Raw genomic sequence first — 56,488 nt, 5'->3', positions numbered from 1 at the left:
GCAGGGAAGGCCAGAAGGTGGAGAACACGGCGCCGTGCGCGGATTTGAAGCCTTCCTGCATGTCCTTGGTGCACCCGGGAACCAAGTGTTCGATGAGCTTGTCGCCGCCCATGCCAACGCAGCGGTGGATGGCGGAGATCTGGATGTCCAGCCCCTCCCGCCGGAACGCCTGCCACCAGGCAAGGGCGTGGAAATAGCTGGAGTCAATCAAGGTCCCATCGACGTCGAAAAGGACGCCGCGTTTCTTTTCGGATTTTGAGCCTGACGCCATTGCTACCCCACCTTTTGTTGAGGGCGGCCGCATGCGCCGGACCCGGCAAGGGCTCGCCCTATAACGGATTCTTCCAGTCCGGGGTCCGAAAGACCCGTCAAGCGTCCTCAGCGTCCACGATCAGAACGCCACAGTCACTCTCCGGAGAATCCACCAATTCCCTATGTCCGGCCACTTCAACCTCCTCGCCTCTGATGGAAGCGTGCCTAGTAAGACTACCTAATAGAGAAGTTGAGGGCCCGGCCAGGCTCGGGATCGCTAGGCTATGTCCATGGACGGGAGCGAGACATGACCCAACGGACCTACCCGCAGGGCGTCCCGAGTTGGATCGACACCGAGCAGCCTGACGTCGAGGCGGCCGCCGAGTTCTACGCCGGAATCTTCGGCTGGACGTTTGAGGACGCCATGCCGGCGGGAGCAAGGGGCCGGTACTTGATAGCAAAGCTCGACGGCGAAGACGTCGCTGGGATGGCCGGCACCCAGGGTGCCGCTGCGTGGAGTACCTACGTATCGGTCGAGGACGCGGATGCAGCGGTGCAGCGACTGGTCGCTGCCGGCGCTACGGTGCGATCTGCGCCTGCCGATGCGGGCGAGGGCGGCCRCAGTGCGGTCCTGACCGATCCGGAGGGCGCCGAGTTCCGCATCTGGCAGGCCAGGCGACGCTTGGGGGCACAAGTGGCCAATCAGCCAGGGGCCTGGAATTTCAGCGATCTCCACACGCCTAACCCCGGCGCGGCCATTAAGTTCTACGAAGACGCGTTCGGCTGGCAGGTCGACGACCTCGGCTTCGCCATGATGATCCGCAGGCCCGGTTATGGTGATCACCTTGAGGCGACAGTCGATCCCGGCATCAGGGCCAGGCAGTCAGGGCTGGCCGCCCCACCTGGCTTCGAGGACGCGATCGCCTGGATCGCGCCCACCGCCCCCGGCGAGCCGTCGCACTGGCACGTCTCGTTCACCGTTGCCGACCGGGACCAGACGGTGGTTGATGCAAAGCGACTCGGCGCCCAAGTCCTAAGCCAAAACGACACCGAGTGGACGCGCACGGCACTGATCCGGGACCCCCAGGGAGCGGAGTTCACCGCCAGCCAGTTCACGCCCCCGTCGGGATGAGCGATCCTTCAACAGGCGGTGCCGGGTCAGATGGCGGCAGCTATGGGGCGAAGCGTTGCGTTGCAACATCCCCGAGCGACTACGGGGAGACGTTCACCCGGTTGGCCCGGCAAGCAGCTTTCTGATCTCGGTGAGCTTGGCTTCGGACTCTTCGAGGCGCAGGCGGAGTCCGTCGACCGTCGCGGTGCCCGTGCCAGCCGCATCGACCGGCGGTGCGGGACTCTTGGGGGACAGGAAGAAGTTGGCCAGGTAGCCGGTGAATGTGCCGAAGATGCCGACTCCGAGGACAATGATGCCTGCCCCGATGATTCGGCCCGGTTCGGTGACCGGATACTGGTCACCGTATCCGACTGTCGAGATCGTGACGATCGTGTACCAGATGGCGTCCGAGGCGGTCGTGATGTTGGCCCCCGGGGCGTACTGCTCGACGCGGAGCATGGCGAAGCTTCCGAATTCCAGCACGAGAATGCCCATGAGCAGCAGTATGTACAGAGAGCTGCCGGCCCGATCCTTGATCAGCGCGCGGCTGATCGCGCGAATGCCGACCTCGCGGAGCAGGCGGTACACCCGGATCAGCCGGAAGATGCGCAGGATCTTGAATTGCGCGACAGGCACGCTGGCCAACAGGTCGGCCCAGCCGAAGTGCTTGAAGAAATAGGCGCCGGCCGATGGCGCGGTGATGATCCGGTAGAGGAAGTCAGCGAGGAAGATCACACTGAAAATGGCGTTCATCACGGTGAGTACGCTGTCGAGGTATTGGTCCTGCACGACATACAAGAGCACGAGATTGAGGATCGACAGGATCGAAAGGATACCGATGAAGATCTCGTATCCGGTGCTCTTCAGTTCACTTCGTTCCTTGGTCATATGAGGATTCTGGCACGCAAGTAGCGGCTGGCCGACGCTTTTTCGGGAGTAGGGTTTGCCTTGGCAGACGAAGGGGTCGGCAGATGAAAGGATCCAAATGAGCTATAAATATCGAACCGTCCGGGTTCGCGGCACTGACCTGGTTGGAACCATCGCGCGAAAACACGGGAGCGCGCCCGAGATCTACGAAACCTCGAAGGACCCGAGCACTTCAGTAGTTCCAGTGTTCTTCGAGGCAACCGGCGAAGTCCGATTCTTCGACAGGTCAGTGCTGGAGGACGTCGTGACGCCGGCCAGTTAGCCGGGCCCGGAGGGCCTCATGCACGGTCACCATCCACCGTTGACACTGTTCAGGGCCGCGAGGAGACTTTATTTTTGGGGGGCCTCTTCGAAAGGAGCCCCAAATGCCGTGGCATCTCGAGGGTACATATTTTGAGAATTGCAACTGCGACATGGTCTGCCCGTGTACGGCTTCAGGGCAGACCGCGCCGGCGGATAACGAACGATGCAACGTGGCCTTGGCCTTCCACGTCGAAACCGGCGAAGTGAACGGTGTCGACGTCGGCGGTCTGACAGTCTGCGTCCTAGCCGACACCCCGGCTCTGATGAGTGACGGGGGCTGGAAGGTCGGCGTTCTGATGGATGCCGCCGCCTCAGCTGAGCAGGCCGAAGCGCTCGGTGCAGTCTTCGGCGGACAGCTCGGCGGACCGATGGAGGGCCTCGCCCCCTTGATCGGTGAAATGGCAGGCATGGAATCCCTGGACATGGCCTACGCCGACAACGGGCGTGTCCACCAGGTCCGCATTGGCAGTGCAGTCGAGATGGTGGTCGAGGACTTCATGAATCCATTTGATTCCACCGGGCGAGGCGTGAAACTTAGCGGGGTCGGATTCCCGGCCGACACTCTGGCAGCCGGCACATCCAGCACCGCCCGCGTCGACGTGTTCGGGATGACTTGGGATAACGCCGGGAAGAACTCCTTCTCGGCCCCCTTCGCCTGGTCCGCTTAGGTGCCGGGCAGGAGCGGCCTGACAGTTAGCCACCATGCCGCAGAGTTGGCGTTGATCGGGTGCGCCGCACTGGCGTGGTATCTGACTTTCGTAGGCCTCGCCGACATGTCCACAGGCCCGGGAACCATGGGACTGGGGCTCTGGGGTTTCCTGGGCGTGTGGACGCTGATGATGGCAGCCATGATGTTGCCGGCGCTCGCGCCTCTCACTTCGACGTACCTCAGGTCCATCCGTGCCGTCCGCAGCCGCCGGGTCCGGGCCATCCGGACAACTGCTCTGGTCGGCGGTTACCTTTTGACGTGGATCGGATTCGGAGTCGTTGCCTACGCGGCCGCGGCGCTGTCTGCGCTGCTGGCTGAGGACGAGGCGGATATCGCACCTTGGGTCGGAGCTGGAGTGCTTGTGGCGGCCGGCGCCTACCAGCTGACCCCGCTGAAGGATTTCTGTCTCAGGCACTGCCGGTCGCCCATAGCATTCCTGCTGCACGTATCCGGGTACAAGGGCCGCCTGCGGGATGTCCGGGTCGGCATGTACCACGGCGTGTATTGCGTGGGCTGCTGTTGGGGACTCATGGTGGTGCTGATTGCTGTTGGCGTGATGAACCTGGCATGGATGGCGGTGCTCACGGTAGTCATCTTCCTGGAGAAGACGTGGAAATACGGGCCCGCCCTGAGCCGGATCACTGGAGTCTCACTGATTGTTTTCGCGCTGTTCGTCCCGGCCCACCCGGAGCTGCTGCCCGGGCTCCAGATGACCGCGCCCATGTGAGGGACGGTAGTCACGTTGAGTGCGAGGAGAGCGACCATGGTTGACACGGCAGCACGGACCCTCCGGGCAGGGGCCCGGAACGATCTTGTGACGGAACTGCTGGGCATCTGGCTCCTCCTGGCAGTCTTCCTGGACGGCTGGGCCCACCTGCACCTTCCCGGACTGGAAACCTTCTTCACCCCATGGCACGCAGCGCTATATTCGGGCCTCGTGGCCACCGCCGCGTGGACGGCAAGCGTGATCTGGAGGAACCGTCAGCCAGGGCGGCCGTTGACCCGGTCGGTACCGGCCGGCTACCGGGGCACGGTCACCGGACTCGTCCTTTTCGCCGTCGCCGGCGTTCTGGATCTGGCCTGGCATGAGATCCTGGGCATCGAAGTCTCCCTGGATGCGCTGGTGAGCCCCACACACTTGCTGCTGGGGTTCAGCCTCTTCCTCATCCTCGGCACCGGCATCCGTAGTGCACGGGCCGCCAGCGGCTCAGAGGCCTTCAAATGGACGCCGCCTGCAGTACTGTCTCTCGCCCTGATGACCGGCCTGGGGGCCTTCTTCCTCATCTACTGCTCGGCCTTCGTCCGTACCCCGCCGGCCGTCCCATATCTACAGACGCCGATCGGGAGCCCCGGGCACACCCAGGCGGAGCTGCCCCCGGCCCTCGGACTGGCCAGCTATCTGGTGACCACAGCGCTGATCATCGCCCCCTTCCTCTACACCCTCTCCGGATCCYGTCGGCCGCCCTACGGCATTGCCACCATCCTGGTCGCCGTGGTGGCGTGGCTGCCCCTGGCCATGTCGGGGCTGCGCCCGGCAGCGGTCGCCGGCGCGGCCGGGGCCATGGCTGCCGCGGTCGTGGCTGACGTGCTGCTCGCCCGACGGCCGGGGCCGTGGCTGAGGCGCCGGCTGCCGGCGGTCACCGCAATACTGGCGGCACTGATCTGGACAGGCCAACTGGCCGGCATCGCCGTGGGTTCATCGATTCAATGGCCCGTGTCGATGTGGCTGGGAGCCGTTGTGCTCAGTGCGGGATTGGCTGCGGCCCTGGCCTTCCTCAGCTCCTGGAATACCACGAGCGCCGGTACCGCCCAGGCATCCTTGCCAGAGGGCGTCTAATCTCCACTGTTCCCGGCGCCGGGAGTGGACTATTTTGGGGATAGGGAGTGCCCGGTGGCCGGTTCATTGTCGACGGCGGCGTCCGGCCTCCCCATCGAGTAAGGAAGCCCACCGTGGCCCACAACGTGGCCCAAAAGCTCATAGCATCCCATCTGGTGGCCGGGGAGATGATTCCCGGACATGAGATTGCTTTGCATATCGATCAGACCCTCACCCAGGACGCGACCGGGACGCTGGTCATGCTTGAACTGGAGGCCCTAGGGCTCGACCAGGCACAAACTGAAGTATCCGTGCAGTACGTGGACCACAACCTGTTGCAGGCTGACAGCAGGAACGCGGAGGACCATGATTTTCTCCGCTCGGCCTGCCGCCGGTTTGGTCTGTGGTTCTCGAAGGCCGGCAACGGGGTGTCGCATCCGACGCACATGCAACGGTTCGGCAGTCCGGGCAAAACCATGGTCGGCTCCGACAGCCATACCCCGGCCGCAGGTTCACTGGGGATGCTGGCAATCGGCGTCGGCGGCACCGAGGTAGCCCTGGCAATCGCGGGCGAGCCGCTCTACCTGAAGATGCCGGAGATCTGGGGCGTCCGGCTTACCGGCAAGCTGCCGCCGTGGACCAGCGCCAAGGACGTCATTCTCGAAATGCTGCGCCGGCACGGCGTGAAGGGCGGCAGGGACCGGATCATCGAATACCACGGTCCCGGCCTCGCCACCCTGAGCGCTATGGACCGGCACGTGATCGCCAACATGGGCGCCGAACTCGGTGCAACCAGCACGGTCTTCCCGGCCGACGACCAGGTCCGGGCCTTCCTGCGCTCCGAACAGCGCGAGGGCGACTTCACCGAACTCCTCGCCGATTCCGATGCCACCTACGACGTGACCGACGAGATCGACCTCTCCACGATCGAGCCGCTCATCGCCCTGCCCAGCTCACCCGGCAACGTCGTTCCGGTGCGGGAGGTTGCAGGCAGGGCGGTGACTCAGGTCGTGATTGGGTCCTCAGCGAACCCGGGCTTGCGCGACTTCGCCATTGTCGCCGCAATCACGAAGGGGCGGCAGTGCCACCCCGGACTGTCTTTCGACGTCAATCCGAGTTCCCGACAAATCCTGCAGGACCTCACGAAAATGGGGTCCACGTTTGATCTGATCAGCGCCGGAGCCCGGCTGCATCAGAGCGGCTGCATGGGCTGTATCGGTATGGGCCAGGCCCCCGCGAACGGAAGCAACAGCCTGCGCACAATGCCGCGCAACTTTCCCGGCCGCTCGGGCACGAAGGAGGACTCGGTCTACCTCTGCTCACCGGAGACGGCCGCGGCTGCCGCACTCACCGGAACGATCACCGACCCGCGGGACCTGACAGAGCTCTTCGACCTGGAATACCCCGAGATCGAACTTCCCGACGTGTCGAGCGTGAACCTGGCAATGCTGGAGAAACCCTTGGCGCCGGAGGAAGCGGCACAGGTAGCACTGGTCAAGGGCGAAAACATTTCCTCGCTTCCCGTATTCGGCCCCCTCGCCGACCGCATCGAGGCACCAGTCGCCTTGGTCGTGGGCAATGATGTCTCCACGGATGAGATTCTGCCAGCCGGTGCACGGGTTCTGCCCTACCGCAGCAACATCCCCAAACTCGCCGAATTCACCTTCGACCAGGTCGACCCCACCTACCCCGCCCGCGCCGCAGGAAGCCGCGACTCGACGGGCCACATCCTGGTCGGCGGCACGAACTACGGCCAGGGATCCTCACGGGAACACGCCGCTATCACCCCGCGCTTCCTCGGGCTGCGCGCAGTGGTGGCGGTCTCGTTCGCGCGGATCCACTGGCAGAACCTGGCTAATTTCGGCGTCCTCGCACTCGAGTTCACGAATGCCGCCGATCACGACCGCATCGAACAAGGCGATATGCTCGCGCTGACAGGACTCCACGACGCCCTCATGACAGGCAAGGAGATCCTCGTGCAGAACGTGACCCGCGGCGAGGTCTACCCTGTGCGGCACAGCCTCTCCAGCCGTCAGGTGGACATGCTCCTGGCAGGCGGCCTCATCCCCTGGCTGCGCGAACGGAGAGCGCGGGACGCCCTCGACCCGGGCTAGCGCGTGAGACCGGTGGATGATGATGGTGACGTCCTGAAGCATTGGAGCAGAAATGAGGGACCGACTGTTGCTGATGAGGCGGGGTGATCCCCGGTGAGCGGATGGCCGCGTCCGGACGAGCCCTCCGGCGAAATCACCCTCATACTCGATCAGCGCAGCACCCTCGATCCTAAGGCCGACCTCCGCGACGGGTTGTCCGCGGTCGCCCGCCAGGGCCTCCACCTTTGGGTCGCCAATGATGAGACAACCAGCCTTGAGCGGCTCACGCTTGAGGCCGGCGGCCGGGCGCGCGCCCATCGCAGCTTCGATCTCACCCACCTCCTTGAGCTGCCTGGGGACAGCGGTGAGATGGACATCGAAGGCCTGGATGTCGAAGGTGACACGCTGTGGCTGGTCGGATCGCACAGCGCGGCCCGCAAACAGGTCAAGAACAACGCCACGCCCGCAGAGGCGCAGGGATCCCTGGCGACGGTGCAGGTCAGCCAGCGCCGGCGGGTGTTGGCCCGGCTCTCCACCAAGACCCTCCTCGAACCCGGCGGCCGCCCGACGGAGCAGCAACAGCCCGCCGTATTGGGCCTTGGCCGGGGCGCGGACCTGGTGGATCTTCTGGCCGATGACCCCCACCTGGGGAGCTTCATACAGACCTCGCATACCGGGTCGCGCCCGATCCCGGGCAAGGACAACGGTATTGACTGCGAGGGCCTCGCCGCAGCCGGGAACCGCGTGTTCATCGGATTGCGCGGGCCTGTGCTGCGCGGCTGGGCGATGATCATCGAGCTCCAGGTTGGTGACGGGACCCGCCTGGAGTCGCAGCCGATTGGCCCCGGCAACCGGCGCTACCGCAAGCATTTCCTCCACCTGCATGGTTTGGGCGTGCGGGACCTGTGCCGTCACGGCGAAGACCTGCTCGTCCTGGCCGGACCCACTATGGAGCTCGACGGGCGCACAGCGGTGTTTCGCTGGCGGAATGCGCTGACGTCCCAAGCCGAGGCCGTCCTTCAGAAAGGCGACCTGCACTGCGAATTCGACGCGCCGTTCGGTGAGGGTGAAGACCATGCCGAGGGGATCACCGTGCTCGACGGCGGCAGGGCTGCCTTGGTCCTGTACGGGACGCCGGCCGGCAAGCGCAAGACCGGACACCACGAGATCAAGGCCGACGTCTTCCGCCTGAGCAGATAGCACGTGCCACTTATCGGATCCGTTTCCTACTGCTCCCGGCTCACCTTGCCGAGCCAGGTCTGCAGGAGGGGAACGACGACGTCGCTGTGCATCGCGCTCAGGTGATCAAGTGCCGGGAGTACTTGCACGTCCCACCCGGCCTCGATGAGCTCGCGCTCATGGGCCGCAAGCGGTTCGCCGATTCGCACCGTCACGTCTCCCCAGCGTGGTCCGTAAACGATTTGATCGGCGGAGCCGGCGAACGCAAGCCGGGGCAGATCCGGCGCCACGCCAACAGTTGAATCGTCGAAGCCTTGGAGCGCTTCGTACAGCGTGACGAACTGCCGGGTTTGTGCTTCGTTGGTCTGTATTCTGGCGGCATCCCAGTCGCCTGGTTCGACCGGGACGTTGACCGCCTGCGATTGTTCCGGGGATCTGGCAGCCGCCGTGTGGGCCGCCTCCGTCACCGCCAACATGCTTTCATACGGGCCCTCGAGTGGCGGGAATCCGCCCATGACGAGCGCCCAGAGCCGATTTGTGCGGATCGCCAGCTGTAAACCACACAGGGCCAGCCAGGAGTACCCGTAGTACCCGAAGGTCTCGGCGTGTGCCGCATCAGCGATAGCCAGCAAATCTGCGGTGACGTTCTCCGGGGTGAGAGTAGCCGGCGCCGGGTGCGCCATCCGGTGCCCCTCGTAGTCGGCCACGACCACCCGATAGGACTGCGAGAGACCCGCCACAAGATTGGGCCCGAGGTCAGGGTCCGCGCCCCAGTCGAGCATCGTTTGGGCTTCCGACGCTGAACGCGGCGACAAATTCGCGGGGATGAGAAGCGCCCGGCCTTCGCCGCTGACCAGAATGGGAATTCTCGTGCCGTCGTGCAAAACGGCCTCAGCCGTGTGGGCCACCAGGATCCTCCTCCTCGGCATTACTCCAGTGGATAAAGTCTGGCACCGGGACGCTCACTCCGGAACGCCCAGCAGCCACCGGCCCGCGGCGATTCCGCACCGGGACAGTACTTCTTGGCGTGACGTGCGCTCCGGTAGGGTGGTGAACCCGACGCAACCCTTCGACCAGAGTGGGGCTTTCATGGCACCGAAGATTTCCGGCAGGATCGATAAGAAATTGTTCGGGCTCTACCTCTCGGACCACGTCGCGGGGGCCACCGCGGGGCAGGGCCGCATAGAGCGCATGGCGCGCGACTTCACGGACACTCCCTTCCACGCCGAACTTGCGGCGCTTGCCACCGAGATCAGGGAGGAGCGGGAGTACGTGCGCGGACTAGTGGGGGATTTTGGCCTGCCGCGGCGAACTCCGCGGCGGGTGGCGGCGTGGGTCGCGGAGCGTGYCGGCAGACTCAAGCTCAACGGGCGGGTGGTGAGCCGCTCGCCGATGACGCTGGTGCTGGAGTCCGAGGTCATGCGGTCGGCGGTGATGGGAAAACTGGGGCTGTGGCAGACGTTGCACGACCTCGCCGGCGATCTGGGACTGGACGGTTCCAGGTTCGACGGACTGGCCACCAAGGCACGCGAACAGATCGCCACCCTGGACCGGGTCCATGAATACGCCCGCCGGCAGTCGTTCTACACGACCCCGGGCAGCTGARCAGGCCTGGCCGCTCCGGGTCGATCATTCACGTCGTGCCCTCAGCCTGATCTGCACTGGCGCGCGCCGGCAGGGGAGACGAGAATGGGCTCGTGCTCCCTCCTCGCCCGGGCGGGGACGGCGACGCGATGAACGCCGCCGCCCGAAAGATTCAGCGCATCTATCTGACGTTGACGCTGGGCAATACCCTTGCGGCCTCGTTCATCTGGGGGATCAACACCCTCTTCCTGCTCGATGCCGGACTCAGTAACTTCGAGGCGTTTGCCGCAAATGCCTTCTTCACGGCCGGCATGGTGCTGTTCGAGGTGCCCACCGGGGTGGTTGCCGACGGTTGGGGGCGCCGCGTGTCCTTCCTGCTCGGAACCGTGACTCTCGCCGTCTCGACCTACTTGTACTACCTGCTCTGGCAGTTTTCCGCCCCGTTCTTGTGGTGGGCTGTGGTGTCGGTCCTGCTCGGCCTGGGCTTCACTTTCTTCTCTGGAGCGGTGGAGGCCTGGCTCGTCGATGCCCTGCGCTTCTCGGGGTATGAAGGCGGGATGGAGGCGGTGCTCGGCCGGGGCCAGATGGTCGCCGGTGTCGCGATGCTCGCCGGTTCCGTCGCCGGCGGCGTGATTGCGCAGGCCACCAATCTGGGCGTGCCGTTCCTGCTGCGCGTGGGCGTGCTGCTGGCCATGTTCGCCGTCGCCTTTGGGCTCATGCACGACGTCGGGTTCACGCCCGAACGCTCGAGCCATCCCCTTCAGGCGACCCGGGCCGTACTCAACGCCTCGATCGAGAACGGCCTGAAGAATCCGCCCGTACGTTACGTGATGCTGGCCGCGCCGTTCACCGCCGGCGTCGGGATCTATGTGTTTTACGCCCTCCAGCCGTACCTGCTTGAGCTTTATGGGGACCCTCACGCGTATTCCATCGCGGGCCTCGCGGCGGCCATCGTGGCCGGGGCACAGGTGCTCGGCGGCTGGATGGCTCCGCGGGTCCGGCGCCTTTTCCGCCGGCGCACCACCGTATTAATCCTGAGCAGCATCTTTGACACGATGATCCTGGTGGTGCTCGGGTTCACCCACGTGTTCTGGGTGGCCCTGGTGTTGCTGGCGGTCTGGGCAATGGTGTCATCGGCGGGCATCCCGGTGCGGCAGGCGTACCTGAACGACATGATCGCCTCGAAGCAACGGGCCACAGTGCTCAGCTTCGATTCCCTCATGGGCTCAAGCGGTGGCGTGGTGGTCCAGCCGCTGCTCGGCCGGGCGGCCGATGTGTACAGCTACGCGGCGTCGCTGGCGATCGGCGGCGTGATCGAGTTGATCGCGGTGCCGTTCCTGCTGGCGAGCCGCCGGCAACGCCACCAGGCCGATCAGGCCAACGCCCCGACCAGCACGAGCACCGGATCCCAGCCGGCGTAGGACGCCATCGGGAAATATCACTTCGGCCACGCTCCTTACTTGGCGGGGCCTTCCGGGCCTACAGTTGGGCGTGTAGACCGTCGACAGGAGCGCCTCAGTGATTACCCTGCAGATCGAACACCAGGTCCGGGATTTTGCCATGTGGCGGCGGGCTTTTGACAGTGATCCGCTGGACCGCGCCGCGTCGGGCGTGCGGTCATACCGGATCTCGCGCCCGCTTGACCAGCATGATTATGTGATGCTGGAGATGGATTTCGATACCCAGGCGGCGGCGGTGGACTTCCTGGGCCGGCTGCAGAACGATACGTGGAAAACGGGTGTGACGGCGCCGGCGCTGGTCGGTGAGCCATCGACGAGAATCATCGAAACGGTCGCCGTCGAGAATGTGGTTGCCCCTGAGCGCGACCTTCGGTAGAAGGCCTGCTCCGGCGCGCCATCACTTGCCCGCCCCCGGCAGCCCCGGTGGAGTGCCAAGTGGCTGTTCGCGGTTCCGGAGGTACTGCAACAGCGCGGTTTCCGGATCCCAGGGATGCTCGTTGACGTGACCCCGCAGACGCACCCGGTGCTCTTCCAGTTCCGGCCCGTCGCTGTTGAGAAGGCTGTCAATGATTTCGAGTACCTGCAGCCGCAAGGACGTGCCGGCACACTCATCAGGCGCGGATCCGGTGGACAGCGCGCTGGCGGTGGACGGCGTCTGTTGGGCCAGGTCCCGGGAGGCGGCCGGACTGGCGGCCGCCTCCCGGGATCCGGCGGCAGGATGGTTACTGGACACGGATTGCAAAGCCGGTTGCGGTGCCGCCCAGCGGAGACTCAACGCTCACACTCTGACCGGCCCGGCCTGCAACAGTCGATGTACCTCGCAGGGCAAACGCTCCCGTGGCGTCCACTATGGCCGTGCCCAGGACCGTTCCGTCCAAGCCGCCGAGGTGTATCGTCACCGACTGACCGGCCGGAATGGAGCTGGTGCCGTCCACCCGCCATTCCCGCTTGCTGGCCGTGTAGCGGGCGGAGGTAACCACCACAGCGTCGGCGCGCGGGGTGACCGTCACCTGGGCATCGCTTGAGGACCCGTCAGGGCTTCCAACCGTCAGTTTGAAGGTCAGCGCGCCCGAACCCGCTGGGTACTTGTACAGCGGGAACGTAAAGGAGGGGCGGGCGGAATTGGCGCCGGTGAGGGTGACGCTGGCATCACCCGGGCCCACAAGCTGCGTCCAGGAATACGTAGCCGCGCCGGTGGAACCGCTGCCGTCCAGGGTGACCTTGGCTCCGCGTTGCACGCCTTGCTGGTTGGGTCCGGCGTTTGCCGCCGCCGGGACGGATGCCGTGACCGTCACGGTGACAGTTGCCGTGCTCGGCCCGCCCGGCCCGTTGACCGTGAGGGAAAAGACGTAGTCTCCCGGCGAGGGGGCGGTAAAGCTGGGCCGGATCGCGTTGGGATCGCTCAGGACAATTCCGGACGGGCTGGTCCACGAGTAGGTGGACACCGGACCGCTGGAGGCGGACCCGTCCAGGTCTACCTTCTGACCTTCGTGGACCGTTTGGTCGGCGCCGGCCTGGGCCGCCACTGGAATCGGCGCGCGGGCGCTGCCGGTCACCTCGACAGGCAACACCACTTCGCCGTTGGCGTCCGATCGAACGGTGACAGAAACAGGAGGTGCTGCGAGAGGGCCCGAGGCCAGGGAACCCGATGGGAGCTCGCCGAACCCGACGGCGGTCAGGGTCCGCCCACCCGCCGTATCGCTGGACACGGCTTCGATGGTCAGCACCCCGCTGTCGGTGTTGAAGGTGGCCTTACCGCTGACCCTGTCAACGACGTCGATCTTCTTCACCGACGCCGGAACGTCTCCCGAGTTCGTGACAGTGACCGAAGCCGGCGGCTGGGGTCCGTCAAACGCGATCCTGGCGAAGTACTTGCCGCCGGATCCCTCCAGCGCCGTCGGACTGAAGACTGCGCTGCCGGCGGACGAGTCCGAGAGCTGAATTGATTGCGGTCCGGATTCGCTCGATGCAAAGACGTCCACGGTCCCTGAAGTGAGCGATGACCTGGAATATGTCGCCCGCTCCGGGGCCACACCGCTGTTGGTCGCGAGTTTTCCCTGCACCGTGAAGAGGTCGGTTTCTAAGCAGTCCGCCACCGGTCCGGAAACGGAAGGGCATGCATCCGTGGTTCCCGGATTGATGCCCGGGCCCTCGATGCGGAAGACATTGGTCCCGTACGGGCTGCCGGTGATCTTGTGGGGGGTGGTGCCATCGCCGACGTACGTGTTCTTGCCGTTGGCGTCGGGCTTCAGGGCCGGATCGGTGGGGTAGGTATCCCAGGTCAGGAACGGTCCGATCCGTCCACCCAGGGCGCCCGAGAAGTCTCCCTTTCCGCCGATGCCGATGTCCTCGGTGTCGAAGACGATGCCCGGCTTCGATGTCCGGACGGTTTTGGTGCCCGCGGGGGTGGTGAACTTGTAATCGACGCCGTCCCTGACATTGGTGATTTTCAGCCGAAGCCGGGCGAAGGTGACCTGGTCGCCGTCGGCAACCGGTCCGCTGCCGAACGCCTGTTCCAGGGCGATCACGGCGAGCGCTTTGCCACCACCCGCTGTGTCCATCGTGCCGGTGGTCAGAGAATAGAAACCCTCGTCCGGGTAGTTGTCCGGGAACGAAACCGGCGCGGCTTCATCGGGCAGCGGCCCGCGGGCCGGGCACAGCGGATCGGCCTGCGCTATGCACTTCTCCAGCCTGAGCCCGGTACGGTCGCGATACCAGACCGGGTAACCGTCCGTCGCGTCGACGGGGCCGGCCTCCGCGAGCCCTGGCCCGTTGACTCCGGGAGGGCCGACGGCGGCCGAGGCCAGGCCAGCCAACGAGACGACCGCAAAAATCGCCATAAGGAACGCAAGTATTCGTTTCATCACGACATCCATCCTGTGCTTTTCTCGCCCCACCGCCGTGGCGGGAGGAACAGGGGTGCGCCGGCCGGCGCACTGTGTGAGCGTCACGGTATGGACTGGGACTTGTAACAATCCTGTGATGACGGGAACCTGCTGCCGCGGGCCGGTGCCCAGACGCCGCTGGTTCCAAGGGTTTCCCTAGGGCGCTCCGGGGAAGCTGGCCCACATGTCAAAGTTAGCCACGCTGAAGCGCGCGAAAATCCTCGTTCCGGTAATCCTGCTCGTCCTTGTAGCGGCTCTTGTTGCCGGCGTCGTCTCCGCTGCACCGCGAAAACCGCCCGCCCCGCTGGGCGCCTCGGCCGGCATCACCGGGGGACTGGCGCGCATTAACGGCGTCGTGCCGGTCGAGAGCGGCGGGGAGCTGCCGGCGGCCGCCTCTGCCGCGCTCGCCGATCCACCTGCCGAGGGGCTGCACCGGGTACGCCTGCTCGTGGAGCTGACGGCCCTGGAAGCAGGCGGCCTCGCCTACGATCCCGCTGACTACTCCGTGTCAGGTCTCGGAACAGGGACGTGGAAAGCGCTCTGGTTTTCTCCCGGTCCCGCAGACGTCCCCCAGGGGCAAAGCCTCAACGCCACGCTTGTGTTCGAGCTTCCGGACCGGGCCGTCGATCTGGCGCTGGAGCTGCCGGGCGGGCCCGGGCTGTCATTAGGGGCGGCGCACCACCGGGAACGCGGCTGAGTACCCGTCTCAGATCAGCTGTACCGCCAGGAAAACGAGTAGCCGATACTCGTGCCGTGGCTGGCTCAATGGAAAAAACTTGGGGTGCACCATTACCGTCCGAATTGCAGGTCTGCCATGCTCCCCACCCCGACCCAAGTGAGTGCCGGTCCATCAACCACGGAGGGGGACTCGCGGTCGCAGGGCGTCCTCGATGTCCGAATTCTCGGTCCACTGCGAATCCGGCGCGGCGGCGACGTCCTCGAAGCAGGCGAGCTTGGCGGCCCTAAACCCCGGCAAGTCCTTGAAATACTCTTGCTCAATCTCGGCACCCCCATATCAAAGGACCGCCTCATCGACGTGCTGTGGTCCGGGCGGCCACCGGCAGAGGCGCTGCCGACGCTGGAAAGCTACGTCAGCGTCCTTCGGCGCCATTTGCAGCCCGGCCAGGGCAAGTCCGGTCCGCTGCGGACCGTCACAGGCGGATATTTCATGGATCCTGCCCTCGTAGACCTGGACGTCAGCCGTTTTAATGACTTATTGCGCCGGGCCTCGAGGTGCGGGACCGGCGACGCCCTGGAGCTCCTGCAGGAAGCCCTGGGCATGGCATCCGCGCCCCTGCTGGGGGATGAGCTGACGGCACCCTGGGCTGAGGAGGAACGGGATAACCATGAGCACCGGGTCTGCAGGGCCCGGGCGCAGGCCGCCGAAATGGCGCTGTCGCTCCATCAGCCCGAGCGCGCGGTCCACTGGGCGAGGGAGGCGCTGGAGGGCGATCTCCTCAACGAGAGGGCCTGGCAGTACCTCGTCTTGGGGCTGGAGGAATCAGGGCAGCCGCTCGAGGCGCTGAGGGCATTTGAGCAATGCAGACGCACCCTGCACAAGGAAATGGGATGCACCCCGGGCGATACCCTGCGTGCCGCACACGCCCGCCTCCTGCGGCTGACCGGCGGTGCGGCAGCACCGGCTCCCGCGGACCCGGCGGGCCAGGCACACGCCGCCGGCACCCCCGCCGGCGGGGCCACCCTGCGGATCCTGACCATCGATGACCACAGGACTTTCGCCGAACTGCTGACAGGCGCGCTGGACCGGGAGCCGGACCTTCGCAGCGTCGGAACGGCGGCGTCCGTGGCGAGCGGCGTGCAGATGTGTCGTGAAATTGAACCCGACGTCGTTGTCATGGACTATCACTTGCCGGACGGCGACGGGCTATCGGCCGCGGCCAGCATTCTCGAACACAGCCCGGATACCCGCATCATCATGCTGACAGGCGATCCGTCCCAGGAAGTCCTGCGGCAGGCGGCGGGCATAGGAATATGCGGGTTCCTTCCCAAGGACGGCTCGTTGGCCACGATGCTCGACACTCTCCGGCACGCCCGGGCAGGAAACATGGTGGTGCATCCCTCGTTGGTGGCGCAGATCGGAGCCCCGGCCTCAACTGCCGCCGCTTTCCCCCCTGGGCCACCCCTAAGCCCCCGAGAGCTGGACGTTCTGCGTTTGATGTCCGAGGGGCATGAGGTGCGGGTGGTCGCCAACAGGCTGGGCATCTCCGTCCATACCTGCCGCGGCTACGTCAAGACCATCTTTTCCAAACTGGGCTCGCACTCTCAAAGTGAAGCCATGGCCGAGGCCGAAGTCCGGGGCATCCTGCGCGTGAAGTCCGATGTCCAGGCCTGCTGAAGCTGAGGACGGCGCCAAGCCGGAGGACTTCCCGGGCACGGCTGAACGCTTCCAAGTCCGGGCCGCAGTGGCGAAATTCCTGCTGATGGGATTTCTTGCGTTGCTGATTGTGGCAACTCCCGTCGCGTTTTGGATCCGGGCGGAGGCGGAGCGGCACGCCCTGGACAATGCCCTTCTCCTCACCCAGCGCGTGGCGGACTTTGCCGTCAAACCGCTCGTGAACCAGGCTCTGCTTGCCGGGGACACGTCAGCGCTGGACGCACTGGACAAGGCCTTGCAGCCATGGCGCAGCGACGCCTCGGTGCTGCGAATCAAAGTGTGGGACAGCAGCGGCCGAGTCGTGTATTCGGACATTCGCTCGCTCGTGGGCCAACGCTTCGACCTGCCTGACTGGGGCCGGACCCTTTTGGCCGGCGGGCCGGGGACGGCTTCCCTGGAAAGCCAGCAGGAACTGGAGAATGAGTACGAGCTGGCCTCGGGAGAACTCGTGGAGGTCTACGTCAGCTCCTCGGCCACCGACGGCACACCACTGATCTTTGAGGCCTACTACGACGATGACCCGGTGCGGGACGAGCAACAGGCAGTCCTGTACAGCATGATCCCGCCTCTTCTGCTCGCCCTGGCGGCACTGCAGCTTGCCCAGCTGCCCCCGGCCGTCCGGCTGGCCCGCGGGATCCAGGACCACCAGGTCTCCCGGAACCGGCTGCTTAAGCGCGCTGTTGAGGCCTCCGACCTGGAGCGCCGCCGGATTGCCCGGGACCTGCACGATGAAGTGATCCAGGACCTCTCCGGGCTGGGCTATGCCCTCGAATCCGAGGAGCTCCACGGTCCACTCGAACAGCGGCCGTTCCTTGGCGGAGCCCGGACAATACTGCAACAGAGCGTCCGCGCCCTGCGGGCCATGACGCAGGAGCTGTATCCGCCGGACCTCGAACAACTGGGGCTCAGGACGTCTCTGGAACGACTCGCGGAACCGCATCAGGAACGCGGCCTCACCGTTCATCTGCTGGTCCCGGACGACGTCCCGCTTGGCCGTGGTTCGTCCGCGCTGTTGTTCCGCGTGGCCCGGGAAGCACTCTCCAACAGCGCTAAGCACTCGGGCGCAACCACCGTGGTGCTCTCGCTGCGGACCGACCAACACGGCTCGGAAATAAGTATTTCGGACAACGGCAAGGGCTTCGACAAGTCAGCTGGGGCCGCCGACGGCCATTTTGGCCTGCGGATACTCCAGGACACCATCCGTGAAGCGGGCGGAGCATTGGAAATTCTCAGCGTCCGGGGCACAGGCACCACCGTGACAGCGCGGTTGGGGTCGCGGCTTGCGGCGGCCCGCTGACCCGCGCCCGCGCTGTCAGGATTCTTCCAAGGTCGCGGAATCGGTCTCAGGTTATCTCCAAGCAGAGTCCTGCAAAGTCGGGTATCCGAACACAAAGGAGACCGGCTATGTCCATTTCACGTCGTCAAGTTTTGTTGATCGGGGGTCTGGGTGTCCTCGGAGCCGGTGGCGCCTTGGTGCCAACGGGTTCGGTCGAAGCCAAGTCGGCCAGCCGAATAAGTTCGTCCGACATGCCGACCCCATTCCGGGCGTCTTTTGTCCAGGCCCCGGTTCTTCAGCCCTACGCCACAGGTACCGACCCTGCGGACGGTCTGCCCATCAATTACTACAGGCTGACCCAGAAGGCAGCCATGGCCAACATTCTGCCCCGGCTGAGCACTCCCATCCTGGGGTACAACGGCGTGTTCCCCGGACCAACGATCAGCCTGGATCAGGGCACAAAAGCCGTACTGAGGATTCGGAACCAGCTGCCGGCCGAGCACGCGCTCGACGGGCATGCGCTGTCCACGTCCACGCACCTGCACGGTTCGGCTTCGAAGCCGCAATTCGACGGGTACGCCAGCGACATCACCCATCCGGGTTTCTACAAGGACTACCACTACCCCAACTTCCAGCCGGCCCGCACGCTCTGGTACCACGACCACGGCGTCCACTTCACGGCCCTGAACGCCTATTCAGGGCTCGCCGCGCAGTACCACTTGCACGATCCCGTGGAACGGCAGCTCCTCCCGCAGGGCAAATTCGACGTCGCGCTGACGGTCAGCGATGCCATGTTCGCCGCGGACGGATCCCTGGGCTTTGACGACAACAGCCACTCTGGCCTGTGGGGGGACGTGATCCTGGTCAACGGCAGGCCCTGGCCGGTCATGAAGGTGCAGAAACGTGTCTACCGTTTCCGGGTCCTGAACAGTTCCATCTCCCGCTCATTGCGGCCCACGCTCAGCACCGGTGATCCGGTCGTGGTGGTGGGTACCGACGGCGGCATGATCCCTGTGGCGCAGCCCGTGGGCAGCTGGCGCCATGGCGGAGCGGAGCGGTACGAGATCCTCGTCGACTTCCGGAAGTACAAAACCGGGCAACGGATTGAACTGCGCAACCTGTCGAATAGGAACAACGTGGACTACGACTTCACCAACAAGATCATGGCCTTCGACGTCACGGACGAGCCGGTGGACACCTCGGACCCCACCTGGAACCGGATCCCGACCACGCTCGCCAGCAGCGAGGCCATGTCGCTGAGGCCAGGGCAATCCGTGAAGACGCGCAAGTTCCGGGTACAACGAAATGACTCCACCAACATGTGGACCATCAATGACGACAGCTGGCAGGACGTCATCGCCAGCGGATACAAGAAGGTCATCGCCGATCCCGGCCTCAACTCCGTGGAAATCTGGGAAATCGAGAATAAGTCCGGCGGCTGGTTCCATCCCTTCCACATCCACCTCGTGGACTTCCAGATCCTCAGCCGCAACGGGGCGCCGCCCCTGGCCCACGAGCGCGGCCCCAAGGACGTCGTGTATGTCGGCGAGGGCGAGACCGTCCGGCTCCTGATGAAGTTCACGCCGAATCGGGGCCTCTACATGATGCATTGCCACAACCTGCCGCATGAGGACCACGACATGATGGCCCAGTTCCGGGTGGGCCTGACGGAAAGCGACTGGGACGCGGACGACCCCATGACAGCGGCCAAGGCTGCCTGGGACGAAGAGCGGGATTGAACGCGGTGGAACCGACCGGCCGTGGGCGCCGAGCGCGGCGCCGCCGCCCGCGGTCCAGGTTCGTGGTGAGGGCCTTGATCTCTGTCGGTGCTGTTCTTGCTGTTCTTGCTGTCCGCACCTGGCTGGTGGAACCTGTGACAGTCTCCTCGGACAGCATGGCCCCCACGATTCCCGCGGGCTCCGTCGTGTTCCTGTACAAACCGGCAGCAGCAGCGGGCTGGATCGGCAATGGCGTCGTCGTCGCTTTTACCAGCCCGGTCGATGGCCGGACGGCGATCAAGCGCGTGATTGCGGGAGCGGGCCAAACTGTAGCCATCCGGGACTCGGAACTGTACGTCGATGAAGTTGCCGTCGTCGAGCCATTCATCGATCACAGCCGGATAGACGGCACCTACTTCGGGCCCGAGACGGTTCCCGCCGGCAGCGTCTTCGTCCTGGGGGACAACCGCGGCGTGTCAATTGACTCCAGGGACTTCGGAGCGGTGCCGTTGACGGCGGTCCAGGGCACCCTGCTGAGCGGCCAAAAGTAGGCGCGTCCCGAACGCCGGGGGTGACGTCCGCTGCCGTAACTGATGCGCTGCAGTCATGCGTTTCGTTGCTGCCCCTGCTGCCCCTGGACGGAGTCCCGGGCGCTCCGCGGAGACACCGTGACGGTAGCGACACGTTCCAGCCCGGGATGCAGGTGGTCGCCGTCATCCACCACACCGGTCTGCCACGATAATTTCAGCCCTTCCGGCACCACCTCCAGGTAGGCCAGGTTGTTTTGGAACCACGGCCCCCGGACGCCGGACCAGTGGAACGGCGGGTCCGGGACCTTGGCCGAGCGTGCAACCAGTGCGCCTACCGGCGTGGCCAGGCCGTAGGACATGATGGCCGCGAAGGACCTCATCAATCGGGGCAGCGGGTTGCGGATGGGGGAGCAGACCGCCTGCAGGATCCGGCTGCCCGAGGCACGATCCACCTCCGCAACGTAGGAGTAGTGGACGTCCCCGGAGAGGAAGGTGATGGTTTCCGGTGCCGGGCCGCGTTTGCCGTCGGCGACCTCGCTCGCCATGGCCGCCATTTCCCGAAAGCTGTTTTGGAATGCGCCCCAGTGCTCAAGGTCCAGCGCCTGCCGCAGCTTCTCGCCGGCCCGGGCGGCACGTTTTCCCCACGCACCTTGAGAGACCGCCTCATTCCACGATTCGACGTAGTGCAGGCCCATCGGCAACAGGAAAGGCAGCGACGTCGCCACGAGCACGTGGCGGAAGCCGCCACGCATCCGGCTATCGACCCAGGCCATTTCCGGCGCGTCAACCAGTGCCCGGTCGTCCGGCGTCAGATCCCGGGCTGCGCGGGAATCGACCACGATCAGCCGGGTGTCCCCGAAATCGCGGCAGTAGCTCCACCGGTAGGATTTCGGGTCCCGATCAGCCCGGTCCGCGAAGCTGTCCAGCTCCGCGCCCACGTCGATCTCATCCTGGCCTGTGTGCCGGACGATCCGCTGCCAAACAGCATCCTCCGCCCGTTCCTGCGACGACAGGTTCCCCAGATGCTGGTAGACCCAGTACGAGGCCAGTCCGGCGACAATCCGATCGTGCCACCATGAGGTGGCTTCCATTTTCTTCTTCCAGCTCAGTGAGGTATTCCAGTCGTCGCGAATGTCGTGGTCATCGAAGATCATGGCGCTGGGAAGGGTGGACAGCAGCCACCTGTTCGCTGGGTCTGACCAGGCCAGATAGTAAAGATGGGCGTACTCCTCGTAGTCCTTGAGCTCTTCGCCGGGGGGTGCCTTGATGTCGCGTCGGGCGCGGATGAACTCCTGCATCTGCTCGCTGGTCAAATCGGCGTACACCTGGTCTCCGAGGAACGCCAGCAGATCCGGCCACGGCAGGTCACCGCCGGCGGCCATCCTCAGTGCGTAGGCGCGCAGTGAGTCGACGCCGTGGGTCCGGTTGCCGGACGCATCGTGCGGCACGCTGGTCCTGCAGGAGCCGTAGGCCATCCGCAGCGGCTTGCCGGTGGCCAGTGTGGCGATCATGGACGGCGGGAAGCCGGACGAGGGATCGGGCCAGGCCTGTGTTCCATTGACATCAAGGAAATAGGGCGTGACGGTGCCGGGCTCCAGTCCGTCCAATTCCACCAGGGCGTAGTGGTGACCATGAACTGCGAACGTACGCGCGGCCCAGTCCCTACTGCCGGCACGGATGGAAACCCGGGCAGCAGCTTGAGTCTCCACCCAGACACTCGCTGACGTCTCATCTACGTACCGCACCATAGGGCCAAGCACCAAGGGGGAGGTGGTCATGAATTAGTTGTACCCGCTCAGGCCGGTTGCGGCCATGGCGTCACGGAAATGACAGCATTGGTGGCCCTTAACGTGGTTCCTTACGGGCCTGTCCTTCGGCCGGGCTGCTGCCGGAGTCGCCCGGGCCCCGGGCCAGCTGCTCCTGGAGCCTCTCGATCTGGGCAGTGAGTCGGTCAAGCTCCTCGCTGCCGATGAGTTCGTCCGCTTTCGTTCGTTTATGGGTTGCGGCGGCCACGCTTTCAACAAGCCAGGAAGACAGCGACGCAGTGACCATCCCCAAGGCGGCAAACCCGCCGACCATCAACGCGGCCGCAGCCCACCGGCCCGGAACGGTTACGGGGTAATAGTCGCCGTAACCGATCGTTGTAATGGTGACAACCGCCCACCACAAGGAGTCGCCCATCGTGGTGATATTCGCGTTCGGAGCGCCCCTTTCGAAACTGAGGACGCTGAGGGCGACGGTGTAGACCAGCAGGATGGCGGAGACAAGGACGTAGGCCATGACGCGGGTCCGGATGGCAGTGCCCGGGGCCCGGTCCATGACTTGGCGCAGCTTGAACGGACGCAGGAGCCGCAATGGCCGCACCACTGGAAGCACCACCATGAGCAGGTCCAGGGGGTGACGGACGAACCATCGGCCCCGCTGGGGCGCCAGAAGCAACTTCACGATGTAGTCCACGCCGAAGGCAAGCCACGTCGACCCAATGACAAATATCAGAGCGCCGGCATAGGGGTCCGGCGGTTCGACAATGACCAGAACGGAGTAGGCCGCCAGAAAAATAAAGGCCGCACCGACGAGGGGCCACTCGGAATGCTTTTGCCAGGTTTCTTGCCTCATGGCTGAATGCTAGGACTTTGCACCGCGGATGTCCTTACGAAATTGCCACCGCAAATGTAGATCAGCACTGAACAGCCCCACGAGGCGTAAGGAACAAGCCAGCCACCAACTAGTAGCGAGCCACCCGCACAGCGCTGACAACCGTCTCCGGCAGCGGTACATTGGGGGTCTCAGGTGCCGGCCCGCTCTAGGCAAACAGATCGGCAAGGCACGTTTCCAGCACCGGCGGAGGCGACAAGCCATGGCGGAAGATCAGGGCAAAGACGGCGCTCGCCAGGACCACGCGCATCACCACTTCATCCCCAACAAGGTGGGAACAGTGGAGCAAAGCGTCCTGCAGCGAATTGAGGATTTTAATGATCCGCGCCAGGAATGGCGGCGCCTGTTCTCGGAGTTGTACGGCACTTTTCTGCTCGTGRTCGTCGCGGCCGGGGGCGGCATGATGAGCCAGGCGTTCCCCGGTGTCATCAGCCGCACGGCGGCTGTGGTGGCCCCGGGCCTGATGGTGATGGGCGTCATTTTGTTCATGGGCAAGATTTCGGGCGCCCATCTGAACCCGGCGGTCAGCATAGCGTTCGCGCTCCGTGGTGACTTCCCGTGGCGCCGGGTGCCGGGCTACATCGTTGTTCAGCTCCTCGGAGCGACGCTGGCCTGCCTGCTGCTGCAGGGCGTGATCGGTGTCTCGGCCACCTACGGTTCAAACTATCCGGCATCGGGGTATACGTCCGGCGCCGCGTTCTTGATGGAGGCACTGCTGACGATGGTACTGGTCAGCGTCATTCTGGGAACCGCCTCCGGCGCCCAGAACGTCGGGCTGTTTGGGGCGTTTGGGGTAGGCGCGTACATTGCGCTGGCAGGCCTGTGGGGCAGCCCCATCTCCGGCACTTCGATGAATCCGGCACGAACGTTCGGGCCGGATCTCGCCGGTGGAAATTTCAGCGACTACTGGGTGTATGTCGCCGGGCCGCTGCTCGGCGCGGCGGCCGCCGTCGGTATCGCGTTCCTCCTGCGCGGACCGGGCGGCGGCAAGTCGGGTTCCGGCGCCGCGCAGGGAGACCTCTTCACCGAGCCCGCGAAGGAAGAGAAGCCGTAGCGGGCCATGCAGCCCGGATCAAAGCCACCCCTTGCGGAGTCCAACTTCTACCTCACCGAGAGCGGTAGGCCAGATGGATAATTCTGCAAATAACCATTCTTGGATTTGATGTCAGCCCCCGAGCCGGACGGTTATGGCTCTCCCTGGCACGTCAGGGAGGAAACGATCTAAGGACCACGGCCGCCAATTGCTCAGCCGCCCAGGAATTCTTCGGTCACCCGCGCAAGCTCGTCCGGATGGGTCCAGATGAGCGCGTGGTCAGCAGCGTCAATCATGACAAGGCGCGACCCGGGGATACCGCTGTGGAGCATTTTCGCGTGATGGAACGGTACCGCGTGGTCGTTGGCAGCCGCGACGATGAGCGTAGGGCAGTCGATTTCGGCCAGCCGGCGCCTGCTGTCGAACGCCATCGCAGCCGTCCAAGCGGCGGCCATCACCCTGGCGTCCTGGCCCGCCATGAGCCCGGTGAGCCAGGCAGTACGTTCGTCGCCCAGTTGAGGAGCGGCCTGTGCGACCACCAGCTTTGCCAGCCGCCGCATCCCGAGGACCTGGAGCGCAGGCGGCAGGACGTGGCCTTCAACCCACTCGCGCCACGTGGCCATGTTGAAAGCGTAGGTGCAGACGAGCACGAGCCGGTCGCATCGCCCGGGATAGTCCAGGACCAGTTGTTGGGCGATGGCACCACCATGCGAGTAGCCAAGCACGGCCGCGGAGTCGATGGCGAGATAATCGAGCAAGCGCGCCAGATCAGCAGCCAGGAGCGTGGCCGTGTAGGGCGGCGGAAGTCCCCGGCTTCGCCCGTGGCCGCGCAGATCCGGAATGATCAGGCGATGCCGGGCGGAGAGATGCCCGACCACCGGGTCGAACATCTCGCCGGTGACCATCAACCCGTGCACGAGCAGCAGGGGACTGCCAGATCCGTGCTCGGTGAAGTTGATTAGGTCTGAGGATGCGGAGTTCATGTAACTGGTGCGGTGTCCTCCCCGGAATGTGTGTGGGCCCCCGTCTGTCCGCGGGCTCATGGCCCGAGTGTTACACCGCCTCTTCTTCTCCGGCAACTACAAAAGCGCATGTTCGCAGGGCTCGCCCCCGCATGCTCCCCGAAGCATTTCCTGTCGCCGCCGTCATACCGCTGGCCAATTCCGCCAGAGGCATGACACTCAAGTAGATTTGGGGGGAGTTGAAGCAGCTTTTTGGGGCCGTAGAACAGGGGATGCGTGTGAGCAGGCTGATCGGAAGTTCGGGCGGAGCCGATCCAGACTTCCCGGCAAAGTCCCTCACGGGTCCGGCGTATCCGCAGCTGCGGCTCAACAGCGCTGCCCTCGACCACAACATCAGCGTMATGGCGGCGTGGTGCCTGGAGCGGGGCGTGGAACTCGCCCCGCATGTCAAGACAACGATGTCGGCACAGATCATCGAGCGGCAGCTGGCTGCCGGCGCGGTTGGCGTAACGGTCGCCACCGTGGATCAGGTCGCCTCGGCACTGCACTGGGGACATCAGGACGTTCTCGTGGCCAACGAGATCGTCGACAGGTTCGGACTAACGCGTGTCCGTGCATGGCTGGAGGAAGATCCCGCCCGTGAAATCCGCTGCTTCGTCGATTCGGCAGCGGGGGTCAAGGCGGCGGCAGAGGTCTTCGACGGCGGGGCGGTCGACCTTGAGGTGCTGATCGACGTCGGAACCCCCGGCGGGCGCACCGGTATTCGCAGCCTGTCCGAGGGGCTGCGCCTGGCCGAACTGGTCCGTGCCACGCCGGGACTGAGGCTGGCGGGGGTCGCCGGGTACGAAGGCGTTGTGCCGAACAGCAGGGCTGAGGACACAGTCGCAGCCGTTGACCGGCACTGCCGGCTGGTGCGGGACGTCTACCTGGCAGCGGCGAAGTTCTTTGAGACCGCCACTCCCGTCTACTCCATGGGCGGGTCCGCGTTCCCGGACCGCGTCGTTGAGTTCCTTCCCGACCACGGCCAGGTGCCCGGAACACGAACGCTTCTCCGATCAGGTTGCTACGTGACCCACGACCACGGCACCTATGCCGCCGTCAGCCCCGTTCCGGGACTCATTCCGGCGCTGTCCGTTCGCGCGGTGGTCCTGTCCACCCCCGAAGACGGGATGGCCGTCGTCRGTGCCGGCAAACGGGACCTTCCCTACGACGCCGGACTGCCCAACGTCCTCTCGGTCCGGACGGCGGAGGGAGCCACGAAGCCTGGCGCGACAGCAGTGGTGCGCAATCTTTTCGACCATCACGCGGTGCTCACCGGGGTGACCGGGCTGGCTGTCACCGACACGGTGGATTTCGGGATATCCCATCCCTGTTCCGCGTTTGATCGCTGGCCCGACTACGTCCTCACGGACTCACACGGTCACGACATTGACGTGTGGCACACCGACTTCCGCCGATCGTCCCTGGCACCTGGCAAAGACTAGGCCTTGGCCCTCAATCCTTGAGCTGCCTGGTCAGCACTTCGAATTCCTCGACGCCCAGGATCTGCATGTGCTGCTCGGCGCTGGTCTCGGTGCGGATCCTGGCTGCGGCCTCCTGGCTGCCGGCGAGGGCTTGCTCGTCCGCCCACAGCGTGATTGACAGTGACTTGCTGTCCTTCCCCAGCAGGTAATAGATGCCCAGGCATCCGGGCAGCTGGAGCACCCGGTTGACGGTGTCCTCTGACGGTGCCCCGGAGCTGTCCGGGCCGGGCTGATACGTGCTGACGCGAGCGAACATGTCCATCCTCCTGAATCCGAGAGCCGGAGCGACTGCCGCTCAGGCCCTTGAACGGGGGACCGGTACTTCACGATGGGCGGCCCTGGAGGGCGTTGGCCTGCGCTCCTCCCACCAGTAAGGACCAATGAGCCTGGATGCACAAGGCCGGAATGGTTTGCCCAGGTCTGGCCAGGTGCTTCCCAGTCCAGGCCGGGTCAGGCGGGGTCCTGGCCGGGTGCTGGCTGGGTCAGGCGGGGTCCAGGCCGGAGCGCTGGCATGGTGCCTGTGCCTGTGCCCGTGCCTGAGCGCGTGCCGTCTCGACGTCGTCGGCGCTTTCGAGATCCCCACGGGCCCGCAGCCCGGCCACCACGCCGTCAACATCGGCGTCGGACCGGTTCTGGCTGAGTTTGTGCTTCGCCTCAATCCGGGTGATGAGAAGCTCGACGCCGACGATCGCGCGCAGCTGGCCGGCAATGTAGCGCTCAGGGGCATCGTCGACGGTCCAGGGCCGCTCGGAGCCGGCCTCATTGTGGTTGCTCAGTCGCCTCACGTGGTTGGCGAGCCAGGCCGGATCGTCGTGGATGACCAGGGTGCCGTAGACGTGGGCCGTGGAGTAATTCCAGGTCGGAACTACGCGTCCGTGCTCCGCCTTGGACGCGTACCACGACGGCGAGATGTAGGCGTCGGCGCCCTGGATGATGGCGAGTGATTCACCGAGGGCGGCTTCAGACCATTGGGGGTTGTTTCGGGCCAGGTGCCCGTGCAGCGCGCCATGCTCACCGGCCGAGGGGTCGAAGACGAAGGGCAGCAGCGTGGCAAGCATGCCCTTCGCGGTCGCGGTGACCAGGTTGGCCGCGGACGGGCGCGTGAGCAGATGCCGGACAGAATCAGGGCTGACTGCGAAATGTGCGGGGATATACACGGGAACTTCCATTTCGGATCGCGGATTGGTCTCGGGCCGGGCGCCTGGGGGCCGGCAGGGTCAGGGGGAGGGGGGATCAGGTCAGCCGGGCTGGTTCACTTTCACGTTGGCCTTCACTGTGTCCCTCACTGCCCCTAGCTTCCGCTTTGATTCCCGCCGCCGCCCTCGCCGCCGGCCGGGAGCGGACGGCCAGGCCTGCGCAAAGAATGACCGCGGCGCCGCCGATGATGGTTGCCCAGGTCAAGTCTTCGCCCAGTATGAGCCCGGCCCAGCAGATGCTCAAGACCGGCTGAACGAGTTGGATCTGGCTGACCTGCGCCATGGGGCCGATGGCCAGGCCGCGGTACCAGGCGAAGAAGCCGAAGAACATGCTCACGACGCCCAGATAGGCGAAGGCCGTCCACTGTGCGGGAGTAGCGGAGGGGGGTTGGCTGGCCATGGAGAACGCCGCTATGCCCGCCATGAGGGGAGAGGCGAGAACGAGGGCCCAGGAGACGGTCTGCCAGGAGCCGAGTTCGCGGGCCAGCAGGCCGCCTTCGGCGTAGCCGATCGCCGCCGACACGACGGCGCCGAACAGCAGCAGGTCGGCCAGTTGCAGTTGTCCGATGCCGCCGGACTGCGCAGAGGCGAAACCAATTGCCGCAATCGCGCCGGCGCTGGTGATCACCCAGAATGCCTTAGGCGGCCGTTCGTGGCCGCGGATCACCGCCATCGTTGCGGTCGCCGCGGGGAGTAGCGCGATAACCACCGCTCCGTGGCTGGCGGGAACGGAGGTGAGGGCGAAGGAGGTCAGCAGCGGGAATCCGACCACCACCCCGCTGGCCACCACCGCAAGGCGCGCCCACTGCACGCCCCGGGGCAGGCGCTGCCGGGTCAAAGCGAGGGCGAACGCGGCGAGAACAGTCGCAACAACAGCCCGGCCCGATCCGGTGAATAGCGGCGACAACCCAGCAACCGCCACCCGGGTGAAAGGCAGCGTGAAGGAGAAGGCGGCGACGCCAACCAATCCCCACCGCAGTCCGGTCGCCGGCCGGGACGATAACGGTTGAGTGATTTGCTGAGTAGCGCTACTATTGTCTTTCATGTCCTACGATAGCACCTCACCGATGGCGGCGCGGCTCCGGGAGTGGATTGCCGCCGCCGCGCCGGGCGCCCGGCTGCCTTCCACACGGTCCTTGGTTTCCGAGTACCAGGCCAGCCCCGTGACCGTACAAAAAGTCCTGCGAACCCTCGCCGCGCAGGGCCTGATCGAGAGCCGCCCCGGAGTCGGGACGTTCGTGCGGGCAGTCCGGACAGCCCGACCTGCGGACTACGGCTGGCAGACGACGGCGCTGGGATCGCCGCGGGCGCCGCTGCGCCCCGTCTCCACCGCGATGCGCAGCGCACCGAACGACGTCATCGCATTCCATTCAGGCTATCCGGACCGGGAACTCCTGCCCGAGCGGTTGGTGCGAGCGGCCCTGACCCGGGCAGCCCGGGGCGAGGCGGCCTTGTCGCGTCAGCCCGCCGCGGGCCTGCCCGACCTGCAGTCCTGGTTCGCGCACGAACTCCGGGCCTCTACCCCGGCCGGGGTCGCCCCGCCCACACCGCGCGACGTGATCGTGCTCCCCGGGAGCCAGAGCGGGCTCAGCTCCGTGTTCCGGGCGCTGGTCGGCAGTGGGCAGCCGCTGCTGGTGGAATCCCCGACCTACTGGGGGGCGATCCGGGCCGCGGCGCAGTCCGGTGTCCGGGTTGTTCCTGTACCCAGCGGTCCCGAGGGCCCGGACCCCGAGGACCTGGCCCGCGCCTTTGACGAGACCGGCGCGCGGATGTTCTACGCGCAGCCGAACTATGCGAATCCCACAGGTGCGCAATGGCCTGCCCGCCTGCGCGAGGAGGTGCTCGACGTCGTGCGCGAATACGGCGCGTTCCTGGTGGAGGATGACTGGGCACATGATTTCGGCATCACCACCGATTCCGTGCCCGTTGCCAGCCTCGACGATTCCGGCCATGTCGTCTATCTCCGCTCGCTGACCAAGAGCGTCTCCCCGGCCATACGCATTGCCGCGGTGATCGCCCGCGGCCCGGCGCGTGATCGCATCCTGGCTGACCGGGGAGCGGAATCGATGTATGTCAGCGGCGTTCTCCAGGCGGCCGCCCTCGACGTCGTGACGCAGCCGGGATGGCAGACGCACCTGCGCGGGCTGCGGCTGCAGCTCCAGTCCCGCCGTGATCTACTGGTCAGCAGCCTGCGGGAGCATGCCCCGCTGGCCCACGTTGAGCACGTGCCCAGGGGCGGGCTCAACCTGTGGGCCCGCCTTCCTGACGGGACCGACGTCGATCAGCTCGTTGGGGACTGCGAGGCCGCGGGGGTCATCATCGCCGCCGGTACCGAGTGGTTCCCGGCCGAACCGGCCGGACCGTTCATTCGACTCAACTTCGCCGGACCCAACCCGGGTGCTTTCCGGGAAGGTGCGCGGATTCTTGGCCAGGTGCTCGAGCGCACTGTCGGGCGGTAGGCGCGGCTGCCACACTATGCGGGCGTGAGCAGCGCCTGGGGTGCCGCGAGTGTCACGAGACCCCGCACTGCCCGGGAGAGCCCGGCGTCGAGGGTCACAAAGGCGTCTGCCTGAAGCCGGGCCAGGGCCACGTATTCGGCGTCGAGGGTGTCATCCCAGCCGAGTTGCTCGGCGAGCCTCCACGCGGTGCTTTGCAGGACGCGGTCGCCGAGGAGCCGGATGCGAAGGCCGCGGACGTAGTCGAGCTGACGATCCGCATCTCCCTGCGTAACGTCGCCCCGCCGGACGGACTGGTAGAGGAGTGAGAGTACCTGCGAGCGAAGGAGTGTCGGCGCCACGAGTTGGTGATCAGCTGAGACCGCCGACCTTTCGCGGGCGAGATGAAGGGCCACGTCCGGGCCAATCACGAATCGGGTCATGGTTACGGGATCCTTTCCTGGGTTGAGCAGCGGTCATCTGGCGGGATAGTCACGCCATCATGATGGCACGAGGGGAAACTTGAAGCTTCAATCAAATGCGATTATGATGGTTCCATGACTCAGACCACTGACCGCCCCCCGGTTCTCTTCCTCAGCCACGGCGCGCCGCCGCTGGCCGACGACGCCACGTGGACCCGCGAACTCAATGACTGGTCCGGCACCTTCGGCAAACCCAGGGACATTCTCATGGTCTCGGCCCACTGGGAGAACGCCCCCGTGACGCTCAGCGCCACCCGGCGGGATCCCGGCCTGGTCTACGACTTCGGCGGCTTCCCGCAGAAGTACTACGAGGTGGCCTACGACGCCCCGCAGGCGCCTGAGCTCGCTGCCGAAGTGGAGAAGCTCGTCGCCGGCCACGGCCACCACGTGGAGCGGGATGAAAGCCGGGGGCTGGACCACGGCGCCTACGTTCCGCTGAAGGAGATGTACCCCGACGCGGACGTGCCGGTCGTGCAGATGTCCATGCCGACGCTTGATCCGCAGGGGTTGTTCAACCTCGGCATGTCGCTGGGGCCCCTGCGCGAGCGGGGCACACTGATTGTCGGATCGGGATTCACGACGCACAACCTGCGCTGGTTCAATCCCGCCGGGGGACCGGACACCGCCCCTCCCGCAGCCTCCAGTGAATTCGACCATTGGGCAGAGGAGGCCATGGCGCGCGGCGACGTCGACTCCATCCTCGACTTCCTGAATAAGGCACCCGCGGCCCGGGAAGCGCACCCCCGCAGCGAACACTGGGCTCCGCTCTATGTTGCCCTCGGGGCGGCATACGGCTCCGGAGACATCCAGGCCAAGACCGCAATCGACGGGTTCTGGTTCGGGCTGTCCAAGCGTTCGTGGACCCTGACGTAGCGGCCGCACAACGTAACACGGGGAATGAACCGGACCGAGGTCCGGTTATGCCCGCCAGCGCCGGATCGCCGGCGAACCAAAACAGGACGTGGACTTCACCACTGACGAGGAGCGCAACATGACGATTGCAGTAACGGGTGCCACAGGACAGCTGGGCCGGCTGGTCCTCGACGAACTGCTCACCAGGCAGGAACCGGGTTCGCTCGTGGCCATCGTGCGCGACGCCGCAAAAGCCGGGGACTTGGTTGCCCGTGGCGTCCAGGTGCGCGTCGCGGACTATTCCGATGCCGAGGCGCTCGCGGCTGCCCTCACGGGCGTTGACAGGCTCCTGCTGGTCTCCGGCAGTGAGGTGGGCTCCCGTGTGGCGCAGCACGCCAACGTGGTCAACGCGGCCAAAGCCGCAGGCGTCGGGTTCATCGCCTACACGTCCGTCCTGGCCGCCGACACCACCGAGCTGATCCTGGCGCCCGAGCACAAGGCAACAGAGGAGCTCATCCGCGCGTCCGGGCTCGACTTCACCTTCCTGCGCAACGGCTGGTACACCGAAAACTACGCCCAGACCGTGGCCACGGCCAAGCAGACGGGCGCCGTCGTGGCCGCTGCAGGTGAGGGCCGGGTGGCCAGCGCCACGCGGGCCGACTACGCGGCCGCGGCCGCGGCGGTGCTCAGCTCCGCCGGGCACGAGGGCCGCACCTACGAACTCTCCGGCGACTACGCCTGGGACTTCAAGGAACTGGCGACGGCGATCACCCAGATCACGGGCAGGGAAGTTGTCTACCGGCCCGTCTCGGCACCGGAGCTGGTTGAGGTCCTGACGACTGCCGGCCTCGACGAGGGCACCGCGGGATTCCTCGCCGCCCTGGACACGGACACCGAGGCCGGTCTGCTGGCCACCGTCACGGGCGAGCTGTCCCGGCTGATCGGACGGCCGACGACGCCGCTGTTGCAGGCTCTGGCGTCCGTCGCCGCGAGCTAATACGCACTGTACCGGGAGACCGGAGTAGGCATAATGAAGGCGTGGATTCCCACTACGCCCTCGGGGGATAGACGCCCGGCGGGTGCGAGCCTCGACTGACAGGACCCATGGAAACTCCCGGTGATTTTGAGCAGGCCGGGGCCGGCGAGTGGTCGGACGGCCCGCTGGTTCTCGGTGTGCCGTGGGAATTCGAGGAGCGGCTGGTACGGGCCGCGGCCGGGCTGGCCGCGATCATGGGGGCGCACTTGATTTGCGCGTTCGTGGACCCGGCGAGCTATCTCACGGAGTGGGAGCCCGCCGGAGTCCTGGATGGCACCTCCCTGGATCCTGCCCCGAATGTCGAAGCCGAATACCCAACGTCGCAGCTGCTGAGCGGCCTTGAGGGCATTCTGGGCCCTCCCGGCGGGGCATGGTCCTTCCGGGTACTGAACGGGGAAGTGGCCCACGCCCTGGGCCGGCTGGCGCAAAGCGCGGACGCGGCTGCGCTGATAGTCGGCGGGCAGCGGCCCGGGCGGATTGCCCGGGTGGGCCGGCTCCTGGAGGGGTCGGTCGGTGTTTCCCTGACCCGTCTGCAGGCCAGGCCCGTGCTGATCGTTCCGCATGCGGGTCGGTGACCCAGCCGCCGGCCGTGCGGCGGTCCAACAAAGGCGGACTAATACAGGCGGTCCCCTTAACTAGGGGCCAGCGGCGCGGGTTCATCCGTTCTGGGTGACGGCCCGGGACCGCCGCCGCCATAGCGTTGGATTACCGCCGGTGTGCGAGCGCCCGGGATGCGTCGATTCCGGCAGCGGATCAGGCCCAGATCCATTCGCTGGAGCAGAACGGGCTGCCGCTGACGGCGAAACTGCACGACCGACAACGTCAGCGAATCGAAGTGAGTGATGGTAGACCAGAACAAGCCAGCAGCCGTCACGTCAGAGGCGCGGGCGCTCTTCATAGGCAGCGCCGCCTTTCTCGTCCTGGGCGGCATCGCGCTTCTGCTGATCGGGCGGGAACCGGTGCCGTTGTCCGGACGGGGTTCGGTCGGTGACATTGCGGCGATCGGCACGGCAGTGGTGGGCGCCGGGGCGGTGGTGGCAGGTTGCCTGCAACGCCGTCCGGCTGTGCCACCGGAGGCCCGCGGGGGAGGCCGGATCCGCACGTCCATCGACATCGCCGCGCTCGCGCTGGCGCACGCATGCATCTTCCTGCTCGGCTGGCTGGCGCTCTTTTCGCTTTTCCAGCAGGCGTTCATCGGCGCTGTGGTCTACCCCTTCGCGGCCGCTGTCCTTGTCGGCACCACGGGAGCCATCAGCGCCTACAGCGCCTACCTCTCCGCGCTCAGCATGACCGCCTACCGGCTCGCCGCCCTCCTCGCCGGCTTCCTCGTCACCGGCCTCCTCACGAGCATGCTCACCGCAGAGAACCCGCTGTGGTGGCAGGAGAACCTCAGCGCCCTCGGCATGAGCTCCGGCGTCTCCGGCGTGGCGTTCAACTTCACCCTTATCGTCGCCGGCGTCGTAGTCTCCACGCTGGCGGGATATGCGACGGCGACTCTCGCGGCGACCGCGAAGTCCCCGTCCGCGCTGCATAGGGTGAGACTGCTCGAGGGCGGGATCGCCCTCATCGGCGTCTTACTGGCCTGCGTGGGATTGTTCCCCGTCGATGAGCGCTTCGGGCTCCACACCCTGGTCGCTTCCGGCATGGCGGTGGTCTTCGCGTCGCTCATTGTCCGCATCCGCACGCTGGTGCCCTCCATCTCAGCGACCTTCGCTGCGCTGGGGTGGCTCTTCCTGGCAGTCATCGTCGTCGCCGCGGTGATGTGGTTCCCGGTGGGCTACTACAACCTGACCGCGGTGGAGCTCATCGCCGCGTCGCTGATCTTCGCCTGGCTCATCATCCTGATCCGCAATCTCGCAGCCGTCGATGCCGACCAGCTGGAGGCGAACCTGTCGGTCCGGCCCCTGTCAGCGCCGGCTGAGCCTGCGGACCGGCCAGTTTCCGCAGCAGACAGCGCGGCCACCGAACCGTAAGTGCCGCCGGCCCGGGCGGTGCCTGGTTTGGGAGCGCCGGTGTTTAGGAGTGGCCTAGGAGTGCGTGGGTTCTTCCACCAGCGCGGTGGCGATGCTGTCGGCGTCGTCGAGTGCGGAAAGGAAGCGTTCGGCGTCCAGGGCCGCGGCGCAGCCGGTGCCGGCGGCGGTGATGGCCTGGCGGTAGCGGTGGTCCACGGCGTCTCCGCAGGCGAAGACCCCGGTCAGGTTGGTGACCGTGGTGGGAGAGTCCACCTGGATGTAGCCGTCGGCATCGAGGTCTATCTGGCCGGCCAGGAGCTCGGTCCGGGGCACATGCCCGATCGCCACGAAGATGCCCGTGGCGGCCTGCTGCCGGGATTCGCCTGTGCGGGTGTCGGTCAAGGTGACGCCGGTGACCTTGCCGTTGCCGTGGATCGCGGTGACCGCGGAGTTCCAGGCGAAACGGATCTTGGGGTTGTCCTTTGCCCGCTGGGCCATGATCCGGGAGGCGCGTAGTTCGCCCTTGCGGACCACCACGGTCACTGATTTGCCGAAGCGGGTCAGGAACGTAGCCTCCTCCATCGCCGAGTCGCCGCCGCCGACCACGATGATGTCCTGGTCGCGGAAGAAGAAGCCGTCGCAGGTGGCGCACCAGGACAGTCCGTGCCCGCTGAACTGCTTCTCCTCCGGCAGGCCCAGTTCCTTGTACGCCGAGCCCGTGGCGAGGATGACAGCGGGGGCCTCATGGGTTTCGCCGGCCCCGGTGACCACACGCTTCAGGTGCCCGGAGAGCCGCACCTCGGTGACGTCGTCGAACACCACCTGCGCGCCAAACTTTTCGGCCTGCTGCTGCAGGCCGTCCATCAGCTCGGGGCCCTGGATGCCGCCGGGGAAGCCGGGAAAGTTTTCCACCTCGGTGGTATTCATGAGGGCGCCGCCGGCGGTGACAGAACCGGCGATGACGAGCGGCTCGAGCCCGGCACGGGCTGCATAGATCGCCGCGGTGTAGCCCGCGGGGCCGGACCCGATGATTATCAGCTTCTCTGTTGTCGCGGTTGCGGCGCTCACGGTCGGGCTCCTTCGGTGGCGGTTACTTGGCGGGGGTCAAGGATGTGATCAGGGCCTCGACGCGGGCCCGGTAGTTGGGCGGACGTGTCGCAGGCATGTGCTGATCATCCCGCCCTGTGGGACGCTTATCAACGCTCCCGGGTTGCTTCGGAGTCCAGACACGTCCAACGCCGCACCTGGGCTTGCTCGGGCAGCTAGGCGGAGACCAGCGTCTGTGTCAGGATCGTTCCGCCAACTCCGGCCAGGACAGCGCCTGAACCCCCGACGACGATCCGGCTGGTTCGGGGCCGTGCGAGGAAGCCGGTGACCTTCTTGAGCGCGCTGAGCACGAGCACGTACCAGGCCAACGCGATCACGAGAAAAATGCAAGCCATCAAGGCGTGCTGGGCGAGGGGCGGCAACGGGGCGAGATTGAATTGCGGGAACAGGGACAAGTAGAAGACGGCGACCTTCGGGTTAAGCAAGTTGCTCACCATTCCCTGCACGAAAGGCGAATTCCCGCCACGCTGGCGTCCTGCCGCCAGCGCCGGGGGTTGGCTGGGTTTGGGATTTCTGGCGAATGCCTCTGCGAGCGCCCGGGCACCAAGGTAAAGCAGGTACGCGGCCCCGGCGATCCGGATTCCGGTCCCAATGGCCTCCGAGGCCCCCAGCAGCGCCGTGACGCCGAGCACGGCCAGCGCGGCAAGAATTGTGTTGCCCACCATGATTCCGGCCACGGCTGTTGCCGCCGCTCGAGGGCCGCGGGCCGCATTCCTGAGGACGAGCGCAAAGTCGGGGCCGGGCACCAGGACCACAACGAGGCAGGTCAGCACAAAGGCCGCCAGTTGTTCTAGCATCTGGGATTTCCTCCGGGTCAAGCTCTGGCGGTGGGGGGTGAAAGTCTGTCCGGCAACGAAACCCCGGCAGCCTTCTACGTTAGGCCATCCCGGGCAGGACCGGAGCGCAGCCCCGCCTCGTCCCCGGCGGAGGGGGCCGAAACCTCACCCGCTGGGCATGATTCGGTCTTGACGCCGGACAGCTAACTTTGCAGCAGCATCACATTACGGTGGGCTCTGGTGGGATGCGCCTGCAGGACCATGCCCAAGCGTGAACTGCCCGGTCTACTCCAGAGGAGGCGACATGTCCGGTTGTGTGGTGGACCCGAACGAGGCAACGAGCGTGAGAGGTGGCCCGCGATGACCTCTCCTGACGACGCCGGCACTGACGACGCCGGCACTAACGACGCCGGCACTAACGACGCCGGGAACGAACCGGTGCAATTCAACCAGAAACTCGCGCTGCTGCTGGCGATGGCCATGTTTGTGCTGGTCGTCGACACGTCGATCATGAACGTCTCGATCTCCGCGGTGGTCAAGGACATCGATAGCACCGTCAGCGACCTTCAAGCGACAATCGCGCTCGAAGCGCTGGTGTCGGCCGCCTTCATCCTGATCGGCGGCAAAGTGGGCGACCTGATCGGGCGTAAACGCGCCTATATCCTTGGCCTCTGCGCCTATGCCATGGGCGCCATCGCGATGACGCTGGCCCAGAGCATTGTGCCGATCCTCATCTTCTGGGCATTGATTGGCGGCCTGGGCGCTTCGCTCCTGCTTCCGGCCATGCAGTCCCTGATCCACGGCAACTTCGACGGAGCGGCCCGGAAGCGGGTCTATGCCGTCGTAGGGGCATCTGCGGCGATCGCCGCCGCCGTCGGACCCCTGATCGGCGGTTTCATCACCACGTTCCTCTCCTGGCGCGTGGCCTTCCTGCTGGAAGCCGTCATCATCGCGGTCGTATTGTCCGGAATCAAGCTCGTTAAGGATGTGCCGTACACGGGGCCACGGGAGTTCGACGTCGTTGGTTCGATCCTTTCCGTCGTGGGCATGGGCGGCGTCGTCCTCGGCATCCTGGTCTGGCAGGAGGGCGGCGAGGCTGTTGGCGCCCTCATCATCATCGGCGCCGCCGGCCTTGTCAGTCTGTTCTATTGGCTCGTGCGGCGCGAGCGTCTTAACAAGCCGACGCTCCTGGACCCGGGGCTTCTCCGGTTACATGCCTTCCGGCTGGGCGCCACGCAGCAAATGCTTCAGCAGATTGCCCTCGGCGGCACCATGATCGTGCTGCCGATCTACCTTCAGATGGTGCTTGAATACAACGCCCTGCAGGCAGGGTTGTCCATTTCGCCGCTCTCGCTCAGTATGTTCGGTATCGCCATGCTCGCTGGCCGGAGGGCGGGGGCGCGACGCCCGGCCAGCATCATCCGGTGGGGCTTCATCCTTCTGATGGTGGGACTGCTCGCGATCCTGCCGGTCGTGCCCCGCGCGGACTCCGGTTGGTGGCTCCTGATCCCGCTGGTCATTGCCGGCTGCGGTCTGGGGCTGTTGGTATCGCAGTTGAACAACTACACCTTGTCCCCGATCTCGGACGAACGCGTCAGTGAGGCCGCCGGCRTGAACTCGGCAGCGGGCTCGTTCGGACTCTCTTTCGGGCTTGCGTTTGCGGGAGCGATCATGCTTGCCTCGCTCTCGATCATCTTCACCAGCCTGGCAACGTCGAGCACCGTGCTCCCGCCCGCCGAGCAGCAGCAGGTTGCGCAGGTCCTTGAAGAAGACGCGCAAATAATGAGTAACACCGCGCTTGCTGAACTCCTCGCCGGTCAGCCGCCGGCGATCCAGGACGAGATCATCCGGATCAACACCGAGGCCCGGCCGATCGCCTTGCAGATAGGCCTGCTCATTCCGATACTCGCCAGCATCACTGGCCTGCTCATCTCCTTCCGCATGATGCGGCTTCCCGATCCCAAGCCCTCCGGGGGCGAAGGCGTGGTCCTGGGCTGAGCCTCCCGACGGCCGCGACTTGGGCCTGATCTGCGCGGCGCCTCCGGTCAGAGTTGCAGGAGGCTGTAGCCGACGATCAAGAGCCCGATCGCCAGGGTGACGATCGCCGCTATCTTGCGTCCGTGGCGCTGCAGCCAGTCGTAGAGGGCGGTCAAGGGCGCTTGGGCGCGCTCCGGAGAGTGCAGCCACATGACGACCGGAACGACGACGGCGGACTGGGCCACGGCGGCGTAGGCGAGGACCAGCAGGCTCCCTTCCAGCGGCGGCAGTTCCTGGACACCGATCACGGCACCTGCCGTGACGGCCAGCAGGATTGCCTTGGGACGAAGGTTCAAGCCCAAGCCCAGGACGACGAATTCCCAGGGCGGGGCGGAGTGGAACCGTGACTTCAATTTGCCAAGCATGGCGTTCTCCTGCGTGCTCTTGCTCAGGAGGAGGTACACGGAGTACGCAATCAGAAGTGCACCGATCACAATGGCAAACTGGGCCACTAATTCGTCCTTGCGCAGGCGCGGCCTGACGGGCAAGAATTGCAGCCCGACCGCCGACAGGCCCACGAGCACAATCGAACCCGCAAGGCTGCCGATCAGGAAGGGAAGGGCGCCGCGGCGTGGATTTGGCGAGAGCAGAATCATGATCGTCACACTGACAGGCACGGTGCTCATCGCCCCGGCGAGGGCGAAGAGCACCAGGCTGGTGATGGTGCTCATCATGCGGCTCTCACCTGCCTCGGGCAGCACCCTGGCGGCACGTCATGCCTTCGGTGCGCTGCTGGTGTCGGGACGGCCTGGTCGCGGCCGTCCGCGGCGGGCGCGGATCGCCTCGTCCTCTTGCTTGAGGAGCTGTGCCACATCCTTCTGATCGCCCGTCATTGGCCGCCACCACGCGATCTTAGGATCGGAATCGAGCAGGATGGCGCGAACGAAGAGCGTCAGGGGGACGGCGAGGATGGCACCGGTCGGACCCAGGACCACGGCCCAGAAGAGGACGGAGATGAAGGTCAGAGTCTCGCTGAGCGACACAGCGTTGCCCACGTACTTCGGTTGAATGATGGACTGAATGACGCTGTTGATCCCGCCATAGATGACGATGATGGTCACGACGGTCGGCCAGCCACCGGTGAGGAATCCAAAGAAGAGCGGCGGGATGATCGCGATGAAGTAGCCAATGTTGGGGATGAAGCTGCAGATGAAGGACAGCAATCCCCAGAGCAGTGCCCCGGGGACTTGAAGGATGACCAGGAACAGCCAGTTGAACAAGCCTTGGGCGAGCCCCAGGACCGTGGTGGCGACCATATAGCGGCGCACGCCGGTTCCGTAGCCGTCAAGAGCGGCGACCAGTGCCGGCCGGTGGTAGTTCAGATGGGTCAGGATCACCGGTACGCGCGAGCCGTCCATTGCCATGAGGATGAGCATTGTCAAAATGATCACGAGGCTGGCCACCAGGCTCGCGATGCTCCCCAGGAGGCCGCCGAGGAACCCCAGGATACCTCCCGGAGTAACCCCGTTCAGGACTTCCTGGGCTTGCTCAGGGCCAAAGCCCAAAGATTCCAGCGAGCTGGCAATCGTGGCGCCGAGCTGCGCCATTTGGGGGGCGTATTGCGGCAGCAGCGCGGAGAACTGGGCGAGCGAGGCAATGAAGACTACAGCAAAGGCGGTCAGCAACCCGAAGACGGCCGCGATTGTAGTCCCAGTGGCAAGTCCCCGGGAAATTCCTCGAGCCTGCATCCAGCGGCGGATGGGATGGACACACAGCGTGAGCACGAACGCAAAGAACACCGGGGTGACAATTCCCCGTATCGCACCAAGGCCGAAAGTCACGACGGTCGCGCCAGCTAGGGCGAGCAGGATGGTTACGCTGCGGGGGAGGGCCGGACGTGGATCGGATTCCGATGATGCCGGCTCCATTGAGCCCTCCTTGCTTCAGCCTGGTTCCACCTTAGAGGCGGGGAAAAGTGCTGTGTAGTGAGTTCATTGTGGCTTGTTCCCCGGCTACTAGGGATCCCCAATCTGAGTCAGACGACTGCTTTGCTCTTAATCCGGTTGAACTCCTCCGGAGTGATGGTTCCAGCGTCCATGAGCGCCTTGGCCTTGGCGATCTCCTCGGTCGGGCTCGTTGTGGCCACTTGGCGAATGTAGGCATCTGTTTCAGCCTGGCTCTGGCGGGCCCGCTCCATTGACCGCTCCGCCATTCCCTTGCCGCGCGCAATCATGTACGCCAGCACGGACAGGAGCGGTACAAAGACCAGGAAGAGGATCCAGACGGCCTTCCACCATCCGCTGAGTTCGTGGTCACGAAAGAGGTCGCCGATCACCATGAACAACGCCCAAAGGAAGGCGAAGAACGCATAGAAGATGAACAGCCACCAGATAAAATCCCAAAAGTTCTCGAAGAAACTCATTTTGGCTTCCCTACTTTCATTTGGCGAGCGTTGTTTGTGGACGAGGCTCTGGGCGGGGGATGAGATCAAATGTCCGAGTTTCGGGCGGCCGTCCTAGCACTTGGCTTCATTCGAGAGGTCGCTGACGGCGGCCTGCACGTTTGCGGCTTCGTCCCGCAGGGAGTCGACTGCCTGGGTCAGGGTGGCGGTGTCGGGAACGGCGTTGACTGCGGCAGCAAACTTCTGTTGCGCAGTCTTGACGGCATCGACCCGTGCTTGGGCCGCGTCACCGGCCGCCGCGAGGAGATCGTCATAGGCTTTCTTGACCTGATCCCGGGCCGACTGGATCTGCGCCACCGTGGCACCTGGCTTCAGCGTGTCCTTGAAATTCGTCAGCGATGCGGAGAACGCATCGGAGGCAGCGCAGACCGGTGAAACGCTTGCCGTCGGGCTCGCGCTGGGGCTGCTGCTAGGGCCCGAGGTGCTGCAGCCGGCGAGCAGCGCGACCGCCGCCCCGAGCGCGATCATTCGCGCGAGGACTGCTTGTGGTTTCGACATTGGAGGCACCTCTCCATAGGCTTTCGCCTGGCAGCCCAATCACTGGCAGGTACCACCAGTGTTGGGTGAGGGGCCCGCATGCGCGTCACCCGCCGGGGGTGATCCTTGGGCGCTGCTCTCCGCGCCCGGCGGGCCGCTGACCAGCGGGGACGCGGTGGGGGGACTGTCGTGCGTTGGGGGACCCAATTTCCACCACCACCCAGCTGCCCGAATCACCCCGGGGTGATGATGTGCCCGCTCCGCCGCCGTGATGGACTGCTGTCCAGAACAGAGGGAGGATGCCATGTGCCGTTGGCTAGCGTATTCGGGTTCGCCGGTGCTACTGGAGGAGCTGTTGTACAAACCCACCAACTCGCTCGTGATGCAGAGCAAACACTCACGCCTGGGAGCCACGACCACCAACGGCGACGGCTTCGGCGTGGGCTGGTATGGTTCAGCACCGACCCCCGGGGTGTTCCACAGCACGGAGCCGGCCTGGCACGACCGCAACCTCCGCGAATTGTCCGCCCAGGCATCGTCCGGCCGCGTCTTCGCGCACATCCGTGCCACGACCGGCTCGGCAGTCCAACAGACCAACTGCCATCCGTTCCGTCACAACCGCTGGCTGTGGATGCACAACGGGCTCCTCACGGATTTTCCGACCATGAAGCGCGACTTGGCCTTCGCCGTCGAGCCCTCGCTCTTTCCGCTGATCGAGGGAGCCACAGACTCGGAGCTGTTCTTCTTCCTCGCGCTCACCTTCGGTCTGGAGCAGGACCCGCGCGCTGCGGTCGCTGCCGCGGTGGGGCTCATTGAAGAGGTCGGCCGGCGCCACGGCATCGATTTTCCGCTTCAGATGACTGTGGCAACCACCGACGGCGACACCACCTGGGCGTTCCGCTACTCCAGCGAAGGCCGGTCGCGATCGCTTTTCCACAGCACCGACATCGCGACCCTTCGCGCCCAATACCCGGACAACCCGTTGCTTCATGACCTGGCGGACAACGCGCGCCTGGTCGTCTCCGAACCGCTGGGGGACCTGCGCGGGGCGTGGCGGGAAATACCCGAGGCTACCTGCGTGGTGGTGCACGGCGGCGGGGAAGACCTGTTCGACTTCTCGCCGACCGCTCCCTAGTGCCGGCTGCGGCTGCCCCATAAGTGCCGGCTGCCACTTAGCGCCTGCTGCCCGGCGCGTGGCCGGCGGTCCCCGCCGGGCCGTCACCTCAGGCGCCAGTCCCTCCGGAGTCGGGCAAGCGGGGGATGGGAGTCGTGGGATACGTGTCATCGGGAGGGCCGCCCGCAGTGACGGACTCACCGCCGGACTGGACACCAGACTCACCCCCGGGCTCGGCACCAGACTCGCCGCCGGGCTCCTCGACGCCCGGCACGCCGGCTACGGCCGGCCTGCACAGCAGTTCGACCACGAGAATGACAAGCAGGGCCAGGACGGCCGTCCATATGGCGACGGCCGCCGTCGGATCCTGCCAAAAGATCAGCACCAGCACGGCGATTCCGACGACGGTGGCTTCGATGATCCGCCGGTAGCGAGCCAGCCAGAGCTGCCATGGCTTGGCCTGGCCGCCGCCGATCTTGCCGGTGATGTAGTCGCCCGCAGTCGCCAAGCCGTGCCGGACATACTCGGCAGGACGCGAGTGGCCGCTCAGGAAGGCTGCCAGGGCAATCAGTAGTCCGACGACGAAGACAAGGCGCAGGGTGTTGCGCAGCGGTACCAGCATTGCCTCGACCAGGCTTTCGGCCGCCGCGGGGGAGACGGCACTCGACGGAATCGAGTTCAGGACGTAGCTACGCCCGATCACAAGGCACAGCGCCAGCACCGCCATCGACACCGCCACTGCCAAGCCGACGCCGCTCGTCGTGCTCCGTCTCCGGCCCCGGGGGGCAACGGCAATGGCACCCACGGCGCTAAGCAGCGTCAGCCAAGCCAATATTGGGCCGAGTCGATCCAGTGTCCGGATGGTTTCCGTGGCACGGACCAGTTCCGGAGACTGGAACAGGGCGATCTGCGCGTCAACTTCCGGGATCCTCGAGGCGATGTCCACCCCTTGTTGGACAAGGAGAGTCTTGACCCGGGCAATGATCTCTTTCGTGGAAATCGACACGGTGCCGTTCTCGTCAATACTGACGGCGCCTCCCGTGCTTCCCGTGGCAAGGTTGACCAACCCCTGGTGCGCGACCCGGTTCACCTGGATCCAAAGGTCCTGGAACTGCGGCGTCGCCACGAATCTGGCAACGGCGGTATGGATCAGCGTCTTGGTCTGCTCCGCAATCATCGGCGCCAGCCCGGTAATCACGGCCGCTACGCGGGGCGCACTTTTGCTGAGCTCGTTCAATGCATCCCGTGTGATGGTCTGAAAGTCCACAGCGTCGGTGATCTGTTGGGTGACCTTGTCGGCGATTTCGGCCTGGATCGCAGGGTCGGAGGCCAACGGTGCGACAGTGGCCACGTAGCGGTCGGTGTCGATGACTTCGCTGCGTAGGTATAGGGCCGGAACGGTCGCGAATGCCAACAGGCCAGTGAGAACCACCAGCACGATTGCAACAATGCGTCGAGCCAGCCCCGGATGCCTTACAGATTGCCTCGGGGGAGCCTTGCGGGCAGCGTCCTGTTCCTGCTGGAGTCGGGCAACCTCGGCCCGTAACCGCAGGATTTCTTCCTGTTCCGGGCTAGCGGGGCCAACGGGCTGATCGTTCAGCGACATGAGGGGATCCGCCTTAGCTTTTTGTTCCGCGGCTGGGCATTCACGGCTATTTTCATTGTTCACTCGGCACGCCGGTCCAGCCCCACCCACACAGGGTGATCTGTCACGCCGTGGAAACGCCCGCCACGGACGCCGCTACGGGGTGGACCCGCGCGTCGGACGTGCAGATCGACGGACCGATCCCGGCACTGCCAAGGAGGGCGTGTGCCCGCTCCTTCATATCCCGCAAACTATTTGGCCGGCCGGCACGTTTTCATCCGTTTCGGGTGATGACGGCGGCTGGTTCAGGATTCGCTGCCCAGACGCTGCCCGGCTGCGAAGAATGCCACCTTCGCGATCAGCAGAAGGGCCCCGAGATCGGCAATCATTTGGACGGACACCACCGCCCTCGCCAGTTGGCTTACCGGAGTAATGTCCCCGAACCCGACCGTGGCAAACGTGGAAGTGGTGAAGTAGAGGGCGTCCGTTCGGCTCAGGGGCTCGCTAAACGACGTAGCGGACGTGATCGACATTGATGTGTACAGCAGCGCGAAGAGACACAGAAACATCAACAGGGTCTCGGCGACAGCCGCGGCCGCCCGGACTCTCGGGATATGCGCCACCAGTATCAGCCGCAATTGAATCGCCAAGGCTGCGAAAAAAACCAGTACAACACCCGCCAGGCGGATCCAGGCGCCCGCGGGATCGGCGTCATTGAATCCCCCCACGGGAACAACGAAATACAGGGAGAGGACCACAACCGAAAATGCGACCAGACGCGCGATCGCGAAAATAATGACCCGCCTTCGGCCGGCCTTGTCGAGGTCATGAAGGAAAATCGGGTCTGTCGGGCTGCCGTGCTTCGAAGGCATGACTGATGATACCGCCGGGTCTGCAATTCGTGCCGTGCCGCATTCGGGTCGCCAAAATCGCCGTTTTGCCGCGCTACGGAGTGGCGCACAAGGGGTCTTTGCGCCCTGTTGGTGCCCTTTTGCGCCCACCTAGCATGTGGAATGTGAGAGATATGCTAAACGCCGAATGGGTTCCGGGTCCACAGTTCAAGATCCGCCCACCTGTGCGCGGCCTCGGAGCGTTGGAGCGTCCACGTCTGGAAAGCGCCTTGTCCGCGGCCGCCGATTCGCATCGCCTGACTCTCGTCGCGGCCCCGGCCGGGTATGGCAAGTCCACGTTCTTGGGTGATTGGGTCCGCAAGTGCGATCTGCCCTGCGCCTGGCTGTCGCTGGACCGGTTCGACACGCAGCCCGCGAGGCTGTTTCACGGCGTCGTCGGGGCGATCCAATCGGCGGCCAGCAAGCTGCCGCTGCCCGGGACCGACGCCCTCCTGGCTCTTGACCCGAGCCTTGCCCACGACCGGGCGGCCTCCTACGACCTTCTCCTCGGGGCACTCGAGCACCTCACCGAGCCGATTGTCCTGGTGATCGACGACGTCCACTTGGCCGGACCGGGGCTGGCGAACGGAATCGTCGGCGTGCTCGCCGCGTCGGCGCCCCCCTCGCTGCGGCTGGTCCTCTCGGGCCGTGGCCATACGTCCATCCAGCTCGAAAGGTTCCGGTACGGCGAGGGACTGGGTGAACTTCGCGCCGCCGAACTTGCCTTCACGCGCGAGGAAGTTGCCCAGTTCGCCGGTGCGCTCGGTCAAGATCAATCGTTCGACGCCGGGTCGCTCTGGAAGATGACCGCCGGCTGGCCTGTGGCCGTCCACGCCAGCCTCGTCTCGTTGGCGCAGTCCCGCAACGCGCCGCTTGCAACGCCAGGCTCCGCGCCTACGCACGTCCCGCTCGCGGACTACGTTGCCGAAGAAATCCTCGACCAGATCGAACCCTCGCTGGCCGAGTTCATCCTGCGGGCCACTACCAGCGACTGGCTCGGACGCCGGCTCGCCGTCGAGCTCGAAGGCCGTCCCCACGGCGGCGTGCTGCTTGAGGAATGCCTCCGCAACGGGCTCTTCATAGAGGAGCACGAATACCGTGCCGGAGAATCCATGTTCCGGTGGCATTCCCTCTTCGCGGCGCAGTGCCGCCGGATCCTGCAGCGTCGCGACCCGCTGCTCGCCGAGCGCCTGCACCGCGTGGCGGCGCGGTATTACCAGGACGCCGACGTCGTCGAAAGCGTCGCCCAGGCGCTGCAAGGGCGCGCGCCCCGGCAGGCTGTGATTTCCCTCGGCGCCCATTGGCTCGAGTTCCTGCTCGGAAACGATGTGCAGACCCTCGAACGGCTGTGCCTGGACCTGCCCGCACCGTGGGGCGAGGATCCGGAGATCCTGATGATCCGATCGGTCTGCCGTGACCTTTCCGGCGACAGCACCGCGGCGTCCGAGCTCACCGACCGGGCGCTGTCGCGGACCTTCGTGCTGGACGCGATTCGACGCCGGAGGCTGGACAGTTACCGGGCACTCTACGAGCCGCTGCCTGCCGACGGCCGGCCGGATCTGCGCACCGAGGCGGACGATGACCGGTCCACGACGGACATTTCCGGAGATGGCCGTTCCGGCTCCTTCTCGACAGGACTCTTCCTGCTGGCCCAGGCGGAGTTTCGGCTGCACCGCACCGGCGAACTCGCGACGGCGCTGCTCCAGGCAACGGGAGCCACAGGCACCCCGGAACAGCTGGAAGTGGTAGAAATCTGCGCCCAGGCCGAACTCGCCTTGGCGCACGCCATCGCCGGTAACCTCGTGAGCGCCGACGAACTTGCCACGTCGTCGTTGGAGCGGGGAGAGGCGCTCGGTTGGGGTTCGCGGCAACGGATGGCTCCGGCGTGGCTGGCACGTGGCATTACGTGTTACTGGAATGACGATCTGACGGCTGCGCGGACCTGCCTGACCAAAGCCCAGCGATTGGGCAGCGAACTGTTCCCGACGGGGCCGCTCAGCGCCATCTATCGGGTCTTGGTCGATTGCGGTACGGGCGATCTTGCCGGGCTCGCCGACTCCAGCGCGGCGCTGGAGTCCTTTCACGGGCGGGGACGCTACGCCGGGTCGTGGAATGCCCTGGACACCATCGCGGTGGCGAAGATCGCCGAAGCCAGGGGCGACCGGGACGGTGCCTTGCGGGCCGTCCAGCCTCTGGGCGCGGGAGGGCATGGCGCCTTGGCGGATACGCTGCTGGCGGAGTTGCTGCGTCGCGAAGGGGACATTACTGCTTCCCAACGCTGTGCCGAGTCATTGTCGGATCGCCGCGGTAGCTCGTATATCGACACCTGCCTGAGCCTGACCGAGGCGATCATGGCCCATGGAACCGGAGATACTGCGGCGGCACACGAGCGTATTGAACATGCACTCTTCCGTGCCGAGCCCGAAACAGTCCTGCGTCCTTTCGCCGAGCGGAGAGAGGAATTGGCGGATCTGCTCGTGCAGCACGCTGTGTGGGGCACCGCGCACGAGTCCTTCATCGCAGCGCTGATGGCGCGCGAGGCGCAGGGTGAGACCCACCTTCGTGCGCAGTCCTACTGGAACCTGACCGAACGCGAACGCGAAGTCCTTTCCTATATGCGCTCCATCATGACCGCGGCCGAAATTGCCGAGGCGTTGTACATTTCCGTGAACACGGTCAAGACCCACGAACGGTCCATTTACCGCAAACTCGGGGCGGTAAGCCGGCGCGACGCGCTCAAGACGGCCGCCAAGCGCGGCATCGTCTGAACAACGCGGCAGCCTTGGTGCACTGCGCGGCGGGGCGCCGGAATTTCACCCGGACCGGGTGAGGCAGCGGTTCGGCGGAGTTCGGGGATGAGATGGCAAAGCCGCCTTGAAGATCATGCGCCGGTCAATTCAGTACGGCGGTTTCTTCTCGGGTGGGTCAGAGGCCCCTAGGCGCCGCAAGCAGGCAGTGAAAGTCTGGAACCATGAAAAAAGTTGATCCCTTTGTGATCGTGATCGGATTTGACGGCTCGAAGCAATCGCATGAGGCCCTGGCCTGGGCTGTTGAAGAATCCCGCTACCGCAATGCTGAACTCCGGGTCGTGACGGTCTGGAACAAGGCGCCGATGGCGTGGTACCCGGCGATGCTGGAAACCGCGGCGGGCGAAGTCGTGGCCGAGGACTCCCCGGAGCAGCAGGCTGAAGCGCTCAGCGCCGAGGCTGCGAAATCCGCAACCGGTGTCAACGTCGTGACACGGACCGTCAAGAACGACTCGGCGGCGTCGGCATTACTTGAGGCCGCACGGGAAGCCGACCTGGTGATCGTCGGCTCCCGCGGCCACGGCGGCTTCGCCGGACTGCACATCGGATCGGTCTCCGCCCAAGTGGCCAGCCACTGTCCGTGCCCTGTCCTGGTGATCCGGCCGAAAACCTCCTGAGCCCCGGTGTGACCCGGGGCGCGTCACCAGGCGCTATGGCATGACCTTGTAGAGGTCGATCACCGTCTCTTCGGGCGGAGCGGCGAATCCGCCCTCAATACCTGCCTGCATCCGGGGCATGAGGATCGTGTCCCGGAATTTTTCCCAACTTTCCTTCGATTCGTGGACTGCCATGATCGTCCAGCCACCCGCGGACGCCCCGGCGGCGTGGAAAATCTGGCCCTCGGGCAGGATCCCCGCGCCCGGATGTACGACTGCAAGCGACGCCTCGTACTGTTCTTTGGTGCCTCCCGGGAAATAGTGCACGATTCCGTAGGGCGTGGTCTCCATAACGACTCCTAGGCTTGTGGATGGGACTGGACAAGGCCAGTCCTAGACTCCGCCACCGGGCAAGTCAAGTGGTCGCGCAAGCAAGCGAAGGCCCGGCACCCAAGGCTCCGTTCTCAGCAGTTGGCGTGCTGAGTTCAGCCGTCAGACAGGGTCCGGACGTCTTCGGCCAACGCAGCCCGGTAGCCAAGGTTTCGGGATACTGCCCTCGCGGTGGCCATCACGGCCGGAGCCAGCACGTTGGGCGGGGTGGTCCCGTCCGGAACCACGATCGACAGCGCGGCCACCACCGCGCCCTGGGCATCAAAAACGGGCGCCGCAACGGAAACGGTCAGCGAGGGCGCGGACCTGCGGATCATGGCAATTCCCGTCCGGTGGACGTCGGAGAGGGTGCGCCGCAGTTGGCCCTCCGGCATGACAGCCACGCCAGGTTCCGTCTCCGCGGGTTCCTTCAGGATCTTTTCCTGGAAGGCGGCATCCGCGCCGGCCATCAGAACCAGGCCGACAGCCGTGGAGCGCAGGGGGAGCCGGCCGCCCACCCGGTAGGCAACTTCCGTGGCCTGCTTGGAGGAGAGCCGCTCGACCAGGACGGCCTCGTTCTTGTCCCGCACGGCCAGCAACACGTGATGGCGCGTCACCTCGAAAAGGTCCTCCAGGTAGGGCAACGCGATTTCGCGGATGCCATGGCCCCTCGGGGAGAGGGACGCTATTTCCCACAGCCGGACGCCCACAACGTAGCGGCCGTCGTCGAGCCGTTCCAAAGCGCCCCAGGCGACCAACCGGGCAATGAGGCGCAACGCCGTCGGGGCGGGCATCTGCGCATAACGCGCCATTTCGGACAGGGTCAGGGCCCGACGGCGGTCCGTGAAGACAGCGAGCAGGCTGAGGGCCCGGTCGATCACCGGTTCGCCCTGTTTGGGCCGCTTGCCGCGCGCGGGAGCGGGGGTTGCGGGCCCGGCTCTTTCCGGATCCCTTTCCGGGACTGCTGTCATTTCAAACCGTTCCTAGTTCGTCGCCAGTGACCCCCACCACAATAGTGTTTCGCCCAATGAAACTCCTAGCCGGTGCTCCATGGCTGCGGCACTGTTGAGGTGGGGCGTCGACTGCGCCGGCGTCAGTTCAAACGGACTCAGTCACCCTCCTCCGTGCCAGGTTGCCGAGGAACTTGGCGCTCTCCTTCGGCGTCCGTTCCTGCGTGGTCCGGTCGACGGCGATGAGGCCGAACTTCGGCCCGTAGCCAAAGATCCATTCGAAGTTGTCGAAGGCTGTCCAGGCGATGTAGCCGCGGACGTCGATGCCGTCGGCCAGACAGGACTCCACGCCGGCTACCGCCGTGCGGAGGTAGGCCAGCCGCTGGGCGTCGTCGTCGGTCGACAGACCGTTCTCCGTGACGATGACGGGGATGCCAGCGATGGCGGCCGCCTCCCGGATGGTCGCTTCGAGGGCCTCGGGGTAGATTTCCTCGCCCATCTGGTTCGTCGCGGCTCCCTCGGGGGCCGGCATCACTCCGTCCGGACCGAAGACCGTCCGGCCGTACGTTTGGATCCCCACGAAGTCGTCGTCGCGGGACGCCACGAGGAATCGTTCGTTGACCTCTCGACGGATCCTGTCCGCCCGATCTTGGCCGCCTTCGGCTGCCTGGATGTCGGTGTTTGCCAGGGTCCACCCGACCGGGAGCTCCGGCCTGATTGCTTTGATGGCGGCCCGGCCCTGCTGGTGTGCCGCGAGCTTGATGTCGAAGCCGGCCTCGGAGACGGTGAACTGGAAGGGTGCCACGCGGCTAGCGTCGATCCCGAGCCGGTCTGCTGCGGCCGCCCACAGCGGAACCTCTGCCCTGCGTTCGGGGGCCTCGCCGCCCAGGCCGAGCTCCTTGAGCAGCCACGGGAGGTTGGGCTCGTTGAGGGTGCAGGCGACGCCGATGAGGTCGCCGAGGTGCCTCATGGCCCGGTCGCAGTAGCGGGCGAAGAGTTCGGGGGTCTGTGGGTCCTCCCAGCCCCCGGCCGCCAGGAGCCATCTGGGCGAAGTGAAGTGATGGAAGGTGACTACGGGCGTGAGCCCGTACTCGTGGCAGGTCTCCAGCATGCGGCGGTAATGGTTAAGTTCCGCCACCGAGAAGTAGCCTTCCTCGGGCTCGATGCGTGCCCATTCCAGCGAGAAGCGGTAGCTGGTGAACCCCAGGCCGGCAATCAGCGCAATGTCCTCGCGGTATCGGTGGTAGTGGTCGACGGCGTCCCCGGACGGTTCGGCGAAGATTGTTCCGGGGAGCCTCTCCAGGAACCAGCAGTCACTGTTGACGTTGTTTCCCTCGACCTGGTGGGCTGCCGTGGCGACGCCCCACAGGAAATCGTGCGGGAAGGCAAAAGAGTCGGTCATCTGGTTCCTTTCGATCTGAGCGCCAAGCGACTGTGCATGGGCTGACTGTCCATCCTCCGCGGTCAACGCCAGGGGAGGGGCGGCCGTTTTCATTGGTTGAAAGGCTCATCGCTGCTCCGGCGGACATTGCGCGTCCATTCGAGGGCCGTCCGGAGTGACCCCGACCACAATACTTTTCCAATCAATGACATTCTCGTGTTTCCGTTTGAGGCGTCGCCGTGATCCTTGAGTGAGCCGGTCACCGAGACCCATCTGACGAGAGGGGCACCGGCGCAACGGCCCGGAAGCCGGTCACGGACGATCGGCATACAGGCCGCCAAGCTCCTCCGGATGTTGACCCCCGTTTGCTTAGAAAGAATGCGAAGGCGCACTACATGAAACTTCTGAACTCCACCGCACGACGGAGCGCGGCCGTTCTGGCCGGAGCGCTTCTGCTCAGCCCGCTGACCGCCTGCGGCGGCTCCGGCCAGGCTGCCTCCGCCGTCGACAAGAGCACCCTCACGATCGGCGTCGAGAGCGACAGCGCGTCCTTCGGTTTCGACCCGCTGCGGGTCTCCGACGCCCAGCGTCAGTTCTTCGAAGGCCTCTACGACAACCTCATGACCCTCCAGCCGGACGGCTCCGTCGGTCCGGGCCTGGCCACCGGATTCAGCTACAACGCCGACAACACGGTGCTCACGCTGACGCTCAAGCAGGGCGTGACGTTTACGGACGGGTCCACTCTCGACGCCGCCCTCGTGAAGGCCAACTTCGACCGCCGCACGGATCCGGCCCTCTCGGCGTACTCCGCCATCGCCAAGGGTGGCGCCCAGGAAGTGACGTCCGTGAAAGTGGTCAGCCCCACCCAGGTGTCCCTGACCTTCGCCAAGGCGCAGCCGGGATTCGAGAAGAACCTGACCTCCACCCTCGGCATGATCGTCGGCAAGGCCGGGGCCGCGGACACAGCCAGCCTCGCCGCCAAGCCGGACGGCTCCGGTCCGTACACCCTGGACTCCGGAACCACAGTGAAGGGCAACAAGTACGTCCTGCAGAAGAACGACAAGAGCGCCGACGCCGCGAAATACCCGTACACAAAGATCGTCTTCAGCGTCATCCAGGACCCGCAGGCCCGCGCCAACGCCATCGTCTCCGGTCAGGTGGACGTCGCCCAGCTGACCTCACCCACCGTTGACTTCGTCAAGGCCAAGGGTGTGGGCGTCTCCCAGATCGGCGGCACGGTCCAGACCATGGTGGCCTTCGACAAGACCGGCAAGACGTCGCCGGCCTTCGCCAGCGAAAAGGTCCGCCAGGCGTTCCAGTACGCCATCAACCGGCAGGCCCTCGTCGATGCCCTGCACAAGGGTGACATCGCGGCGTGGAACGCCCTGCCCAAGGATTCAGCCGGGTTCACGGACACACTGAACTCACGGTTCGCCTACGACCCCGCCAAGGCCAAGAGCCTGCTGGCTGAAGCCGGTTACGCCAACGGCTTTGAATTCACTATCGTCGCGAGCGCCACCACGCAGACCGACCTCCAGGCGGTCCAGAAGGACCTGGCCGCCGTCGGCGTCACCATGCAGGTCAAGATGGCGACGTCGACAGACGAGGCGTTCGCCGCCGTCGCCACCACCCCGCTCGGCTACGCGCCGCTGGGCTGGGACAACCCGGTGGGCCTGATGTACGGCGCGATCCTCAACGGCTTCACCAATGTCCAGAAGGCCACGGACGATCAGCTCAGCGCCGCCACCGGCGAGGTCGCCGCCGCCAAGGACGATGCCGCCCGGAAAGCGGCGCTGACCAAGCTCAACACCCGGCTCGTCGAATCCGGCTGGATGATCCCGCTCTTCGAATCCCTCACCAACCAGGGCTACAACACCAAGAAGGTAAAGGCGGTGGAGTTCGCCGGCAGCAACGTCTACCCGCTGCTCTCGTCCTACGCCCCGGCCAACTGACCACCCCCTGCCCAATGGAGGTCAACATGGCGATTTACGTCGCAAAGCGCCTGCTCATGGCGCTGGCCACCGTGCTGGTGGTCGCGGTGCTGGCGTTCCTCTTGGTGCACGCAATGCCGGGCAGCCCCGGAGCCGTGTCCCTCGGCGCCGGCGCCACCCAGCAAGCCATTGACGAGGTCAACGTCAGGCTCGGCTGGTCCGATCCGCTCGCCGTCCAGTTTTTCCGCTGGCTCGGCAGCGCCGTGCAGGGGGACTTCGGGGTGTCCCTGATCGACGGCCGGTCCGTGAGCGCAGACCTGGCCAGCAGGCTGCCGGTGACGGCGGCCCTCGCGGCCGGAGCCACGCTCCTGAGCGCCGTGCTCGGAATCGGCCTTGGCGTCACCGCCGCCGTCCGCGGCGGTCTGGTCGACCGGATCGTCGGAGCCGTCTGCGGCCTCGCCGTGGCACTGCCGGCCTTCTGGATCGGCATCATCTTCGTGTATCTCTTCGCCGTTCAGTCCTCGGTCTTTCCGGCCACCGGCTACGTCCCCTTTGAGGTCTCACCCCAGGATTGGGCCCTGTCCCTGGCGCTGCCGGTGATCACCCTCGCCGTGGGCGGTGCGGCATTCATCGCCCGCCAGACCCGCGCGTCCATGCTGGAGGCGCTGCAGCAGGAACATATCCGGACCCTGCGGGCGACGGCAACCCCCACCTGGAAGATCCTCTACATCCACGCCCTGCGCTACGCCAGCCTGCCGATCGTGGCCGGCATCGCCCTGCAGTTCATCGGACTGTTCGGCGGTTCCGTGATCGCCGAGCAGCTCTTCGCCATGCCGGGCCTCGGCCAGGCAGTCCAGACCTCCGTCAGCACCCACGATGCCCCGTCCGTGCAGGGCGTGGTGGTGGTCGCCACCGTTGTGGTGGTGGCCGTGAACCTAGTGCTGGAACTCGCCACCAAGTTTCTCGATCCGAAGTTGCGTGCCTCATGATCCCCAATGTCGCTCCCGCCCCCGTCCCCGCCACCGCGAATGCGGAAGATTCAGACTCAGGCGGAGCAGCACCGACCAACACCGCCAGGCGCCGTCCCGGGCCCGCTCCCAAGGCCGCGTTCGCCCGGATTCCGGCCCACCGCCTGTTCGCGGCACCCGGTGCCGTGGCAGGAGTGCTCTGGCTGGTGGCCCTGGTGGTTGCCTCCCTCGCGGCGCCGTGGTGGCTGCCGTACAAGACCGAGGACCAGGATTTCGCCGCCATCTTGTCCGGTCCCACCGCCGTCCACTGGCTGGGCACCGACGAACTCGGCCGGGACCTCCTCAGCCGCATCTTCGCCGCGGCCGCCGGCACCCTGGGGACGTCGCTCATCACGGTGATTGTAGGCGTCGGACTCGGCACCATCCTGGCGATGGTGGCAGCCGGCGGAGACCGGACAGAAGGAGTGATCAGCCGCGTCACCGAGGTCATGATGTCCTTGCCCGGCACGGTGATCATCCTGGCGGTCATCGGTGCCGTGGGCACGAACATTCCCGCCGTCATGGCGATCCTGGGCGTGCTCATCTCGGCGGGCATCTACCGCGTGATGCTGGGCCAGGCCACCGCGCTGCAGTCACAGCTCTATGTCGACGCCGCCAAGGTGGACGGCGTGAGCACACTCGGCATTAGCCTGCGGCACGTGCTGCCCGGGTTGAACAACACCATAGTGGTGCAGTCCGCCCTCATCTTTGCAGTCGGCATGCTCATCCAGGCCGGCCTGGCGTTCATCGGCTTCGGCCCGCCCATCCCGCAGCCCAGCTGGGGCGGCATGATCCAGGGCGCATCCCAGCACGTCTACGACGCACCCTGGCTCATGGTCCCCACCGGCGCGGTCCTGGCGCTGACGGTCCTCGCCGCCAATGCGATCGGCAATGCCCTGGCGAAGGCCCCGAATGCCACGCCAGCGCACCTGCCGTCGGCAGCGGCGCGCCGCCAGCGTGCCAGTGTTGTTGCCGATGCAGGTGCAGCAGCGGGCGCCGCGGCTTCGGCTGCCGGCACGGGAGCCATCCCGGTGAAAGGCCAACTGAGCGTCCGCGGACTCTCCGTAGGGGTCGACGGCGGAACTCCGCTGGTCACGGGCGTCTCGTTCGACGTCGAACCGGGAACCGTGCTGGGCCTGGTGGGGGAGTCCGGCTGCGGTAAAACCATGACGGCGCTGTCGCTGCTGGGGCTGCTGCCCGCCGGGGTGTCCGCCACCGGCGGTCAGATCCTGTGGAACGGCAAGAACCTGGCCGCCGCCACGGAGCGCGACATGGAAGGCATCCGCGGCCGGGACATCGCCCTGATCTCGCAGGAACCCATGCGGGCCCTGGACCCCATGTTCACCGTGGGCTACCAGCTCACCGCGGCCATCCGCCGGCTGCGGAAGGTGGGCAAAGCCGAGGCAGGTGCCGAAGCCCTCGGCCTGCTCGAAAAGGTGGGCATCGTGGACGCCAAACGCATCCTCAAGACCTACCCGCACCAGATCAGCGGCGGCATGGCTCAGCGCGTTGCCATCGCCCTCGCGCTGTCCGGCCGGCCCCGGGTGCTGGTGGCCGATGAACCCACCACAGCGCTGGACGTCACTGTGCAGGCCGAAATCCTCTCGCTGCTGCGCTCCCTGGTGAAGGACACTGGGATGTCCGTGGTGATGGTGACGCACGACCTGGGCGTCGTGGCGGACATCTGCGACAACGTCGCCGTGATGTACGCCGGCCAAGTGGTGGAAAGCGGCCGGACCGCCAGCATTCTCGACAACCCCCGCCACCCTTATACCTTGGCGCTGCTGGCCGCCGACCCGCACGCCAACACCGCGGCGGACATGCCTGAACGGCTGGCCACCATCAGCGGCCAGGTTCCGCAGCCAAAGGACTGGCCCACCGGCTGCCGCTTCATGGCGCGGTGCCAGTTCGCCGGCTCCGCGTGCGCCGCCCCGGTGCCGCTGCTGTCTTCCGGCTCGGGGGACGGACTGGTCCGCTGCGTCAAGGCGGACGAACTGGCGGTGGAGGGCCTGGAATGGCTTGCCACCGAAGTGCCCACTCACCGAGTACTGAAAATCGTCGAAAAGGACCTGGCATGAGCATCGAGACGGCAGAACGGCAGGACACGGCGCCAGTTGCGCCGGAGCAGCCCATGCTGGAGGTCAAGGACCTGCTGGTCCGGTACGGCCGCGGCCGGAAAGCTGCAGCAGCCCCGGCAGCGGTGGATGGCGTCAGCTTCTCCATCCGTCCCGGCGAGACCGTCGGCCTGGTGGGCGAATCCGGCTCGGGGAAATCCACTATCGGCAAGGCGATCCTTGGCCTCCAGACGAGCGCCGGCGGCACCATCAGCTACCAGGGTAAGGACATCACCCATGCCGGTGCTGCAGAGCGCCGCGCCCTCGGCGGTGAACTGCGGGCGGTCTTCCAGGACCCCAACTCCTCGCTGAACCCGCGCCAGAGTGTCGGTGCTTCGCTGGCGGAACCGCTCCGGATCCGTGGAGTTACCGCCGCAGTGGCGCGCGAGAAGGCCGAAACCATGCTCGAACGCGTGGGGCTGCCACGCGAGGCGGTGGACCGCTACCCCAGCCAGTTCTCCGGCGGCCAGCGCCAGCGGATCGCCGTTGCCCGTGCCCTGATCTGCGAACCGAAGCTCGTGGTGTGCGATGAGGCCGTCAGTGCCCTGGATCTCTCCACCCAGGCCCAGGTGCTTAACCTCC

Annotated in this window: 53 protein-coding genes (1 of these 53 cut by a window edge); 30 read left to right on the top strand and 23 right to left on the bottom strand. The window is 65.8% G+C overall.

The genetic code is table 11. The annotated features are described in order from the left end of the window. A protein-coding gene (locus AC1DZQ_RS12375) for an HAD family hydrolase (RefSeq protein ID WP_476963800.1) crosses the window boundary here: on the bottom strand, nt 1-271 show its start. 434 nt of this gene lie to the left of the window's left edge; the window shows 271 of its 705 coding nt (coding positions 1-271); the start codon lies at nt 269-271; the stop codon falls past the left edge of the window. Between the two features lie 288 nt (nt 272-559). On the opposite strand from AC1DZQ_RS12375, the gene AC1DZQ_RS12370 reads away from it, so the two are divergent. Continuing rightward, nucleotides 560-1,384, top strand: a complete 825-nt coding sequence (locus AC1DZQ_RS12370) for a VOC family protein (protein ID WP_476963799.1) — start codon at nt 560-562, stop codon at nt 1,382-1,384. 93 nt (nt 1,385-1,477) lie between these two features. On the opposite strand, the gene AC1DZQ_RS12365 is transcribed toward AC1DZQ_RS12370, so the two are convergent. Further along, nucleotides 1,478-2,251, bottom strand: a complete 774-nt coding sequence (locus tag AC1DZQ_RS12365; RefSeq protein WP_476963798.1) for an ion transporter — start codon at nt 2,249-2,251, stop codon at nt 1,478-1,480. 97 nt (nt 2,252-2,348) lie between these two features. Between AC1DZQ_RS12365 and AC1DZQ_RS12360 the strand changes: the two genes are divergently transcribed. The 6 genes from AC1DZQ_RS12360 (at nt 2,349) to AC1DZQ_RS12335 (ending at nt 8,411) form a co-directional block, all read left to right on the top strand. Continuing rightward, nucleotides 2,349-2,552, top strand: a complete 204-nt coding sequence (locus AC1DZQ_RS12360; RefSeq protein ID WP_476963797.1) for a hypothetical protein — start codon at nt 2,349-2,351, stop codon at nt 2,550-2,552. A 103-nt stretch (nt 2,553-2,655) separates the two neighbouring features. Continuing rightward, complete coding sequence (locus AC1DZQ_RS12355; RefSeq protein WP_476963796.1) at nt 2,656-3,261, top strand: DUF1326 domain-containing protein; 606 nt, start codon at nt 2,656-2,658, stop codon at nt 3,259-3,261. A gap of 105 nt (nt 3,262-3,366) precedes the next feature. Next, nucleotides 3,367-4,029, top strand: coding sequence for a DUF2182 domain-containing protein (locus AC1DZQ_RS12350; RefSeq protein WP_476963795.1), 663 nt, complete (start codon nt 3,367-3,369; stop codon nt 4,027-4,029). A gap of 36 nt (nt 4,030-4,065) precedes the next feature. Next, nucleotides 4,066-5,139 (top strand): hypothetical protein, encoded by a 1,074-nt coding sequence (locus AC1DZQ_RS12345; RefSeq protein ID WP_476963794.1) that lies wholly within the window; start codon nt 4,066-4,068, stop codon nt 5,137-5,139. Between the two features lie 113 nt (nt 5,140-5,252). Continuing rightward, nucleotides 5,253-7,232, top strand: coding sequence for an aconitate hydratase (locus tag AC1DZQ_RS12340; RefSeq protein WP_476963793.1), 1,980 nt, complete (start codon nt 5,253-5,255; stop codon nt 7,230-7,232). Between the two features lie 93 nt (nt 7,233-7,325). Then, nucleotides 7,326-8,411 carry a DUF3616 domain-containing protein gene (locus tag AC1DZQ_RS12335; protein WP_476963792.1) on the top strand — a complete coding sequence of 362 codons (1,086 nt, stop codon included), beginning with the start codon at nt 7,326-7,328 and terminating at the stop codon, nt 8,409-8,411. Nucleotides 8,412-8,437: 26 nt separating this feature from the next. Here AC1DZQ_RS12335 and AC1DZQ_RS12330 read toward each other — a convergent pair whose 3' ends face one another. Then, nucleotides 8,438-9,298 (bottom strand): alpha/beta hydrolase, encoded by an 861-nt coding sequence (locus AC1DZQ_RS12330; RefSeq protein WP_476963791.1) that lies wholly within the window; start codon nt 9,296-9,298, stop codon nt 8,438-8,440. A 181-nt stretch (nt 9,299-9,479) separates the two neighbouring features. On the opposite strand from AC1DZQ_RS12330, the gene AC1DZQ_RS12325 reads away from it, so the two are divergent. The 3 genes from AC1DZQ_RS12325 (at nt 9,480) to AC1DZQ_RS12315 (ending at nt 11,810) form a co-directional block, all read left to right on the top strand. Further along, nucleotides 9,480-9,995 carry a hypothetical protein gene (locus AC1DZQ_RS12325; RefSeq protein WP_476963790.1) on the top strand — a complete coding sequence of 172 codons (516 nt, stop codon included), beginning with the start codon at nt 9,480-9,482 and terminating at the stop codon, nt 9,993-9,995. 128 nt (nt 9,996-10,123) lie between these two features. Next, complete coding sequence (locus AC1DZQ_RS12320; protein WP_476963901.1) at nt 10,124-11,395, top strand: MFS transporter; 1,272 nt, start codon at nt 10,124-10,126, stop codon at nt 11,393-11,395. 97 nt (nt 11,396-11,492) lie between these two features. Next, a complete protein-coding gene (locus tag AC1DZQ_RS12315) occupies nt 11,493-11,810 on the top strand; it encodes a hypothetical protein (protein ID WP_476963789.1) in 318 nt (105 codons plus the stop codon). A gap of 21 nt (nt 11,811-11,831) precedes the next feature. Here the strand turns inward: AC1DZQ_RS12315 and AC1DZQ_RS12310 are convergent, their stop codons facing one another. After that, complete coding sequence (locus AC1DZQ_RS12310) at nt 11,832-12,167, bottom strand: hypothetical protein (RefSeq protein ID WP_476963788.1); 336 nt, start codon at nt 12,165-12,167, stop codon at nt 11,832-11,834. Beyond that, nucleotides 12,157-14,298, bottom strand: coding sequence for a PKD domain-containing protein (locus AC1DZQ_RS12305; RefSeq protein ID WP_476963787.1), 2,142 nt, complete (start codon nt 14,296-14,298; stop codon nt 12,157-12,159). The genes AC1DZQ_RS12310 and AC1DZQ_RS12305 overlap by 11 nt, the downstream gene beginning before the upstream one ends. Before the next feature lie 205 nt (nt 14,299-14,503). On the opposite strand from AC1DZQ_RS12305, the gene AC1DZQ_RS12300 reads away from it, so the two are divergent. From AC1DZQ_RS12300 to lepB, 5 genes are all read left to right on the top strand, one after another. Beyond that, the gene (locus tag AC1DZQ_RS12300) at nt 14,504-15,016 is read left to right on the top strand and encodes a hypothetical protein (RefSeq protein WP_476963786.1); all 513 of its coding nucleotides are present in this window, start codon (nt 14,504-14,506) and stop codon (nt 15,014-15,016) included. A 117-nt stretch (nt 15,017-15,133) separates the two neighbouring features. Then, entirely contained in the window at nt 15,134-16,675 is a 1,542-nt protein-coding gene (locus AC1DZQ_RS12295) for a response regulator (RefSeq protein ID WP_476963785.1), read from the top strand. Beyond that, the gene (locus tag AC1DZQ_RS12290) at nt 16,659-18,011 is read left to right on the top strand and encodes a sensor histidine kinase (protein ID WP_476963784.1); all 1,353 of its coding nucleotides are present in this window, start codon (nt 16,659-16,661) and stop codon (nt 18,009-18,011) included. The genes AC1DZQ_RS12295 and AC1DZQ_RS12290 overlap by 17 nt, the downstream gene beginning before the upstream one ends. A gap of 230 nt (nt 18,012-18,241) precedes the next feature. Next, a complete protein-coding gene (locus tag AC1DZQ_RS12285) occupies nt 18,242-19,729 on the top strand; it encodes a multicopper oxidase family protein (RefSeq protein WP_476963783.1) in 1,488 nt (495 codons plus the stop codon). Nucleotides 19,730-19,803: 74 nt separating this feature from the next. Beyond that, complete coding sequence (lepB, locus tag AC1DZQ_RS12280) at nt 19,804-20,259, top strand: signal peptidase I (RefSeq protein WP_476963782.1); 456 nt, start codon at nt 19,804-19,806, stop codon at nt 20,257-20,259. Nucleotides 20,260-20,312: 53 nt separating this feature from the next. On the opposite strand, the gene AC1DZQ_RS12275 is transcribed toward lepB, so the two are convergent. Both AC1DZQ_RS12275 and AC1DZQ_RS12270 read right to left on the bottom strand, forming a co-directional pair. Next, nucleotides 20,313-22,016 (bottom strand): alkaline phosphatase D family protein, encoded by a 1,704-nt coding sequence (locus tag AC1DZQ_RS12275; protein WP_476963781.1) that lies wholly within the window; start codon nt 22,014-22,016, stop codon nt 20,313-20,315. A gap of 67 nt (nt 22,017-22,083) precedes the next feature. Continuing rightward, on the bottom strand, nt 22,084-22,854 hold the full coding sequence (locus AC1DZQ_RS12270; RefSeq protein ID WP_476963780.1) for a potassium channel family protein: 771 nt from the start codon (nt 22,852-22,854) through the stop codon (nt 22,084-22,086). A gap of 241 nt (nt 22,855-23,095) precedes the next feature. Here AC1DZQ_RS12270 and AC1DZQ_RS12265 point away from each other — a divergent pair, with 241 nt between their 5' ends. Further along, on the top strand, nt 23,096-23,947 hold the full coding sequence (locus tag AC1DZQ_RS12265; protein ID WP_476963779.1) for an MIP/aquaporin family protein: 852 nt from the start codon (nt 23,096-23,098) through the stop codon (nt 23,945-23,947). 191 nt (nt 23,948-24,138) lie between these two features. Here the strand turns inward: AC1DZQ_RS12265 and AC1DZQ_RS12260 are convergent, their stop codons facing one another. Further along, nucleotides 24,139-24,909 (bottom strand): alpha/beta fold hydrolase, encoded by a 771-nt coding sequence (locus tag AC1DZQ_RS12260; RefSeq protein ID WP_476963778.1) that lies wholly within the window; start codon nt 24,907-24,909, stop codon nt 24,139-24,141. A gap of 257 nt (nt 24,910-25,166) precedes the next feature. Here AC1DZQ_RS12260 and AC1DZQ_RS12255 point away from each other — a divergent pair, with 257 nt between their 5' ends. Continuing rightward, entirely contained in the window at nt 25,167-26,372 is a 1,206-nt protein-coding gene (locus AC1DZQ_RS12255) for an alanine racemase (RefSeq protein WP_476963777.1), read from the top strand. A 10-nt stretch (nt 26,373-26,382) separates the two neighbouring features. Here the strand turns inward: AC1DZQ_RS12255 and AC1DZQ_RS12250 are convergent, their stop codons facing one another. The 3 genes from AC1DZQ_RS12250 to AC1DZQ_RS12240 form a co-directional block, all read right to left on the bottom strand. After that, nucleotides 26,383-26,667: a hypothetical protein gene (locus AC1DZQ_RS12250; protein WP_476963776.1), complete on the bottom strand. Its 285-nt coding sequence runs from the start codon at nt 26,665-26,667 to the stop codon at nt 26,383-26,385. A gap of 226 nt (nt 26,668-26,893) precedes the next feature. Next, nucleotides 26,894-27,568 carry an FMN-binding negative transcriptional regulator gene (locus AC1DZQ_RS12245; RefSeq protein ID WP_476963775.1) on the bottom strand — a complete coding sequence of 225 codons (675 nt, stop codon included), beginning with the start codon at nt 27,566-27,568 and terminating at the stop codon, nt 26,894-26,896. A 76-nt stretch (nt 27,569-27,644) separates the two neighbouring features. Beyond that, nucleotides 27,645-28,652 (bottom strand): DMT family transporter, encoded by a 1,008-nt coding sequence (locus AC1DZQ_RS12240; protein WP_476963774.1) that lies wholly within the window; start codon nt 28,650-28,652, stop codon nt 27,645-27,647. Here AC1DZQ_RS12240 and AC1DZQ_RS12235 point away from each other — a divergent pair. After that, complete coding sequence (locus AC1DZQ_RS12235) at nt 28,651-30,066, top strand: aminotransferase-like domain-containing protein (RefSeq protein WP_476963773.1); 1,416 nt, start codon at nt 28,651-28,653, stop codon at nt 30,064-30,066. The genes AC1DZQ_RS12240 and AC1DZQ_RS12235 overlap by 2 nt on opposite strands. A gap of 14 nt (nt 30,067-30,080) precedes the next feature. Here the strand turns inward: AC1DZQ_RS12235 and AC1DZQ_RS12230 are convergent, their stop codons facing one another. Beyond that, nucleotides 30,081-30,485, bottom strand: a complete 405-nt coding sequence (locus tag AC1DZQ_RS12230; RefSeq protein WP_476963772.1) for a type II toxin-antitoxin system VapC family toxin — start codon at nt 30,483-30,485, stop codon at nt 30,081-30,083. Nucleotides 30,486-30,599: 114 nt separating this feature from the next. Between AC1DZQ_RS12230 and AC1DZQ_RS12225 the strand changes: the two genes are divergently transcribed. The 4 genes from AC1DZQ_RS12225 (at nt 30,600) to AC1DZQ_RS12210 (ending at nt 34,385) form a co-directional block, all read left to right on the top strand. After that, nucleotides 30,600-31,397 carry a dioxygenase family protein gene (locus tag AC1DZQ_RS12225; RefSeq protein ID WP_476963771.1) on the top strand — a complete coding sequence of 266 codons (798 nt, stop codon included), beginning with the start codon at nt 30,600-30,602 and terminating at the stop codon, nt 31,395-31,397. 118 nt (nt 31,398-31,515) lie between these two features. Further along, nucleotides 31,516-32,373 (top strand): SDR family oxidoreductase, encoded by an 858-nt coding sequence (locus tag AC1DZQ_RS12220; RefSeq protein WP_476963770.1) that lies wholly within the window; start codon nt 31,516-31,518, stop codon nt 32,371-32,373. A gap of 107 nt (nt 32,374-32,480) precedes the next feature. Next, the gene (locus AC1DZQ_RS12215) at nt 32,481-32,987 is read left to right on the top strand and encodes a universal stress protein (protein ID WP_476963769.1); all 507 of its coding nucleotides are present in this window, start codon (nt 32,481-32,483) and stop codon (nt 32,985-32,987) included. 267 nt (nt 32,988-33,254) lie between these two features. Beyond that, nucleotides 33,255-34,385 carry a hypothetical protein gene (locus AC1DZQ_RS12210; protein ID WP_476963768.1) on the top strand — a complete coding sequence of 377 codons (1,131 nt, stop codon included), beginning with the start codon at nt 33,255-33,257 and terminating at the stop codon, nt 34,383-34,385. A 54-nt stretch (nt 34,386-34,439) separates the two neighbouring features. On the opposite strand, the gene trxB is transcribed toward AC1DZQ_RS12210, so the two are convergent. Further along, nucleotides 34,440-35,432 carry a thioredoxin-disulfide reductase gene (trxB, locus tag AC1DZQ_RS12205; protein WP_476963767.1) on the bottom strand — a complete coding sequence of 331 codons (993 nt, stop codon included), beginning with the start codon at nt 35,430-35,432 and terminating at the stop codon, nt 34,440-34,442. Nucleotides 35,433-35,626: 194 nt separating this feature from the next. Next, nucleotides 35,627-36,268, bottom strand: coding sequence for a LysE family translocator (locus AC1DZQ_RS12200; RefSeq protein WP_476963766.1), 642 nt, complete (start codon nt 36,266-36,268; stop codon nt 35,627-35,629). A gap of 339 nt (nt 36,269-36,607) precedes the next feature. Here AC1DZQ_RS12200 and AC1DZQ_RS12195 point away from each other — a divergent pair, with 339 nt between their 5' ends. Beyond that, the gene (locus tag AC1DZQ_RS12195) at nt 36,608-38,245 is read left to right on the top strand and encodes an MFS transporter (protein WP_476963765.1); all 1,638 of its coding nucleotides are present in this window, start codon (nt 36,608-36,610) and stop codon (nt 38,243-38,245) included. A 47-nt stretch (nt 38,246-38,292) separates the two neighbouring features. On the opposite strand, the gene AC1DZQ_RS12190 is transcribed toward AC1DZQ_RS12195, so the two are convergent. The 4 genes from AC1DZQ_RS12190 to AC1DZQ_RS12175 form a co-directional block, all read right to left on the bottom strand. Beyond that, on the bottom strand, nt 38,293-38,958 hold the full coding sequence (locus AC1DZQ_RS12190; protein WP_476963764.1) for a GAP family protein: 666 nt from the start codon (nt 38,956-38,958) through the stop codon (nt 38,293-38,295). Between the two features lie 39 nt (nt 38,959-38,997). Beyond that, nucleotides 38,998-40,152, bottom strand: a complete 1,155-nt coding sequence (locus AC1DZQ_RS12185) for an AI-2E family transporter (RefSeq protein WP_476963763.1) — start codon at nt 40,150-40,152, stop codon at nt 38,998-39,000. A gap of 107 nt (nt 40,153-40,259) precedes the next feature. Continuing rightward, nucleotides 40,260-40,646 carry a PLDc N-terminal domain-containing protein gene (locus AC1DZQ_RS12180; RefSeq protein WP_476963762.1) on the bottom strand — a complete coding sequence of 129 codons (387 nt, stop codon included), beginning with the start codon at nt 40,644-40,646 and terminating at the stop codon, nt 40,260-40,262. A 93-nt stretch (nt 40,647-40,739) separates the two neighbouring features. Beyond that, nucleotides 40,740-41,183: a hypothetical protein gene (locus AC1DZQ_RS12175; RefSeq protein ID WP_476963761.1), complete on the bottom strand. Its 444-nt coding sequence runs from the start codon at nt 41,181-41,183 to the stop codon at nt 40,740-40,742. Between the two features lie 283 nt (nt 41,184-41,466). On the opposite strand from AC1DZQ_RS12175, the gene AC1DZQ_RS12170 reads away from it, so the two are divergent. Beyond that, nucleotides 41,467-42,297, top strand: a complete 831-nt coding sequence (locus AC1DZQ_RS12170; RefSeq protein ID WP_476963760.1) for a class II glutamine amidotransferase — start codon at nt 41,467-41,469, stop codon at nt 42,295-42,297. A gap of 88 nt (nt 42,298-42,385) precedes the next feature. Here the strand turns inward: AC1DZQ_RS12170 and AC1DZQ_RS12165 are convergent, their stop codons facing one another. Next, complete coding sequence (locus AC1DZQ_RS12165) at nt 42,386-43,882, bottom strand: hypothetical protein (protein ID WP_476963759.1); 1,497 nt, start codon at nt 43,880-43,882, stop codon at nt 42,386-42,388. Between the two features lie 284 nt (nt 43,883-44,166). Then, complete coding sequence (locus AC1DZQ_RS12160; RefSeq protein ID WP_476963758.1) at nt 44,167-44,733, bottom strand: ion channel; 567 nt, start codon at nt 44,731-44,733, stop codon at nt 44,167-44,169. A gap of 152 nt (nt 44,734-44,885) precedes the next feature. Between AC1DZQ_RS12160 and AC1DZQ_RS12155 the strand changes: the two genes are divergently transcribed. Next, nucleotides 44,886-47,519, top strand: a complete 2,634-nt coding sequence (locus AC1DZQ_RS12155) for a helix-turn-helix transcriptional regulator (protein WP_476963900.1) — start codon at nt 44,886-44,888, stop codon at nt 47,517-47,519. 203 nt (nt 47,520-47,722) lie between these two features. Beyond that, complete coding sequence (locus AC1DZQ_RS12150) at nt 47,723-48,175, top strand: universal stress protein (protein ID WP_476963757.1); 453 nt, start codon at nt 47,723-47,725, stop codon at nt 48,173-48,175. Nucleotides 48,176-48,208: 33 nt separating this feature from the next. Here the strand turns inward: AC1DZQ_RS12150 and AC1DZQ_RS12145 are convergent, their stop codons facing one another. The 3 genes from AC1DZQ_RS12145 to AC1DZQ_RS12135 form a co-directional block, all read right to left on the bottom strand. Beyond that, nucleotides 48,209-48,505 (bottom strand): hypothetical protein, encoded by a 297-nt coding sequence (locus AC1DZQ_RS12145; protein ID WP_476963756.1) that lies wholly within the window; start codon nt 48,503-48,505, stop codon nt 48,209-48,211. 134 nt (nt 48,506-48,639) lie between these two features. Then, complete coding sequence (locus AC1DZQ_RS12140; RefSeq protein ID WP_476963755.1) at nt 48,640-49,494, bottom strand: IclR family transcriptional regulator; 855 nt, start codon at nt 49,492-49,494, stop codon at nt 48,640-48,642. Between the two features lie 127 nt (nt 49,495-49,621). Further along, on the bottom strand, nt 49,622-50,875 hold the full coding sequence (locus tag AC1DZQ_RS12135) for a glycoside hydrolase family 1 protein (protein ID WP_476963754.1): 1,254 nt from the start codon (nt 50,873-50,875) through the stop codon (nt 49,622-49,624). 374 nt (nt 50,876-51,249) lie between these two features. On the opposite strand from AC1DZQ_RS12135, the gene AC1DZQ_RS12130 reads away from it, so the two are divergent. The 4 genes from AC1DZQ_RS12130 to AC1DZQ_RS12115 all read left to right on the top strand — a co-directional run. Continuing rightward, entirely contained in the window at nt 51,250-52,806 is a 1,557-nt protein-coding gene (locus tag AC1DZQ_RS12130) for an ABC transporter substrate-binding protein (protein WP_476963753.1), read from the top strand. Between the two features lie 14 nt (nt 52,807-52,820). Continuing rightward, complete coding sequence (locus tag AC1DZQ_RS12125) at nt 52,821-53,774, top strand: ABC transporter permease (protein ID WP_476963752.1); 954 nt, start codon at nt 52,821-52,823, stop codon at nt 53,772-53,774. Beyond that, nucleotides 53,771-55,870: a dipeptide/oligopeptide/nickel ABC transporter permease/ATP-binding protein gene (locus AC1DZQ_RS12120; protein ID WP_476963751.1), complete on the top strand. Its 2,100-nt coding sequence runs from the start codon at nt 53,771-53,773 to the stop codon at nt 55,868-55,870. The genes AC1DZQ_RS12125 and AC1DZQ_RS12120 overlap by 4 nt, the downstream gene beginning before the upstream one ends. Then, the coding region (locus AC1DZQ_RS12115; protein WP_476963750.1) for an ATP-binding cassette domain-containing protein at nt 55,867-56,488 on the top strand (622 nt) is incomplete at its 3' end. The genes AC1DZQ_RS12120 and AC1DZQ_RS12115, both read left to right, overlap by 4 nt.

The organism is Arthrobacter sp. P1_C12_2 (genome assembly GCF_056406415.1).
The sequence above is the reverse complement of the archived record's forward strand: the minus strand, read 5'-3'. Positions and strand labels throughout refer to the sequence as shown.

What these genes read in the sequence shown, in the direction of transcription:
- AC1DZQ_RS12365 (WP_476963798.1), bottom strand. Translation starts at nt 2,251, where the DNA reads ATGACCAAGGAACGAAGTGAACTGAAGAGCACCGGATACGAGATCTTC.
- AC1DZQ_RS12360 (WP_476963797.1), top strand. Translation starts at nt 2,349, where the DNA reads ATGAGCTATAAATATCGAACCGTCCGGGTTCGCGGCACTGACCTGGTT.
- AC1DZQ_RS12355 (WP_476963796.1), top strand. Translation starts at nt 2,656, where the DNA reads ATGCCGTGGCATCTCGAGGGTACATATTTTGAGAATTGCAACTGCGAC.
- AC1DZQ_RS12350 (WP_476963795.1), top strand. Translation starts at nt 3,367, where the DNA reads ATGTCCACAGGCCCGGGAACCATGGGACTGGGGCTCTGGGGTTTCCTG.
- AC1DZQ_RS12320 (WP_476963901.1), top strand. Translation starts at nt 10,124, where the DNA reads ATGAACGCCGCCGCCCGAAAGATTCAGCGCATCTATCTGACGTTGACG.
- AC1DZQ_RS12305 (WP_476963787.1), bottom strand. Translation starts at nt 14,298, where the DNA reads ATGAAACGAATACTTGCGTTCCTTATGGCGATTTTTGCGGTCGTCTCG.
- AC1DZQ_RS12300 (WP_476963786.1), top strand. Translation starts at nt 14,504, where the DNA reads ATGTCAAAGTTAGCCACGCTGAAGCGCGCGAAAATCCTCGTTCCGGTA.
- AC1DZQ_RS12295 (WP_476963785.1), top strand. Translation starts at nt 15,134, where the DNA reads ATGCTCCCCACCCCGACCCAAGTGAGTGCCGGTCCATCAACCACGGAG.
- AC1DZQ_RS12290 (WP_476963784.1), top strand. Translation starts at nt 16,659, where the DNA reads ATGTCCAGGCCTGCTGAAGCTGAGGACGGCGCCAAGCCGGAGGACTTC.
- AC1DZQ_RS12285 (WP_476963783.1), top strand. Translation starts at nt 18,242, where the DNA reads ATGCCGACCCCATTCCGGGCGTCTTTTGTCCAGGCCCCGGTTCTTCAG.
- AC1DZQ_RS12275 (WP_476963781.1), bottom strand. Translation starts at nt 22,016, where the DNA reads ATGACCACCTCCCCCTTGGTGCTTGGCCCTATGGTGCGGTACGTAGAT.
- AC1DZQ_RS12270 (WP_476963780.1), bottom strand. Translation starts at nt 22,854, where the DNA reads ATGAGGCAAGAAACCTGGCAAAAGCATTCCGAGTGGCCCCTCGTCGGT.
- AC1DZQ_RS12260 (WP_476963778.1), bottom strand. Translation starts at nt 24,909, where the DNA reads ATGAACTCCGCATCCTCAGACCTAATCAACTTCACCGAGCACGGATCT.
- AC1DZQ_RS12250 (WP_476963776.1), bottom strand. Translation starts at nt 26,667, where the DNA reads ATGTTCGCTCGCGTCAGCACGTATCAGCCCGGCCCGGACAGCTCCGGG.
- AC1DZQ_RS12235 (WP_476963773.1), top strand. Translation starts at nt 28,651, where the DNA reads ATGTCCTACGATAGCACCTCACCGATGGCGGCGCGGCTCCGGGAGTGG.
- AC1DZQ_RS12240 (WP_476963774.1), bottom strand. Translation starts at nt 28,652, where the DNA reads ATGAAAGACAATAGTAGCGCTACTCAGCAAATCACTCAACCGTTATCG.
- AC1DZQ_RS12230 (WP_476963772.1), bottom strand. Translation starts at nt 30,485, where the DNA reads ATGACCCGATTCGTGATTGGCCCGGACGTGGCCCTTCATCTCGCCCGC.
- AC1DZQ_RS12225 (WP_476963771.1), top strand. Translation starts at nt 30,600, where the DNA reads ATGACTCAGACCACTGACCGCCCCCCGGTTCTCTTCCTCAGCCACGGC.
- AC1DZQ_RS12220 (WP_476963770.1), top strand. Translation starts at nt 31,516, where the DNA reads ATGACGATTGCAGTAACGGGTGCCACAGGACAGCTGGGCCGGCTGGTC.
- AC1DZQ_RS12215 (WP_476963769.1), top strand. Translation starts at nt 32,481, where the DNA reads ATGGAAACTCCCGGTGATTTTGAGCAGGCCGGGGCCGGCGAGTGGTCG.
- AC1DZQ_RS12210 (WP_476963768.1), top strand. Translation starts at nt 33,255, where the DNA reads ATGGTAGACCAGAACAAGCCAGCAGCCGTCACGTCAGAGGCGCGGGCG.
- AC1DZQ_RS12200 (WP_476963766.1), bottom strand. Translation starts at nt 36,268, where the DNA reads ATGCTAGAACAACTGGCGGCCTTTGTGCTGACCTGCCTCGTTGTGGTC.
- AC1DZQ_RS12190 (WP_476963764.1), bottom strand. Translation starts at nt 38,958, where the DNA reads ATGATGAGCACCATCACCAGCCTGGTGCTCTTCGCCCTCGCCGGGGCG.
- AC1DZQ_RS12185 (WP_476963763.1), bottom strand. Translation starts at nt 40,152, where the DNA reads ATGGAGCCGGCATCATCGGAATCCGATCCACGTCCGGCCCTCCCCCGC.
- AC1DZQ_RS12180 (WP_476963762.1), bottom strand. Translation starts at nt 40,646, where the DNA reads ATGAGTTTCTTCGAGAACTTTTGGGATTTTATCTGGTGGCTGTTCATC.
- AC1DZQ_RS12175 (WP_476963761.1), bottom strand. Translation starts at nt 41,183, where the DNA reads ATGTCGAAACCACAAGCAGTCCTCGCGCGAATGATCGCGCTCGGGGCG.
- AC1DZQ_RS12170 (WP_476963760.1), top strand. Translation starts at nt 41,467, where the DNA reads ATGTGCCGTTGGCTAGCGTATTCGGGTTCGCCGGTGCTACTGGAGGAG.
- AC1DZQ_RS12165 (WP_476963759.1), bottom strand. Translation starts at nt 43,882, where the DNA reads ATGTCGCTGAACGATCAGCCCGTTGGCCCCGCTAGCCCGGAACAGGAA.
- AC1DZQ_RS12160 (WP_476963758.1), bottom strand. Translation starts at nt 44,733, where the DNA reads ATGCCTTCGAAGCACGGCAGCCCGACAGACCCGATTTTCCTTCATGAC.
- AC1DZQ_RS12155 (WP_476963900.1), top strand. Translation starts at nt 44,886, where the DNA reads ATGCTAAACGCCGAATGGGTTCCGGGTCCACAGTTCAAGATCCGCCCA.
- AC1DZQ_RS12150 (WP_476963757.1), top strand. Translation starts at nt 47,723, where the DNA reads ATGAAAAAAGTTGATCCCTTTGTGATCGTGATCGGATTTGACGGCTCG.
- AC1DZQ_RS12145 (WP_476963756.1), bottom strand. Translation starts at nt 48,505, where the DNA reads ATGGAGACCACGCCCTACGGAATCGTGCACTATTTCCCGGGAGGCACC.
- AC1DZQ_RS12140 (WP_476963755.1), bottom strand. Translation starts at nt 49,494, where the DNA reads ATGACAGCAGTCCCGGAAAGGGATCCGGAAAGAGCCGGGCCCGCAACC.
- AC1DZQ_RS12135 (WP_476963754.1), bottom strand. Translation starts at nt 50,875, where the DNA reads ATGACCGACTCTTTTGCCTTCCCGCACGATTTCCTGTGGGGCGTCGCC.
- AC1DZQ_RS12130 (WP_476963753.1), top strand. Translation starts at nt 51,250, where the DNA reads ATGAAACTTCTGAACTCCACCGCACGACGGAGCGCGGCCGTTCTGGCC.
- AC1DZQ_RS12125 (WP_476963752.1), top strand. Translation starts at nt 52,821, where the DNA reads ATGGAGGTCAACATGGCGATTTACGTCGCAAAGCGCCTGCTCATGGCG.
- AC1DZQ_RS12120 (WP_476963751.1), top strand. Translation starts at nt 53,771, where the DNA reads ATGATCCCCAATGTCGCTCCCGCCCCCGTCCCCGCCACCGCGAATGCG.